Raw genomic sequence first — 57,671 nt, 5'->3', positions numbered from 1 at the left:
TCCTGGCTGTCGCGCTACATCGACCGGCAACTGGTCGCGCACTTCCTGCGGCTGGAGTTGCTCGTCGGTGTCGTCGGCGGGCTGATGCCCGCGGCGCTGTTCACCGCGCACAGCCTGCTGCCCCCCTCCCAGGTCGGCGCCTTCCGCATCCTGCTCTACGGGCTGGTACTGCTGGTGGGCACGCTGGTCGGGCTCGAGATCCCGCTGGTGATGCGCATCCTCAAGCGCCACTTCAAGCAGCGCTACGCGCTCAAGGAACTGGTCTCGCAGGTGCTGACCTTCGACTACCTGGGCGCGCTGCTGGTCGCCGTCGCCTTCCCGCTGCTGCTGGTACCCAACCTCGGTCTGGTGCGCACGGGCCTGTTCTTCGGCCTGCTGAACGTCGCGGTCGCGGTGTGGGCGCTGTGGCTGTTCCGGCCGGAGCTGCGCGCCTGGCGCTCGCACGCGCTGGCCTGCGCGGGCAGCGTGCTCGTGCTGGTGGTGGCCATGGCCGGCGCGGACCGCCTCAGCACCTGGGCCGAGGACCGCTTCTACGGCGAGCACATCGTGTTCAAGGAAAGCAGCGACTACCAGCGCATCGTCGTCACGCAAGGCGCGGCCGGCACGCGGCTCTTCCTGAACGGCAACCTGCAGTTCCACTCGCGCGACGAGTACCGCTATCACGAGGCCCTGGTCCATCCCGCGATGGCCGCGCAAGGCGCGCCGCGCAACGTGCTGGTGCTGGGCGGCGGCGACGGCATGGCCGTGCGCGAGATCCTGCGCTATCCCTCGGTCGAGCATGTCACGCTGGTCGAGCTCGATCCGCACATGACGCGGCTGTTCGGGACCATGCCGCTGCTGCGCCAGCTGAACCAGGATGCGCTGCTCAGCCCCAAGCTCAAGATCGTCAACACCGACGCCTTCGGCTGGCTGGAGACCACGGACCAGACCTTCGACGTCATCGTCATCGACTTCCCCGATCCCAGCAATTTCGCGCTGGGCAAGCTCTACACGGCCAGCTTCTACAAGCTGATGGACCAGCACCTGGCCGCGTCCGGCTACGCGGTGATCCAGGCGACCTCGCCGCTGGTGGCGCCGCGCGCCTACTGGACCGTGGTGAACACGGTGGAATCGGTCGGTCTGATCGCCACGCCGTACCACGCCCATGTGCCGAGCTTCGGCGAATGGGGCTATGTGCTGGCCAGCCGCCGGCCCTGGTCGATGCCCCGTCAGCTGCCGCCCGGCCTGCGTTTCCTGACGATCGCCGGCATCCCGTCGCTGATGAACTTCCCGCCGGACATGGCGCGGCCCGAGGGGCTGGAAGTGAATCGGCTGTCCAACCAGGTGCTGGTGCACGAGTTCGAGCGCGAATGGGGCAAGCTGCATTGAAGCGCCGCGACCTGCTGGCGTTGTCGCTGCTGCCGCTGCTCTCGGCCTGCGGCCGCGATGCGCGCCCGGTCGCCGATCGCCTCGCCGCCCGCGTGGCCGAGCTGCCCGGCGGCTGGACCGGCGCGGCCTGGGAACGCGGCCATCGCCTGCGCGGCGCCCTGCCCGTCTGGGCCGCGGCGAAGGACACGCCCAAGCGGGCGCAGGTGCTGGTGCTGGGCGCCGGCATCGCGGGCCTGGCCTGCGCGCGCCGCTTGCGCCTGAGCGGCGTGGACGTCGCCCTGCTGGACCTGGAGGACCGGCCCGGCGGCAACAGCCGCGGGCATCGCATCGGCGCGGGCCCCGAGCTCGGCGAGGGCCTGCGTTGCCCGCTCGGCGCGCACTACCTGCCCACGCCCAATCCCGAGGCCGTCGAGGTGCAGGCGCTGCTCGAGGACCTCGGGCTCGCGCGCCACGAGGCGGGCCGCTGGGTCTACGAGGAACGCTGGCTCTGTCACAGCCCGCAGGAGCGGCTCTGGTGGCACGACCAGTGGGTCGACGGCCTGCTGCCGCCCGCGGAGTCACCCGAGGTGCTCGCCCAGTACCGCCGCTTCGGCGAGCGGGTCGAGCAGGCGCGCCACGAGGTCGGGTTCTCGATGCCGACGCCGCGTCATGCCTGGACGCCCGCGCATCAGGCGCTGGACGCGCGGACCTTCGCCTCCTGGCTGGACGAGCACGGCCTGGACGCGGCCCCCTTGCGCTGGTACCTGGACTACTGCTGCCGCGACGACTATGGCGCGGACGCGTCGCAGGTCTCGGCCTGGGCCGGGCTGCACTACTTCGGCAGCCGCCACGGCTTCATGAGCGGCGAGGAGCGCGAGGCCGTGCTCACCTGGCCGCAAGGCAATGGCTGGCTGTCCGAGCGCCTGGCCGCGCCGCTGGCCGAGGCCTTCCATGGCGGTCACACGGCGCTGCGCGTGCGCGAGGAACGGCACGGCGTGTCGGTGCTGGTCTGGAACGACCGCGAGCAGATCGCCGAGCGCTGGGAGGCGGACCAGGTGGTGCTCGCGATGCCGCTGTTCATCGCGTCGCGCCTGGTGGAGCAGCCGCCCGCGGCGCTCATCGACGCCGCGTCGGGCATGCGCTACGCCCCGTGGCTGGTCGCGAACCTGCTGCTGGACACGGATCCGCTGGAGCGGCTGGGAGCGCCGCTGTCCTGGGACAACGTGGTCTACGGGGGCGAGTCGCTGGGCTACGTCAACGCGAACCAGCAATCGCTCGACCCGAGCCGCGGTCCGATGGTGCTGACCGCCTACCGCGCGCTGCGCGAGTCGCAACGCAAGGACCTGCTCCAGGACGACTGGCGCGCCTGGGCCGCGCGCGTGCTGGCCGACATGGCGCCCCTGCACCCGGACCTCCCGGAGCGGCTGCAGCGCGTCGAGCTGATGCGCTACGGCCACGCGATGAGCATCCCGCATCCGGGCCTGCGCGGCTCGCCGGCGCTGACGGCGCTGCGCGAGCAGGCGCAAGGTCGACTGCATGTCGCGCATGCGGACCTGGCGGGCTACTCGGTCTTCGAGGAGGCGTTCACGCAGGGCGAGATGGTGGCGGCGCGGCTGCTCAAGGCGGCACGCTCGTCGGCGGGTCCGCGCACGCGCTGAGCCCGACGCGCGGGACCCCATCGCTGTCCACGCGTGCGTCTAGAGACGAGTCTCCAGTCCATCGGTCCTCGACGTGACAGCGCCGGGCGTCGGCCTTGCCCAGAATCGGCGGATCTTCATTCGCCATGAGCCGCCCATGCCTCACGACCTCGATCAGGCCATCCTGCTGGCGCCCGCCGGTGGCCACCGCTTCGCCGGCGCGACGACGCCGGCCTACGCCAACATGGTCGGCCCCTTCGGCGGCACGACCAGCGCGGCGATGCTCAACGCGGTGCTGCTGCATCCGGAGCGCATCGGCGAGCCGATCGCGCTGACCGTCAACTTCGCGAGCGCCCTCGCCGACGGCGCCTTCGAGATCGACGCCCGCCCCGCTCGCACGAACCGTTCGACCCAGCACTGGGTGCTGGCGCTGACGCAGAACGGCGAGGTGGCCGCCACCGGCAGCGCCGTCTTCGCGCAGCGCCGCGACACCTGGTCGGCGCAGGAGGCCGCACTGCCGCCGGACGTGCCACCGGCTTCCGAGCTCAGGCGTCTGCCCACGGCGGGCTCGCCGGCCTGGGTGTCGCGCTACGACATGCGCTTCCTGCCGGGCTACGCGCCGGGCCCGTTCAACGGTGAGGAGCAGTCGCACTCGACGAGCCGCTTCTGGGTCCGCGACGAGCCGCCTCGGCCGATGGACTTCCCCTCCCTCGCGGCGATCTGCGATTGCTTCTTCCCGCGGATCTTCATCCGCCGCCGCCGTCCCGCGCCAATCGGCACGGTGACGCTGTCGACCTACTTCCACGCCGACACGGCCATGCTCGCGCAACAGGGCGACCGCCACGTGCTCGCGACGGCCAAGGCGCTCAACTTCCGCAACGGCTACTTCGACCAGACGGCCGAGGTCTGGAGCGACGAGGGCCAGATGCTGGCCTCGACGCATCAGATGGTCTATTTCAAGGAGTGAGCGGCACGGGCTGATAGACACGAATCCTCGACTCCAGCAGCGGCCTGAGTTCACGCGTCGCGACGCGGATGTCGTACTCCGCCTGGAGGTTGAGCCAGAACCTCGGGTCCATGCCGAAGAACAATCCGAGGCGCATGGCCGTATCCACGGTCACGGGACGCTGGCCGTTCACCAGATCGCTCACCCGGCTCGGCGGCACATCGATATCGGCCGCCAACTGCCTCGCAGTCAGCTTCATGGGCTTCATGAACTCCTCGAGGAGGATCTCCCCGGGGTGAATCTCGTCGAGCAACGTCGCCATAAGAGTCCTAGTGATAGTCGACGATCTCGACGTCATGCGGACCATCGGGCCGCCAGGCGAAGCAGATGCGCCACTGATCATTGATCCGGATGCTGTGCTGTCCCTTCCTGTCTCCGAGCAGGGCCTCGAGGCGGTTGCCGGGCGGAACCTTCAGCGCCCCCAGCACCGTCGCCGCGCTGAGCATCAGCAGCTTTCGTCTCGCTACTCGCTCAATGCGCATGAAGCGAGGCACCGCTCGGCTGAGGAACAGTGCCTCGGTGTCGGCACAGGCGAATGAGCAGATCATGCCACAGCATGTTCCGCGCGACGGAATCCGCCAATCAGAACATCTTGCACGACCTGGACTCATGACCGACACGGATGGCGGTTCGACTCACTGGAATCCGCGGGGCTTGTTCGACGGGGAGCCCGTCAGCCACGACGAGCGCCCGCTTTCGCGAGGGCCTCGTCGATCGGGCAAGACCTGGCACGCCATCGCGTGCCAGCCATCAGCGGCAGGTCACCCGCCCGTCACCGGCGGAAAGAACGCCACTTCCGATCCGTCCTTGACCGGCGTGTCCTCCGGCTGGATCTGCTGATCCACCGCGCAGCGGATGGCGCGGCCCCGGGCGAGCGCCTCGGCGTGCGCCGCGTCCTTCGCGATCAGGGCATCGCGGATCGACCCCAGCGTCGCGCCCGCGTGATGCTCGATGCGCTCGTCGGTTCCGAGGGCCTCGCGCAGCGAGGCGAAATAGCGGACGGTGATCGTCATGTCGGTACAGCTCTTCAGTCGTCAGAACAGGTCGTTGAAGGGAAGGAAGCGCAGCAGCTGACCCGGCTCCACCGTCGCGCCGGGCGCCAGGTCGATCAGGCCGTCGGCCCAGGCGGCCGAGCTCATCACGCCCGAGCTCTGGTTGCCGAACAGCGCCAGCCCCCCCGTCTCCGTCACCCGCGCACGCAGGAACTCGCGGCGCTTGTCGGCCTTGGTCCAGGTGAACTCCGCCGGCAGTTGATAGCCGCGCGTCGAGAGCTGCGTCGCGCCCTGCATCCGCAGCAGCACCGGCCGCACGAACAGCAGGAAGGTCACGAAGCTGGACACCGGATTGCCGGGCAGGCCCATGTACCAGGTGCGGCCACCGACGCTGGTGACTTCGCCGAAGGCCAGCGGCTTGCCCGGCTTGATCGCGATCTGCCACAGGTCCAGGCGGCCTTCGCGCTCCAGCGCGGGCTTGAGGTGGTCCTCCTCGCCGACGGACACGCCGCCCGAGCTCAGGATCAGGTCCGCGTCCTTGGCCGCCTCGCGCAGCGCGGCGCGGGTCGCTTCGAGCGAGTCCGGGACGATGCCCAGGTCCCGCACCTCGCAGCCCATGGCCAGCAGCAACGCATGCAGCGTCGTGCGGTTGGAGTTGTAGATCTGCCCCGGGCCCAGGGGTTGGCCCGGCAGCACCAGCTCGTCGCCGGTGGAGAACAGCGCCACGCGCGGCCGCGCCGCGACCTCCAGCGTCGCCGCGCCGGCCGTCGCGGCCAGGCCCAGCGAGGCGGCGTTCAGGCGCGCGCCGGCGGGGATCACGACCTGGCCGACGCGCAGGTCCTCGCCCCGGCGGCGGATGTGCAGGCCCTCGACCAGCGGCCCGAGGATGCGGACCTGCCCCAGCCCGCCCGCGGCGTCGGGGACGGCCTCGCACATCTCCTGCATCAGCACCGAGTCGGCGCCCTCCGGCACCGTCGCGCCGGTGAAGATGCGCGCCGCCGTGCCGGGCTGCAGCGGCGTCGGCACGGTGCCGGCCGGGATGCGCTGGGACAGCGGCAGCACCGCGCCCTCGCCCCCCGCGGCAGCGACATCGGCCGCGCGCATCGCATAGCCGTCCATCGCGCTGTTGTCGTAGGGCGGCACGTCCAGCGGCGACATCAGGTCGCGCGCCAGCACACGACCGCGCGCCAGCGCCGTCGTCACCGACTCCGTGCGACCCAGCGACACCACCTGCGACAGCAGCCGCTCGACCGCCTCGTCCATCGGCAGCATGGGCGCGCGCACCGGCGCGGCGGGCTTCTTCTCGTCAGACATGGTCGACCAGGAATTGCTTCACCAGATCCACCGACACCGGCAGCACGGTCACGCGCTTGGGTCGGTCCTCGAGGTCGGCCAGCGCCGCCGGACGCGGCGGGACGATGCCCAGCGCCTCCTCGATGGTGGCGGCGAACTTGGCCGGCAGCGCCGTCTCCAGCACCAGCATGGGCACGCCCTCGCGGCGCGTCTCCAGCGCCACCTTCAGGCCGTCGGCCGTGTGCGTGTCGATGACCACGCCATAGCGCTGGTGGCAGAGCTGAATGGTCTTCACCCGGTCCTCGTGCGTGCTGCGGCCCGAGACGAAGCCGTAACGCTCGGACATGCGGGCGCGCTCCTCGGGTGTGATCTCGAAGAAGCCCTTGGAGGCCAGCTCCTCGCCGAACAGGCGCTTCACGCGGGCCGCGTCGCGATCCAGCAGGTCGAACACGAAGCGCTCGAAGTTGCTGGCCTTGGAGATGTCCATCGAGGGGCTGGAGGTCTCCAGCGTGCGCTCGGCGCCGCGCGGACGGTAGACGCCGGTGCGGAAGAACTCGTCCAGCACGTCGTTCTCGTTGGTCGCGACGACCAGTTGCTCGATGGGCAGGCCCATCTGGCGCGCCACGTGGCCCGCGCAGACGTTGCCGAAGTTGCCCGAGGGCACGGTGAAGCTGACACGCGCCGTGTCGCTCGTCGTCGCCTGGAAGTAGGCGGCGAAGTAGTAGACGACCTGCGCCAGCAGCCGCGCCCAGTTGATCGAGTTGACCGTGCCGATGCGGTACTTGCGCTTGAACTCGAGGTCGTTGGAGACGGCCTTGACGATGTCCTGGCAGTCGTCGAACACGCCCTGCAGCGCCAGGTTGTGGATGTTGGGCTCCTGCAGGCTGAACATCTGCGCCTGCTGGAAGGGGCTCATGCGGCCGTGCGGGCTGAGCATGAAGACCTGGATGCCGGCCTTGCCGCGCATCGCGTACTCGGCGGCGCTGCCGGTATCGCCGGAGGTCGCGCCGAGGATGTTGAGCGTCTCGCCGCGGCGCTTCAACTCGTACTCGAACAGCTGGCCCAGCAGCTGCATCGCCATGTCCTTGAAGGCCAGCGTCGGGCCGTTGGACAGGGCCACCAGCGCGAGGTTCGGCGCCAGCGGCTTGAGCGGCGTGATCTGCGGCGTGCCGAAGACGGCCTCGGTGTAGGTGCGGCCGACCAGCGCGCGCAGGTCCGCGGCGGGCACGTCGTCGATGTAGAGCGACAGGATCTCGATCGCCAGATCCGCGTAGGACAGGCCGCGCCAGCGCGCGAGGGTCGCGGCGTCGACCTGCGGATACGAGATCGGCAGGTACAGGCCGCCGTCCGGGGCCAGCCCCTCGAGGAGGATGTCGCTGAAGTGGCGTTCGGCCTTGTCGCCGCGGGTGCTGAGGTATTTCACGATGGGTCGGTCTCGAAAGCGGGGATGCAGGATTCGGGTGGCCACTCAGGCCTGCGTCGGACTCCGGAGTTCCTGGAGTATCGACGCGTACAGGGAAGTCTTGGCGTCCTCGGGGAATCGTTCCACGAGTCGCGCGTAGAGATCGAGGGCCTCGGCGCGCCATCGCTGCTGGCGCGCCGGGTCGGCGGACATGCGGTTGACGAGCAGCTCGCCCAGGGTCTCCAGCGCCGCGCGGGTCGGCCCGTCCGCGCCGAGCTGATCGCGGGCGATGGCGATGCCCTCCTCCCAGGCCTGCTCGGCGAGATCGGACTGGCCCGCGGCGCCGGCCGCGATCGCCAGGGACTCCAGGCCCAGCACCAGCGCATGGGTGGCCTCGGCATCCTCACCGCCATCGGCCAGGACGCGCCGCATCTCGACGCTGAGCGCGTGCTCCGCCACGGCCAGGTCCGGCTCGCCGCGCTGCAGACGCAGGTCGCCGAGCTGCTGCCGGGCATCGGCCAGACGACGGGTCGCCTGGGGATCGTCGATCCCCAGGGCGGCCTCGACCTCGGTGGCGGCCTGACGCAGGTCCACGGCCTCGGTCAGCGTGCGCGAGGCGCGCGACAAATTGCCGTGGCGCCGGTACAGACGCGCCGCGGATTCGAGCCCCCTGGCCAGTTCTCGCATCAGGGCGGGCTCGTCGCCGGCGGCCGCCAGCACCCGGCGGCGCAGCGACACGGCCTCCTCGGCCAGGGCGATGCCGGCCTCCAGATCGCCGAGCCGCTCGGTGAGCTGGGCCTGATCGTCCAGCACGCGCGCCAGCAGGAGCTGATCGTCGGCATCGTCCGGCGCGGTGTTCAGCGAGGCGCGGCAGACGGCCGCCGCCTCGCGGTAGAGCGTCGCCGCCTCGTCGAGCGCGCCATCGGACCAGCGCACATAGCCCTCGACCTGGAGCGCGCGGACCAGGTCCCGCGCGGCGAACACACCGAAGACGCCGGCCTGGGCCTGCACGCGCGCACGCGCCAGCGACACGAGCCGGCCGGCGAGTCGCTTCGCCGAAGGGAGGCGGTCATCCCGCACCGCGCGGCGCACCGTCGCGACCGCGTCCGGGATCCAGAAATCGCGCAGCGCACCGGACTTCAGGTCCTCGACCGTCGCCAGCCGGGGACCGAGCTCGGCGTCCCAGCGCGCGAGTTCCTCGTCCACGTCGCGCGGGAGCTCCTCGACCTCGTCGACCTGCGAGAGCCAGGACGCCTCGGCGCCGCTGCCCTCGAGGCCTTTCGCGGCCTCGGGTCCACCACGTCCGTCCGGCGCCGCGGCGGCTTCAGGCGCGGTGTCCGCGCCAAGCTCCAGGCTGAGGTAGCGGGCATGCCAGAGGTCCTGCGCCAGCGAGATCGTCTCGCGCATGAAATCGGCGGGCACCAGCAGCAGCATCGGACCGACCTCGGCCTCGAGGCGGCCGCGCTGTTCGTTCAGGCGATTCAGGAGACGGGCGCGTTCCTCGTCCCACAGGGGGTCGCCCTCCTCGCGCTGCGCCTCGACCCACAGCATCGGCCGCGCGCCCGGTGTCAGCGACGCGTACAGCTGCGTGAGCATGCGCGCCGCAAAGCCTTCACGATCGCGCTCGGCCAGGCTCACCAGCGGACGATGCCGCGCGGCGGCCCAGTCCTCGACCGCCCGGCGCAGCGCCGGCACGCGTCGCGTGTCCCGCACGAACACCACGAGAAGCCCGAATCCGTCCAACTGCGACAGGCGCCGCTCGATGGGGCGCCAAGCGGGATCCAGCCCGGACTCAGCCACCGGCCGGCACCTCGCCGGCACCCGTCGCGGCGGGTTCCCAGTGGTCGATCAGGTCCCAGAGCAGCGGGTTCAGGTCCAGCCATTCCTCGCCGTTGCGGTAGTTCAGCACCACGCGAAGATTGAAGAAATGCGCCGCGACCGGCAGGTCCTCGCGGCGATTCAGCTTGAGGTCGTTGGAGTCGGCGATGCCCTTGAGCAGCGGGTACTCGTCGCCCACGACCATGTTGGCCAGCTCCTTGCCGTGACGGCGCAGCACCACGTCCAGGATGGGATCGTCGGCGCGCAGCGGCAGGCGGTCCTGCTGGAAGTAGGCCTCGTCGAGGACGTCCAGCAGCAGGCGGCGCAGCAGCTGCCGCAGGTCGCCGCCGGAGGCCAGGATGAGCCGGTCCATCGCCGGCTCGGTGATCAGCTCGCGCCAGCGGGCGCAGCGCCGCTGCACCACCTCGCGCATCGCGTGGATGCCGGCCTCGCGGGGCTGCCGGCGGCCGTCGCGGGGCGTGCGGCAGACCCGCACCGAGGCGAGCATGAACAGCCGCACCAGCACCTTGACGTTGGTCAGGTACGGGAGATACGGGGGGACGGCGTAGACCATGTGGACACCGGGAATCCGGAGCTGGCCGATGCCGCCGTCGAAGACGCGCACGACGCGATCGAACATCTCCGAGGCCTCGCCGCCGATGCCGCGCAGGCGCTCCAGCGAGTCGATGGCCAGCATCACCTTGCGGCATCCCCACTTGGCCCGCACCGCGTCGGCCATCTCGCCGATGTAGCGGCGGCAGTCGGCCATGACCCGCTCCTGGCGGTTCATGTCGAAATCGCGCAGGCGCTGCACGATGCTCTGCTGCTGGTTGCGGAACTCCGCCTTCACCGCGCCGACGGACACGCCGGAGATCTCGACCTCGGTGTCCAGCCATCGCACGAAGCGCGCGAGCAACCCTTCCTCGCGCCCGGGCGCGTCACCGCCCAGCCCGTCCGCCGCCGCCAGCCGATCGGCGAAGGCGACCGCGGTGATCAGCAACAGCGTCAGCGTGTCCAGCGGATGGGTGTCGCTGATGTATTCCAGCGCGTCGACGATGTAGGCCCGGACCTCGGCGTGTCCATTGAGCATCGAGGCCAGGCGCTTGAGCTCGGTGCTCTTGCCGGTGCCCCGCTGCCCGCTGAAGTAATGCAGGTGCCCCTCGTCGGACGAGCGCAGGATCTCCCGCTGCAGCAGCGCGATGACGTCCTCCGCGGCCACGCCGTGGAGGTTGGGCACGTACAGCCCGCTGTCGACGTCGAGCGCGCCCGGGTCGTTGGCCAGCACCCGGGCGAAGTCGTCCAGCAGCAGGGCGAGCGGGGAGGCGCTCATCGGTCTCGCGCGCGGGGCCGGCCCGTCAGGCCAACTCTTCCTTGCGCAGCTTCACGATCGGCGCCAGCACCGTCTCCAGCGCCTGCATCTGCGCCAGCGCCTTGGCCATGCGGCCTTCCTGCGTGTCGTGCGTCAGGATGATCAGGTCGGTCTGGCTCTCGCCCTCGGCCGACTCGCGCTGAAGCACGGCATCGATGCTGATCTGGTGCTCGGCCAGGATGGTCGTGATGCGCGACAGCACGCCCGCCTGGTCCGCCACGCGCAGGCGCAGGTAGAACGCGGTCTGCACGTCGTCCATCGGCAGGATGGGCGTGTCGTTCATGCGATCCGGCTGGAAGGCCAGGTGCGGGACGCGGTGGTCCGGGTCGGCGGTCGCCAGGCGGGTGATGTCGACCAGGTCGGCGATCACCGCCGAGGCCGTCGGCTCCGCGCCCGCGCCCTTGCCGTAATACAGCGTCGTGCCGACCGCGTCGGCCTGCACCAGCACCGCGTTCATCGCGCCCTCGACGTTGGCGATCAGGCGGCCCGACGGGATCAGGGTCGGATGCACGCGCAACTCGATGCCGTTCTCGCGACGGCGCGCGATGCCCAGCAGCTTGATGCGGTAGCCCAGTTGCTCGGCGTACTTGATGTCGGCGGCCTGCAGCTGGGTGATGCCCTCGACATGGGCGCGCTCGAACTGGACCGGGATGCCGAACGCGATGGCACTCATGATCGTGGCCTTGTGCGCCGCGTCCACGCCTTCGATGTCGAAGGTCGGATCCGCCTCGGCATAGCCGAGCCGCTGGGCTTCCTTCAGCACGGTGCCGAAGTCCAGGCCCTTGGAGCGCATCTCCGACAGGATGAAGTTGGTGGTGCCGTTGATGATGCCGGCGATCCACTCGATGCGGTTGGCGGTCAGGCCCTCGCGCAGCGCCTTGATGATGGGGATGCCGCCGGCCACCGCGGCCTCGAACGCCACCATCACGCCCTGCTCGCGGGCGGCGGCGAAGATCTCGCTGCCATGCACCGCCAGCAGCGCCTTGTTGGCCGTGACCACGTGCTTGCCGGCCTTGATCGCGTCCAGCACCAGGGTGCGCGCGACGCCGTAGCCACCGATCAGCTCGACGACGATGTCGATCTCAGGATTGGCGATGATCTCGCGCGCGTCGCCCACCACCGTGCAGGCATCGCCGACGATGCTGCGGGCGCGCTCGACGTCCAGGTCGGCCACCATGGTGATCTCGATGCCGCGGCCCGCGCGACCGCGGATCTCCTCCTGGTTGCGGCGCAGCACTTGAAAAGTACCGGAGCCGACGGTGCCGATGCCCAGCAGGCCAACTTTGATCGGTTTCATCGCTATCTCTTTCAGAAGGTCGGGAGGTCAGCGCGCGTGGCGCTTGCGGTAGGTCGCCAGGAAGCGTTCGATGCGGCCCACGGCCTCACGGAGATCGTCCGTGTTCGGCAGGAACACCAGTCGGAAGTGATCGGGAGACTTCCAGTTGAAGCCCGTCCCCTGGACGATCAGCACCTTCTCTTCGGCCAGCAGCTCATAGGCGAACTGCTGGTCGTCCTCGATCGGATAGATCTTGGGGTCGAGGCGGGGGAACATGTACAGCGCGGCGCGCGGCTTGACCACGCTCACGCCGGGAATCTGGCTCAGCAGCTCGTACGCGAGGTCGCGCTGACGCGCCAGCCGGCCGCCCGGGGCCACCAGGTCCTTGATCGACTGGTAGCCGCCCAGGGCGGTCTGGATCGCGAGCTGGCCGGGCGTGTTCGCGCACAGCCGCATCGAGGCCAGCATGTTCAGGCCCGTGATGTAGTCGGTCGCGTGGCGCTTGTCGCCGGAGACCACCATCCAGCCGGCGCGGTAGCCGCAGCTGCGGTAGTTCTTGGACAGGCCGTTGAAGGTCAGCGTCAGCACGTCCTCGGCCAGCGAGGCGATGCTGGTGTGCACGTTGCCGTCGAACAGCGTCTTGTCGTAGATCTCGTCGGCCAGGATGATCAGTTGGTGCTGGCGGGCGATCTCGACGATCTCGCGCAGCAGCGGCTCGGGGTACAGCGCGCCGGTCGGGTTGTTGGGGTTGATGACGACGATCGCCTTGGTGCGCGGCGTGATCTTGGCCTTGATGTCGGCGATGTCGGGGAACCAGTCGCTGGACTCGTCGCAGATGTAGTGCACGGGCGTGCCGCCCGACAGCGCGACCGCGGCCGTGTACAGCGGGTAGTCCGGGGCGGGGAGCAGCACCTCGTCGCCGTTGTCCAGCATCGCGTTGAGCGACATCACGATCAGCTCGGACGCGCCGTTGCCCAGGTAGACGTCGTCGACGCCCACGCCGGTGATGCCCTTCTCCTGGCAGTAATGCACCACCGCCTTGCGCGGGGCGAAGAGGCCCTTCGAGTCCGTGTAACCCGCGGCATCGGGCAGGTTGCGGATCATGTCCTGGACGATCTCGTCCGGCGGCATCAGGCCGAAGGCGGCGATGTTGCCGATGTTCAGCTTGATGATCTTCTGGCCCTCTTCCTCCATCTGCCGGGCCTTGTCCAGCACGGGTCCACGGATGTCGTAGCAGACATTGGCCAATTTGCTGGACTTGGTGACGGTTCTCAAGATGACTCCGGCGGTGAGTTTCAGAGGGGAAAATGCGAACCGTCGATTTAAACACAGGGGCATCCCGGGTAATCCCGCCCATGCGCGGGCCCACCCTGCGTCGCTGCCAAAATCAGCCTCAATGAAATTTCAACTCGACCAGCCGCAGGGCGGCAACAACATCTCCAAGCACGACTTGCATCACGTGTGGGTCAACGGCGTGGAGCACCGCCAGAGCCTGCTGGTGCCGTGGCAAGACAAGCCCGAGCTGTGGGAAGTCACCCGCTTCGAGGACCTCACCGAGGCCCATTTCGAGCGCATCCTGGCGCTCAAGCCGGAACTGGTGATCTTCGGCAGCGGGCCCAAGCTGCGCTTCGCCAAGCCCAACCTGTACCGACCGCTGATCCAGGCCCGCATCGGCATGGAGACCATGGACATCGGCGCGGCCTGCCGCACCTACAACGTCCTGGCCAGCGAAGGGCGCGCCGTGCTGGCGGCGCTGCTGATCGAAGCGTAGGCGGCCCGCCGCGGGTCGCGGCATCGGCCACCCGCGTCCATCGCCGACTTGGCGTGGAGATAGGACGCACCTATCCCTCTCTCTGGGGAGCGAGGCACAGGTACAGGCCACCTGGGGCGAGGAACGACCCATTCAACGTATAATCGCTGGCTATGCCCGCCCGGGCACATCTCTCTGAAGAACTCCACATGACGCCAGCGCTCAACAAACCTCTCCCGGACATTGAAGCTCTTGCCACGGGAGGCGTGAAGTTCACCCCGCAAGCCTTTTTGGGCAAGGTCGTGGTGCTGTACTTCTACCCCAAGGACAACACCCCGGGCTGCACCACCGAGGCGATGCAGTTCCGTGACCACCACAAGGAATTCGTCAAGGCCGGCGCGGTGGTGCTCGGTGTGTCCCGCGACAACATGGCCTCGCACGACAAGTTCAAGCAGAACCTGGAACTGCCCTTCGACCTGATCGCCGACACCGAAGAGAAGCTCTGCCACATGTTCGGCGTGGTGAAGAACAAGATCATGTACGGCAAGAAGGTCAAGGGCATCGAGCGCTCGACCTTCCTGATCGACGCCCAGGGCATCCTGCGCGAAGAATGGCGCGGCATCAAGGTCGCCGGCCACGTCGACGAGGTCCTCAAGGCCGTCAAGGCCCTGAAGAAGGAAGCCGCCTGATCCGCTGATCACGCCTGATCACCCCGGTCTCGGGGCGATCCGCCCACCCGCCGATGCGGTCTCGCCCGAGGCCGCGTCCGCGGGTTTTTCATTGCCCGGACCGGGGCGACGCGGGTCGGCGGGCACGCAATTTGTCCGTCATTTGGACAGGCGGCGACTTGTGCATAATCGGCCGCATGCCCCTGCCCCTGAACGCAGCGAATCAATCCCCTCGGACGAGCCGCACCGCCCCCGGTGCGGCTTTTTGTCTTCTGGGCAGCGCTGACGGCTTCGAGGCCCCCGGTGCCGCCGACACCTCCGGCACCGCCACCGCCCGTCAGGGTCGGGGCATGACCCCTGGTCCGCGTGGACCCAGGCTCCCCAAGCAAGAACGACATTCCCGCTCATGCCACTGCCCAAGCCTCCGACCAAGCGCGCCAGTCGCCTAGACCCCGAAGCTTTCGCGACCGATCTGTCGCCCAGCAAACGTCCTCCCGCGCTCGAGGCCCCCACGACCGTCACCGCCGCCGTCAACACCGCCCACGCGGAGTTGCCGTCGGCCGCCGCGCCGCAGCCCAGGGCCGCGGCAGGCCGGTCGCGCGCCGAGCCCGTGGAAGCCCGCGGCGGCACTTCGCCGTCGCTGGCGCTGGTCGCCCCGTCGACCCCGAAAGCCCCCGCCAAGAAAGCCGCCCCGAGTCGCGCCAAGACGCGCAAGACGGTCGGTGACCCCAAGCTGTTCGTGCTCGACACCAACGTGCTGATGCACGACCCGATGTCGCTGTTCCGCTTCGAGGAACACGACATCTACCTCCCCATGATCACGCTCGAGGAGCTGGACGGCCACAAGAAGGGCATGACGGAAGTCGCCCGCAACGTGCGCCAGGTCAGCCGTGATCTGGACGCGCTGGCCGCGTCGCTCAAGTCCAGCTCCATCGAGGAGATGTCCAAGGGCCTGCCGCTGGACCAGACCGGCCACCGCGAGGCCGGCGGCAAGCTGTTCTTCCAGACGACGCTGTTCGAGACCCCGCTGCCTCAGGGACTGCCCCAAGGCAAGGCCGACAACCAGATCCTGGGCGTGGTCCAGGCCCTGAAGGCGCAACAGCCGGGCCGCGAGGTGGTGCTGGTGTCCAAGGACATCAACATGCGCATCAAGGCCCGGGCGCTGGGCCTGCCGGCCGAGGACTACCGCAACGACAAGACACTGGAGGACTCGGACCTGCTGTACACCGGCGTCCAGGCCCTGCCGGCGGACTTCTGGGAGCGCCACGGCAAGACCATGGAGAGCTGGCAGCAAGGCGGCACCACCTTCTACCGGATCAGCGGTCCGCTGGTGCCGACGCTGCTGGTCAACCAACTGGTCTACCTGGAAGCGCCCGGCGCCGCGCCGCTGTACGCCAAGGTCCAGGAGATCACCGGCAAGACCGCGGTGCTGCGCACGCTGAAGGACTTCGGCCACCAGAAGCACTCGGTGTGGGGCGTGACCGCACGCAACCGCGAGCAGAACTTCGCCCTGAACCTGCTGATGGATCCCGACTGCGACTTCGTCACGCTGACCGGCTCGGCCGGTACCGGCAAGACGCTGATGACGCTGGCGGCGGGACTGTCGCAGGTGCTGGACGAGCGCCGCTACAGCGAGATCATCGTCACCCGCGTGACCGTCCCGGTGGGCGAGGACATCGGCTTCCTGCCCGGCACGGAAGAGGAAAAGATGAGCCCGTGGATGGGCGCGCTGGACGACAACCTGGAAGTGCTGGCGCGCGGCGACAGCACCGCCGGCGAGTGGGGCCGCGCGGCCACCAACGACCTGGTGCGCAGCAAGATCAAGATCAAGAGCTTGAACTTCATGCGTGGCCGCACCTTCCTGAACAAGTACGTGATCATCGACGAGGCGCAGAACCTGACGCCCAAGCAGATGAAGACGCTGATCACGCGCGCGGGTCCGGGCACGAAGATCGTCTGCCTGGGCAACCTGGCGCAGATCGACACGCCCTACCTGACGGAAGGCAGCTCGGGTCTGACCTTCGCGGTCGACAAGTTCAAGGGCTGGGCCCACAGCGGCCACGTCACCCTGGCGCGCGGCGAGCGCTCGCGCCTGGCGGACTTCGCCTCCGAGGTCCTCTGATCGACGCCGCGGGCGCCCTGCCCCGGCACGGGCTCCGCAACGACAAAGCCACCCCTCGGGGTGGCTTTTTTCATGGGCGCGAGAGAACCCGGGGACGCAGGCGGCGGTCAGGCGCCGCGACGCGATGTCGCGGCCGCGCTCACTCCCCGGCCAGCTTCGAGTCCGCGCTTTCCTCGGCCGTTCCCTCATCCCGGCGCAGCTGGTAGAAGATGAACGCGGCCATCGCCGCCATGGCGCCCAGCGCCAGGTAGGTCATGTGGAAGGCGGGCACCAGCGCCGTGCCCTCGCTGCGCGGCAACCCGTGCGAGAACAGCAGCAGGAAGGCGCTGGACGTCGCCACGCCCAGGCTCATCGACAGCTGCATCACCACCGCCAGCAGGCTGTTGCCGCCACTGGCGGTGCGCTCGTCCAGGTCGCCCAGCGTCAGTGTGTTCATCGCGGTGAACTGCATGCTGTTGACCATGCCGAAGACGCCCAGGTGGATGGCCAGCCAGACGTGGCCGACATCGTGCGGAATCAGCGCGAAGCTCGCGATCAACCCGCCCAGCAGCAGCGTGTTGACGATCAGCACCTGGCGGTATCCGGCGCGGCGGATCAGCCGGGTCGCCAAGGTCTTGGTGAACATCGCCCCCAGCACGGACGGGATCATGGACAGCCCCGCCTCGCTGGGCGTGAAGCCCAGGCCCAGTTGCAGGAACAGCGGTGTCAGGAAGGGCGTGGCGCCGCTCCCCAGCCGGGCGAAGACATTGCCCAGCAGCCCGATGCGGAAGGTCGGCACCTTGAACAGCGCGGGCGAGAACAGCGGCTCCTCGGTACGGGTCGCATGCAGCCAGTAGGCCATCATGCAGGCCACGCCGGCCACCAGCATCACGACGCAGACGGCGATGCTCACCACGTGCTCGCCGAAGCCCTGCAGCGCCAGCGACATCAGCATCAGCCCGACCCCGAACAGCAGATACCCGCCCCAATCGAAGCGCCGGCCCACCGGCCCGAGGATCTGCGGCATGTAGCGGCGGCAGGCCCAGGCGCCGGCCAATCCCACCGGCAGGTTGATCAGGAAGATCCAGTGCCAGCTCACGAACTGGGTCAGCACGCCACCCAGCGTCGGCCCCAGCAACGGCCCGACCAGGCCCGGCAGGCTGATGAAGGTCATCACCGAGAGGAACTCGGACTTCGGGAAGGCGCGCAGCACCGCCAGCCGGCCGACCGGCACCAGCAGCGCGCCACCCACGCCCTGGACGATGCGGGCGACGACCAGCACATGCAGGCTGGGCGACACCGCGCAGGCCAGCGAGCCCAGGCTGAACAGCCCGATCGCCCACATGAACACCGTGCGGGTGCCGAAGCGGTCGGCCAGCCAGCCCGAGGCCGGGATCAGCAGCGCCACCGTCAGCAGGTAGGCGACCACGGCCGACTGCATGCGCAGCGGATCCTCGCCCAGGCTGCGGGCCATGCCCGGCAGCGCCGTGTTGAGGATGGTCGTGTCCAGCGTCTGCATGAAGAAGGCCAGCGCCACCACCCACGGCAACCAGCGCCGGGTCGGCTCGTCCAGCGGTGGACGGCCCGCGGCCGCGGCGGCCAGGGCCGCGCTGGGAGGCGCGGCGGCGCCCGAGGAGGCGCCGGGCGCGGCCGGGTGATCGACGCGAATGGGCTGAGCGGGGGGAGCGGCGGCGGGATCGGTCGCGGAGGAACCGTCCTGTGGCAGGCGAGCGTCGGCGGACATGGCCCGAGTATCGGCCGCCACACCCGGCGTACGATGTCCACCCTTCCCGCGGCGTACGAATGCCGCTCAGCGCCCCACCGCCGCCGAACACCCTCGCCGGCCCTCACCCGCCGCTCCCGCTCCTCGCCCACCGGTCCCCGCCTGCCATGCGCTTCTACGTTTCCGATCTCGACGGCACCCTGCTCGACCCGCAGGCGCAGCTCTCGAGCGTCACCCGCGCCCACCTCACCGAGCTGCTGGCCGAAGGCCTGGCCTTCACCGTCGCCAGCGCGCGGCACGTCGTCTCGATCGCCCGCATCCTGGACGGGCTGCCGATCAGCCTGCCGGTGGTGTCGTCGAACGGCGCCTACATCAGCGACCTGCGCACCGGCCGGCACGAGCTGGTCAATGCGATGGAGCCGTCGCTGGGCCAGGCGATCTTCGCCCTGGTGCGGCGCCACGGCCTGATGCCCTTCGTCGCCACCCATGGGGCGAAGGGCGACCAGCTCTTCTGGCAGGAGGTCCAGAACGAAGGCCAGCAACGCTTCGTCACCGAGCGCCAGCGCAACGCCGACCCGCGGCTGCGCCACGCGGCGCGGATCCAGGACGAGCTGGACGATCCGCTGGTGACGATGCTGGTGGTGGCGCGGATGGAGCCGCTCGCCGCGCTGCAGGCGGAGATCCATGCGCTGTGCGGCGACCGGGTGACGACGCACCTGGCCGAGGACCTGTACATGCCCGGCTGGCCCTGGCTGAACATCCATGACCGGCGCGCCAGCAAGGACCAGGCGATCAAGACGCTGGCCGAGCGCTATGCCCTGCACGAGCGGGAGCTGGTCGTCTTCGGCGATCAGGTGAACGACCTGTCGATGCTGAAGGCGGCGCACCATGCGGTGGCCGTCTCCAACGCCAGCGACGACGTGAAGCTGGCCGCGCACCGCGTGATCGGTCCTCATCACGAGGACGCCGTGGTGCACTTCATCCGCGAGGACTGGGCGACCCGCATCAAGCCCTGATCCGGGTTCAGCCCAGGCCCAGGCCCGGGTCCTGGTCCAGGCTCGGATTCAGATCCGGGATCGCCCCCGCCGATCAGCGCCGGGACACCGGAGGCCGGCCCGTCGCTCCGGGCAGGTCCGCAGGTTCACTGCGCCTTCAGATAGTCGAAGAAGGCCTTCGAGTTGGAGTCCCGGCCCAGGAAGTTGTGGACCAGCTCCGGCGCGGGGAGCTCGCCGCCGCGCTGGAGGATCTTCTCGCGATAGCGCTTGCCGACCTCGGGGCTGAGCTTGTCCGGCGCGAAGGCGGTGCGCAGGTCCATCGCCACCACCAGGCTCCACAGGTAGCCGTAGTAGCCGGCGCCGTAGCCGCCCGCGATGTGCGCGAAGCCGGCCGGGAACATCGTGCCCTTCACATAGCCCAGCGGCGTGGCGCCCTCCATGGCGGCCCACAGCGCCATCGGGTCCTGCGTGTCCTTGCCATGCAGGGCCAGGTCGTAGCTCGCGTACAGATGCTGGCGGGCGAACTTGGAGCCCTTGCCGTAATCACGGGCCGCGCGGGCCTTGGCGATCAGCTCGTCGGGCACGGGCTTGCACGTCGGGCAGACGTCGGCCATCAGCTTGAGCACCTTCGGGTCGTAGACCCAGTCCTCCAGCATCTGCGACGGCGCCTCCACGAAGTCGTGCATCACCGCCGTGCCGCCCTGCAGCGCGTACCGCGTGTGGGACAGGTTGTTGTGGACCGCATGGCCCAGCTCGTGCAGCAGCGTCTCCAGCTCGTCCAGCGTGAGGCCCTTGCGGTCGAAGTTGACGACCAGGGCCGAGGCCGGGTTGCGGCCCAGCGCCGTGCTGCTGGCGCGCAGCGGCCAGACGGCGGCGTGGTTGTACTTGCCCTCGCGCGGGTAGAGGTCGACGTAGAGCGTCGCCATCGGCTGGCCGCTGGCGGCGTCGCTGACGACGAAGGTCTTCACCTCGGGCTGCCAGACCGAGGGATTGGCCACCTCGGTGTGCTTCACGCCCATCATCTTGTCGATCACGTGCTGGGCGAAGGCCAGGCTCTCCGCCGGCGGGAAGTACTCGCGGAAGGCTTCCTGGTCCACCGTGTAGCGGGCCTTGCGGATGCGCTCGGCATAGAAGGTGGCGTCCCAGCGCTCGACGGTGGTCGCGTCGAGCGGCGTGCCCAGGTGCTCGGCCTTGGCCTTGCGCAGCTCGACCAGGTCGGCGCGCTCGCCGTCGGCCACCACGCCCTTGACGTCGTCCAGGAAGTGCCAGGCCGTCGCCGCGTCCTTGGCCATCTGGCGGCGCAGGTTGAAGTCGACGAAGTTGGAGTAGCCGAACAGCCCCGCGTACTCCTTGCGCAGCTTGGCGATCTCGGCCAGACGGTCCAGGTTGGCCTGACCGCCCTCCGTGAACTTGGCGCGGAACATGCGCTCCCGGGCCACGGCCGACTCGGCCTGCTGCATCACCGGCACGAAGCTCGGGTAGTCCACGCCCAGCACGACGCGACCTTCGGCGTCGCGCGGCTTGCTCTTCCAGACGCTCTCGGGCACGCCCTTGAGCTCGGCCTCGGTGAAGACCACCTTCACGCCGGCGTCGCGGATGGCCTTGTTGAACTGCTGATCGAGCTCGTTGAGCTTGTCCAGGATCTGCTTGGCGCGCAGGCGCTTGGCCTTGGGCAGGGCGACGCCGCTGTCCTCGAAGGCCCCGGCGGCCAGGCGGACCAGTTCGCGATCGATCGCATCGGCGGCCGGCGCCTTGCGCAGCGCGCGATAGAGGGTCTCGTTCTGGGCCTGGCCGTTGGCGAAGTCCGCCCACCGCAGCGAGCAGGCCTGCGCCGCGTCGCGCACCGCCTTGTCCGGATGCACGTTCAGCACGAAGTCGGTCGGGCTGTGGGCGTCTTCCTGGCGCGCCATCATCGCGTCGTAGGCGCCCAGCCAGCCGGCGTCCACCTTGCGGCGCTCGAGCTTGCGCAGATCGGCGCGAGCGGCCTTCAGGCCGGTGTCGCAGAAGCTGTCGACCGCCTTGGCGTCGGCGAAGGTCGGGAATGCGGGCGTGGGCAGGGTCGCGGCGAGGGCACCGGCCGGCGCCAGCGCGGCGGCCAGCAGCGCACCGGCGCTCAGGATGAGGGCGTTCTTCTTGGACATGGGATCTCCTGGTCGGATGGCGCCGGCGCGACCGGGTGGGCGGCGACGGCGGGGCGGATTCTCCGCTCCGCCCGACCCGGTCCCGAAAGTCCTGACGTCTCCGGACATCGGCTGTCGCCGGAAGCCGTCATTCGAGGGTTGATCCGGCTAGCCCGAAGACCCTCACCCCCACCCTCTCCCGCAAGCGGGCGAGGGAGCTGCCCCGATGTCAGCCCTGCTCGCCGACCAGGTCCTTGATCTGCTGGAGCGCGGACGGATCGTCGAGCGTCATGAGGTCCCCCGGGTCGCGCTGCTCGCAAACGGCCTGGATGGCGCGCCGAAGGAGCTTCCCGGAGCGGGTCTTGGGCAGCAGCCCCACGAACCGCACGCGCGCCGGCCGCGCGACCGCCCCGAGCGTCCGGTCCACGCGCTTCATGATCTCCGCCTCCAGCCCGCGGGCGCCCTCCCCGGTCGACGCCAGCCCCGGATCCTTGAGCACCGCGAAGGCCATCGCGACCTGACCCTTGAGCGTGTCCGCCACCCCGACCACCGCGACCTCGGCCACCGCCGGGTGGCCGGCGATGCATTCCTCGATCTCCCGGGTCCCGAGCCGGTGTCCGGCCACGTTGATCACGTCGTCGCTGCGGCCGAGGATGAAGAAGTAGCCGTCCTCGTCCCGCAGCGCCCAGTCGAAGGTCGAGTAGACCTGCCGCCCCGGCACCCCGCTCCAGTAGGTGCGGACGAAGCGATCGTCGTCGCGCCAGACCGTCTGCATGCAGCCCGGCGGCAGCGGGAAGCCGATCGCGAGCAGCCCCTTGCGGCCGGGCTCGGTGAGCTCCTCTCCCGTCTGCTCGTCCAGCAACTGCACGCGATACCCGTACATCGGCACCCCGGGCGAGCCGAACTTCGCCTGCGCCGGCGCGACGCCCCGCGCCAAGGTCAGGATGGGCCAGCCGGTCTCCGTCTGCCAGTAGTTGTCGATGACCGGCTTGCCGATGGCGTCGGCGATCCAGCGCGCCGTGGGCTCGTCCAGCGGCTCGCCCGCGAGGAACAGCGTCCGCAGCGAGCTCAGGTCATGCCGCGTCAGGCAGGCCGGATCCTGCTTCTTGAGCACCCGCACCGCCGTCGGCGCGCTGAACATCACCGTCACCTTGAAGCGCTCCACCAGCCGCCACCAGACGGCCGCGTCCGGCGCGACGGGCGTGCCCTCGTACATCAGCGTCGCCATGCCGGCGATCAGCGGCCCGTAGACGATGTAGCTGTGCCCCACGACCCAGCCGATGTCGCTGGTCGAGAAGAAGGTCTCCCCCGGCCGGCCGTCGTAGATGTGCTTCATGCTCGCCGCCAGCGCGACCGCGTAGCCGCCCACGTCGCGCTGCACGCCCTTGGGCTTGCCGGTCGTCCCGCTCGTGTAGAGCGTGTAGCTGACCGCATCCGCGTCCAGCCATTCGCACGCGACACGCGCCCCCAGCAGCCGCGCCCGCTGCTCGGCGTAGTCCAGATCACGCCCCTCGACGCGCTCGAAGGCCGCCAGGCCGCGGTCCACCATCAGGACCTTGGCCGGCGGATGCGCGGCCAGCCGGATCCCTTCATCCAGCAGCGGCTTGTAGGGGACGATCCGCCCCGCGCGACTCCCCGCGTCCGCGCTGACGATGAGCACCGGTTCCGCATCATCGATGCGATTGGCCAGCGCATGGCTGGCGAAGCCGCCGAACACCACCGAATGCACCGCCCCGATCCGCGCGCAGGCCAGCATCGCGAAGGCCGCCTCGGGAATCATGGGCATGTAGATCAGCACGCGGTCGCCGACACCCACGCCCTGTTCGCGCAGCATCGCGGCCATGGCCTCCACCTCGTCCTTGAGGGCGGCGAAGCTGTAGACCCGCTCCTGGCCGAGCTCGCTCGAGACCCACACCAGCGCCGCGTCGTCGGGCCGCCGGGCCGCATGGCGATCCACCGCGTTGTGGCAGAGGTTGGTCCGGCCACCCACGAACCAGCGCGCGAACGGCGGCCGGCGGTCGTCGCAGACCTGGTCGAAGGGTCGCTGCCAGTCGATCAGGGCCGCCTGCTCAGTCCAGAAACCCTCGGGATCGTCGATCGAGCGCCGGTAGAACGCCTCGTAGGGGGTCATCGCTGTCTCCTTGTCGTGCTGGCCGTCCGCGATCCGGGCGCGGAGTTCGCGATCGGATCGGGCGGGCTCTGGCGGGCGATTTCAAGCAGACGGTCTGACGTCACGCTGACCCGCGCGAAGTACGCACGGAATGCGGCTTTCCGAAACGAAGCTTCACAGCGTTTCGTCACAGGGCTGTGGTCCAATCCGGGTTTCTCCTGGGGAAGGTCACGGCCATGCCCGGATTTTCCCTAGCCAAGCGCGTTCCCGAGGGCATACGCGCTTGACCGGCGCGGAGAGGGTTTTTAACCTCCGCGCCCAACAACGATGAGAACCGTTCGCTCCTTCCCCCTCTCCCCCCGTCGACGTCCGCTCCAGCGCGCCATGGCCGCACTGGGGCTGATTTGCGTCTTCGCGAGCGGAAGTTGCTGGGCGCAACAGTCGACATCGTCAACGAACACCCCGCAGAAGACCCACGCCAAGGCCGCCGCGAAGCCGGCCGCCAAGGTCAAGTCCTCGCAGCAGGCGCAGAAGTCCCCCTCCAAGGCGGACAAGTCGGCCAAGGGCGGCAAGCAGGTCGCGACCAAGGACACCAAGTCCCACGCCGCGGACAAGCCGACCGACACCCCGTCGACCGCCAACGCAAAGCCTGACACCAAGGTCGCCGACCAGAAGTCGGACGCCAAGACCGATCCCAAGGTAGACGCCAAGCCCGACGTCCGCGCGGAGGCCTCGCCCCCGCCCGGCACGATGATGGGCGCCTACGGCCAGAGCCTCATGCGCTCGCCCGGCGCCGCGACGGCGACGGCCGCGACCGTGGTCGCCGCGGGCACCGCCGCCACGCTGGCCGCGGCGCAGCCGGCGCCGGCCGCCCAGACCGGCACACAGAACGCTTCCCTGCCCGCCACCGCGATGATGGGCGCCGCCGCCGGCAACGCCGGCGATTCGGTCGCCCGCTTCCTGCAGTCGCGCGGCATCGTCGCCCAGGCCCAGGCCGCCACCACGCAGACGCCGCAGGCCGATGCGCCGGTCAATGCCTCGACCAATCCCGGCCTGCTGAACCAGGTCCGCGACAAGGCTTCCGACCTGGTCCTGTCGGCGATGAACTTCCTCGGCGTCCCGTACAAGCGGGGCGGCAACTCGGTCTCCAACGGCTTCGACTGCAGCGGCTTCACCCGTCACATCTTCGAGATGTCGGTCGGCCTGGTCCTGCCGCGCCGCGCCGACGAGCAGGCCAAGATGTCCAGCCTGGTCCCCATCCGCAAGGAAGACCTGAAGCCGGGCGACCTGGTGTTCTTCAACACCATGCGCCAGACCTTCTCCCACGTGGGCATCTACGTCGGCGAAGGCAAGTTCATCCACTCGCCCCGCGTGGGTGGCGCCGTCCGCGTCGAGGACATGCGCGAGGCCTACTGGGCCAAGCGCTTCACCGGCGCGCGTCGCGCCGACCTGAACCAGGCCAATCCGGGCTGATCTCCCGCTCCGGGGACTACTCCCCATCCTGCGAGCGACCGTTGAGCGACCGGGCGGTCGGAGACAAGCCCTGACACTGGCGGCCATCGAAGGCGGCTATGCTGCGCCCCAGCGCCGACCGCCGCGATCACCCCCTTGTCCGCCGTCCTCGACCCCGTCCAGGCTTCCCCGCACCGCATTCCCGACCAGATGGGCCAGGCCCTGCTGCTGGCGGTGCTGCTGCATGTGCTGCTGATCCTGATCGTCGGGACCGCGCCGGGCGGCAGCGCCAAGCCCGGCGAAGGCGCCTGGGGCCCGATCAACATCCGACTGCAGGGTGACCGCTACGAACCCGGCTCGGGCGAACCGGCGATCGTCATCCCGGATCGCGGCCCGATCGGCGACGCGAAGCAGGCCCGCTCCGGCGGCGCCGTACGCGAAAAGCCCCTCACGCCCGAGGAGCACAAGACCCCCGGTGCCGCCCGCCAAGGGCAGTGGCGCCAACAGCCCGGCGACGAACTGACGGGCGACGCGCCCAGCGACCGCAAGGCCCCTCCCGCGGCCACGGCCCCGGCACCCGCGCCTGCTCCCGCACCGCCGATTCCCGCGGCGAAGACCTCGCCCGCACCGGCCGCGGAGCCGACCCCGACGCCGCCCGTGGACCTGCCGCCTCCGGTGCCGACTCCGACACCCCTCACGATGCCGAGCGACTCCGCCATCGCCACGCCGACGCGCATCGCGCCGGCTCGTGAGGTCCAACCGACGCGAGCGACGGCCCCGACGCCGGAGGCGCTGCAAGCGCCCGCGCCGGTCCAGTTGCCCGAGCGTCCCGCCCCCATGCTCAGCGAGACACCGACCACCTTGCGTCGCCTGGATCGCGCCCCGGTCGAGCGCTCGACGCCCCAGCCCGTGCCATCGGAGCTGAAGGCGCCCTCGGAGTTGCCGCCGCTGGCGCCCGCTCCGACGCCAACACCCGCGCCCGCACCGACGCCCCCTGCGCCCACGCAGACCCAGACGCCCACCACCGCGCCACCCGCCGCGACCACGCCTGCCGCGACGCCCTCGACCACCACCCCGCAGCCCCGCAGCGCGCCGACCCCGACGCCCACGCAGGCCCCGGCGAATCGCGTGTCGCTCGACGGCTCCACGTCACAGAGCTCGACCCAGCCAAGCGTCGGCGCGCCGGACGCGGGCGCGCGTGTCGGTCACGACGTCGCGACGCCCGCCTCGGCGCCCCCCAACGCCCCCAAGCTCAATCTGGATCTGAACCCGGCCCGCGGCCCGATGGCGCAGCGCGGCAACGGCTCCGGCGTGATCCAGGCGCTCCCCAAGCCGCCGATCGACAAGGACGCCCTGGCCGAGGAGATGAGGAAGGCAGGCCAGCAGGATTGCCGCAAGGCCTATGCCGACAAGGGCCTGCTGGCGGTCGTTCCGCTGGCGCGCGACGCGATGCGCGACAAGGGTTGCCGGTGGTGACCGCGACGCCGGATTCCCGGGTCTTCGGCGAATCGTGCGATTCGCGTGCGCGCCTCGACGGAATGATGAGTCGCCAAGGAATCTCTGCTATAGTCTGAGTCTTCGTTGGGGGGGTAGCTCAGCTGGGAGAGCGTCGCGTTCGCAATGCGAAGGTCGGGAGTTCGATCCTCCTCCTCTCCACCAACACATCATTCCAGACGGTCCCAAGCCGTCTCTGGAAACCAAAGAAGCTCTAGAGAATCACCGCTCTAGAGCTTTTTTCTTGCCCGTAGCGCCCAGCCGGGTCAATCCTGCCTGTCCGCTCTCGCTGCGATACCGACCTCTTCCCCGTCGATCGAATGCAGCGAACGATGCGGGTTCACGCCTGCCGCGCCAGGCCGAGGCTTGGACGGCTCGTGGATCGCACCTGCAGCAGAGCGAATCCCAGCACCCCCGCCAGCGCGTAGCTGGCCACGCTGCCGAAGGTCGCCACACCAGAAAGGCCGAGCATGTCCAACACCGCCAGGCCGGTCTTCTGCAGACTGAGATAGAGCCCGAACAGAAACAGCGCCAGAAAGGTCCGCGAGCCCTGGGTCAGCTGGCCCAACAAGGTGGCGGCCGAACTGAGAAAGAGCAGCCCCGCCAAGCAGGCCAACGCTGACAGCGGCGCCGATGCCGACCAACGAAGAAGCGCCGGCGTGGCAAGCAGCAAGCCCAAACCGAAGGCGACGAGCGCCTGACGCCAACCTCGCTCACGCGCGCCACCCGGGGCGGCGCTCACCAAGGCCAGGGTGCCGTATTGCCGATCACGCGAACTGACATCCGCCACGGCTATCCCCCAGGCCGCCAGCAGGCCCGCCAGCACGGCCGGCAGTTGCTGTGCCGGAACCAGCACCGTGGCGACGCTGCAGCTCAGCATCGCCAAGGTCAGCAGCGGTTGGCTCAGCAGCATCAGGCTCAGGTCCGCCAGCCAGCGGCCGGGCAAGCCGGGCAGCCCGGCGCTGACGCGCATCAGCAGGCGCAGGGCCAGCATCAGGGGGCGCATCAACGGCTGCAACGACCAGTGCAAGGCCTGCACGATGCGCGAATGCCCGCTCGCATGGCGCGGCTTCACATGATCCGGCGCGTAGCGGTGAAACAGCAGCACCGCCGGGAACAGCGGCAGCAAGGCCAGCATCATGGCCCCCACGCGCAGGGCCACCAGCTCCGCGCTCCAAAGACCGGCAGGCATGCGCAGCACCGGCAAGGTCGCGTCGAAAGGGGCGCCGCCTACGCTGATGCGGCTGACATCAAGCAGGCGGCTGACGCCGACGAGCAGGGGCGACATGCCGTTGATGTCGAACACCTGCCAGGCACTCATCTCGATGACCTTCTGCCCGAGCACGGCCGGCACAAAGGCGAACTGCGCGATCCAGAAAATCCAGTAGAGCGCATCGCCCCGCTTGCCCATCAACGGTGCCCAAGCATCGGCCAGCACCGCCAGGCTGGCGCAGAGCATCAGCCCAGGTGCCAGACCGAGAACGAGCATCTGCAGATAAGGCAGCGGCTGAAGCGGCCCCTCGCCGTGCACAAGTTGCAGCACCCAGATGGTCAGCATCACCACCGTCCCCAAGGACAGCAGGAAGCCGAAGGCGCCCAGCCATCGCGCGCCCAGCAGCTGGGCATTGCCCACCGGCGTGGCGGCCAGCGCGGCGGCCGTCCCGCAGCGCATGTCCTCTTGGCTGCGGCCACGCGCAAGGTAGAAGCCCATCAGGCCAAACAACAGCGAGGCGATCAGCGTGGTGGCAAACGCCAGCGCCTGGCTGTCATAGGCGTAGCGCTGGCGGTGGCTGACCATCATGGCCGCACCGCTTTTCGGATCCAGCACCATCAGCCAGCTCAAGGCCACCACGGCGAGCAGGATGACGAGGCTGCTGAGACGCCGGCTGCGCAGCCGCCACTCGTTGAGTACCAGGGCCCCGAAGAGAGCGCCGTTCATGCCGCCAACCGCGCATCGGCATAGCGTTGCGCCATCAGGGCTTCCTCCAGGCTTGCCTGCGCCGGCTCGGCCTCGGCGCAGGGTCGGGAGGCATGAGCCATGCGCACCTGCACCTGCGCACCCAGCGGCTGCGCCTGCAGCACATGCACCGCGGCCTGTTCGCGCAGGGCCTCGTAGGCGGAGGGCGAAAGCAGCGCCGTCCAGACGGTGCCTTCAGCACGCCTCAACACGGCGTCGGGTGATTCGAAGGCCACCAGTCGACCCTGACGCAGGACGGCCAGGTAAGACGCCATGTTCTCGACGTCCGACACGATGTGCGTGGACACGATGACCAGGCGCTTGCGGCCCAGATCGCCGAGCAGGCGGCGAAAGCGCAGACGTTCTTCCGGGTCCAGCCCCGCGGTGGGTTCGTCGACGATCAGCACATCGGGATCGTTCAGCAGCGCCTGCGCAATGCCCAGGCGCTGTCTCATGCCGCCCGAGAAGCCGGCGGCCGGACGGTGAGCCTGCTCATGCAGGTTCACCAGTTCGAGCAGGTGCTGCAGGCGCTTGGCGTCTCGCACGCCCTTGAGTGCAGCGAAGTACTGCAGAAACTCGAGGGCCGTGAGGTGCGGATAGACGCCAAAGTCCTGCGGCAAGTAGCCCAGCCGGTGGCGCATCAGTTCGGGCTTGGCGACGATGTCCTGGCCATCCAGCAAGATGCGTCCACGAGTCGGCGGTGTCAGCGTGGCCAGCATCTGCATCAGCGTGCTCTTGCCCGCGCCGTTGTGGCCGATCAACCCCACCACGCCTGGCGAGAGGTCCAGCGATACGCTGTCCACCGCATTGACCTTGCCAAAGGTCTTGGTGACATCTTGAATTCGCAGCACGGCAGCTCCCTGTCTTTGAATGGCGTGCAGCGTAGGCAAGCCGACAGCGATGCTCAGCGCATTTGCGACAGACGGTCGATCCTGCGGTTCAGGGTGAAAGATGGGCTGACGCCCTAGGGCATCCACCAGCGACAACGATATCCAACAAGCGCTGACAAATAGGTAGACGCAAGGTTCAGGGAAGGCGAGTGCCCCCTTGACCTTCCCACGGGGGCAAGCTCCAGACTGCGGCGTCGACTTCCCGACGATCGAGACCTCGCCATGAACGCACGCCCTCTCCTGACCTTCCCGCTCACCCCCTTCGCCGCGATCGGCATCGCCGCCTGGGTCATCGCGACCGGCGCCCAAGCCCACGGTGACGAGCACGCCGCTCCGCGCGTCTATGACGCGAAGCAGGTCGAACCGACCGAGTTCGGCCAGGAAGGCAACCCCGCGAAGGTCACCCGGACCATCCCGGTCGACATGACCGACACGATGCGCTTCACGCCGGGAGACCTCCAGATCAAGCGCGGCGAGACGATTCGCTTCGTCGTCCGCAACTCGGGTCAGGTCTTGCACGAGATGGTGCTGGGCACGCATCAGGCGCTGAAGCAACACGCCGCGCTCATGCAGCGCTTCCCCGGCATGGAGCACGCCGACGCCAACATGGCCCATGTGAAGCCCGGCCAGACCGGTGACATCGTCTGGCAGTTCACCCAGGCCGGCGAGTTCCAGTTCGCCTGCCTCCAGCCCGGTCACTTCGAGGCCGGGATGGTGGGGAAGCTGGTCGTCCGTTGACGCTCCCTCTCCACCCACCCCTCGGGGGGTGTACCCGCGCAGCACTCACCTTGCTATAAGCGCGGCTGCGCGGCCGGATCACCCCGATGTCCGTGACACCGACACCCCACCGAGGACGCCATGGACGACCGCAACACCCCCTCGAACGGCAAGAACATCTGCCTGTTCATCGACGGCACCTGGAACGAGAAGGAAGCCGAGTCCCCCACCAACGTCGCCCGGCTGTTCGACGCCGTAGACGACGTCGACCGCGAGGGCAAGCCGCAGATCAAGCTGTATGTCCAGGGCGTCGGCACCGCGCCGCTCGTGGACGCCGGAAACCTGTCCGAAGCCGACTATGCGGTGCTGCTCTCGCGCCACCTGGGCGAGGACCTGCCCATCGACGACAACGACTTTCTCCAGGGCCTGATGGGAGGCGCCTTCGGCCGGGGCACCGAGGCCCGGATCAAGGCGCTCTACGCGTTCCTCTGCCAGCACTACGAGACCGGCGATCAGGTCTTCCTGTTCGGCTTCAGCCGAGGCGCCTTCGCCGTGCGCTCGCTGGCGGGCTTCGTCGACAAGGTCGGGATGCTGCTGTCGAATCACCTGGACAAGGTCGACGAGGCCTACGCGCTGTACGAGCGCGGCACCGATCCCGCCCAATCGGCCCTGGAGGACTTCCTGCGGCCGCTCCGAGGGATCCAGGGGTACGACGACCGGCCGCTGCCGCTGCATTTCCTGGGGGTCTGGGACACGGTGGGCTCGCTGGGACTGCCCTCCCGCGTCACCCGCTTGACCGCGAACTTCACGGAGTTCCACCATCACGACCTGCCCCCGCAGGTCATGCACGCGCGCCACGCGCTCGCCTTGCATGAGATCCGGCCGGACTTCGAGGTCGTGCCCTGGCACCCCGATCCGCGCCTGAAGCAGGTCTGGTTCCCCGGCGCGCATTCCGACGTGGGCGGAGGCTATGCGGAAGGCGAGGACGGCCTCTCCGTCGTCGCGCTCCGGTGGATGGCGCAGGAAGCGTACGACCTGGGGCTGCGCCTGTCGTCGAAGGTGGCCTGGTGGGCCGACCGGCCGCGCGGCGAGGTCGTCCACAGCGCGATGACCGGCCTGTACCTGCTCACCTCCTGGCCGAAGCCGCGCGACATGCTGCTCCATTACGAGCGGGATCTCTGGCGGACCCACGTGTTCCACGACACGACGAAGACCTATCTGCTCCAGGCCGACAAGGCGGACTATGCGTTCACCTTCCCCCATGTGAACGAGGCGCTTCGCCTGGTGGACCGGCTCGCGCTCGGGGCCTGCGCCTGCCTGATGCTCTCGCCGTCCAACGACTGGCTGGGCTTCCAGTTCGAGCGCCCGACCCACCGGTGGTGGCGCTCCGTGACCCTCGCCGAGCTTGACGCGTCGCAGGCGCGCATCGAGACCTTCATCCACTCGACCGGGCCCGCGGATGCCTTGGAGGTCGAGGCATTCGCCCGGGCGCTGTGCATCGGGGAACTACTGGACCGGGAGGGCACGATCATGTCCGCCGCGCAGCAGCTCTCGCGTCGGGTCGTCGGGTTCGGCACCCTCGCGGCGCCCAGCCCCGCCCACGCCGCCAATGAGAATGCCCGATTCGACGCCTGTGCGGACGGCCTCCTCCGCGCCCTTCGTCTGATGGGCTTCGTGGGCGAGGCGTCGGCTCACCCGGCACTCGATCTCGTGCGCTTCCACCGGGACCTGCTCCCCTCGGGCGCAGCCAGGACCTCGACAACAGCCCCCCCGCCGCAGAGCACCATCGGCAAGATCTGACGCCGAAGGGGTGGCGTGGGCGCTCGACCTCAAGCGGTCGTGGCAGGCGTCCCGAGCGCCACCCCCGGTGTCAGCAGCCGCTCCATCAGCTGCCGCACCGACGCGATCCCCGCGCCGAAAGGCAGCATCCCCTTCCCGCGGAAGAACAGTCCCTTCTCGACGTCACCGCGCAGCCCGGCCGCGAGCCGCTGGTCGATGCAGAACTGACCCCAGCCCTTCAACCCGTCGCGCAGCCCGCACTGCGCCAGGCAGTCGAAGGCCATCGTGCAGTGCTTCTTGACCTGCGCGCTCGCCTGCAGGCGGATCTCCGCGCCCAGGTACTTGCGCAGCCACGGGGTCATCACCGCGCGCGCGGGCAGGCCCGCCACGCTGGTGAACTCGACCAGGTCCTCGTCGCCCGCTTCCGCGAGCACGCGCTTGAACTCGGGATGCGCGTCGCATTCGTGCGTGGCCACGAAGGGCGTGCCGAGCTGCACCGCGTCCGCGCCCAACGATTGCAGGCGCTGGATGTCCTCGCAGCGGCGCACGCCGCCCGCGGCGATCAACGGCACGCGGCCTTCCATGCCGGCCTCGCGGATCCATTGCCTCACCGCCGGCAGCACGCGCTCGAAGTCGAAGCGCGCCTCCCCGAGGTCCTCCACCCGCGCCGCGCCCAGGTGCCCGCCCGCATGCGCCGGATGCTCGATGACGATCGCGTCGGGCACGCGCTGCCGGCGCTCCCACTTGCGCCACAGCAGCGACACGCCGCGCGCGTCCGACAGGATGGGGATCAACGCGGTCCCGGGGTGCTCGCGGGCCAGGTCCGGCAGCTCCAGCGGCAGGCCCGCGCCGACGACCAGCGCGTCCACGCCCTGCTCCAGGGCCGTCCGGACCGAGGCCGCGTAATCGCTCACGGCCCGCATGATGTTCACGGCCAGCAGGCCGCTGCCGCGGCAGAGCTCGCGCGCCTTGCCGATCTCGCGCGCCAGCGCGGTCTGGTTGGCCTCGACGATCAAGGCCTTGCGGCGTTCGAGATCCCGCTCACCGCTGCTGCGGGCCATCAGGTCCGGGTGATGCCGGCGCAGGTCGATGGAGGACAGCGTCCCCACCGCCTCCAGCGCGGCCACGCTGCCCGCCAGCCGGTGCGCCGACACCCCCACCCCCATGCCGCCTTGCACGATGGGCAGCAGCCGCCGGCCGGCCAGCATCAGCGGTTGCAGGCGCGCGGCGCCCAGGCGATCGAACAGGGAAGCGGAACTGGACATGGCGGTGCGGGGAGGAAGTCGGACGCGCGAATGTGCCCGCTCCCACCCCCGCCGTCCTTGAACGAAATCAAGTCCGGCGTCGGAAGTCGGGACCCGCGGGCGTCAGGATTGACCGCGTCGCGATCTCATCGCGCCACCGGCGGCGGCGTCTCCACGCGTCGATGCGGCAGCACCACGTCCACGCGCAGCCCATGCCCGCCCGGCCCCTGCGCCATCGTGAGGGTCGCCCCCAGCAGCTCCGCATAGCGCCGCACGATGGCCAGGCCCAGGCCCGTGCCCTGTCCGGTCTCGCGCGCCAGACGGCCGCGGGTCCAGCGCCGCGCGGTGCGTTCGAGCTCCTCCGGCGGCAGGCCGGGCCCCTGGTCCCAGATGCTGAGGACCGCCGCGTCCGGTCCGTCGCGCAGCGCGACGAACAGCAGGTGCGCGCCCTCCTCCGGACGGCCGTAGCGCACCGCGTTGTCCAGCAGGTTGGTCAGGATGCCCTCGATCAGCGCGCGATCCGACAGCAGCAGGACGCGCTCGTCCAGCCCCTGCGCGTCCAGGTGGACTTCCGCCTGGTCCAGCCGCGGCAGCCAGTCGATCAGCAGTTGCCGGACGCAGGCGTCCAGCGCCATCGGCTGCAGGTTCAGTCCCGCCTCGCTCTCCTCGGCCAGGGCCAGCGCCAGCAGCTGGTCGATCATGTGGGAGGCCCGCGCCTCGCTGGCCAGCACGGCCTCCAGCTGGGCCCGCCAGCGCTGCGGGTCGCGCTGCGCCAGACCGTAGGAGGCCGCGGCGCGCACGCCGGCCAGCGGTGTGCGCAGCTCATGCGCCACCGTGCCGGCGAACTCGCGCTGCGCCGCCGCGCCCGCCTCGATGCGCGCCAGCAGGCGGTCGATGGCCGAGCTCAGCTGCGCGACCTCGCGCGTCTGGGCGGGCGAGCGCAGCGCCTCCGGCAAGGGGTCGTGGCGACCCGGCCCCCGACGCTCCAGCCAGTCGCGCAGCCGCGTGACCGGCGCGAGGTCCGCGGCGATGGTCCGGCGCATCCACCACAGCATCAGCGCCACCAGCAGCGCCTGAGGCAGGAGCGAGGCCCACAGCAGCCGATGCAGCAGCGCGGTGCGGCTGCGCGTGGTCTGGCCGACCACGATCAACGCGTCGTCCAGCGCATCCCGGCGCAGCGTGACCAGCCGCAGTTCGCGACCACGATAGACCGCGTCGCTGAAGGCGATGGCGGCCTCGGGCGGGCGGACCGGCTTCAGGTCGGCCTCGCCGGCGATCAGGCGGCCGTCCGCCGCATGGATCGCGAAGAACATCTGCTCGCTCTGGTCGTACAGGATGGTCCCCAGGTCGCCATGGCTCATCACCAGCGCGAGCTTCTCGTCCTGCCGGATCACATGGGCGCTGAGCACCAGCGCGTCGTCCAGCATCGAGCGGTCATAGGCACGCTGGGTCGCCTGGTGCGCCGCCACCAGCGTGATCGCGCCGCCCAGCGCCCAGATCGCCAGCAGCGGCGGGATCAGGTGCAGCGACAGCCGCCGCGCCAGCGACACGCCCCGGTCGCTCATGCGGCCTCCTCCTCGATCAGGTAGCCCAGCCCGCGCAGCGTCCGGATGCCGGCGCCGCTGCCCGCCAACTTGCGTCGCAGCCGCGAGATGAAGGCCTCCAGCGCGTTCATGCCCAGCGCGTCGTCCAGTCCGGACAGCTTGTCCGACAGCTGCTGCTTGCTGACCACCCGTCCCGGCGGCGTGAGCAGCTCCCACAGCACGTCGAACTCCCGGGCCGGCAACTCCAGCGCCTGGTCGCCGATCGCGAGCCGGCGCGCCCGCCGGTCCAGGCGCAGGCGCCCCACGCGCACGTCGTCGCTGACGTCCATGCGGCGCCGGATCAGCGCCCGCAGCCGCGCCTCGACCTCGTTCAGGTCGAAGGGCTTGCCCAGGTAGTCGTCGGCGCCGGCGTCCAGGCCGGCGATGCGCTCGTCGGTCCGGTTGCGGGCCGTCAGCACCATCACCGGCGTGCGGTCGCCCCGGGCCCGCGCGTCGCGCAGCAGACGCAGGCCGTCGCCGTCGGGCAGCCCCAGGTCCAGCAGCACGGCGTCGAAGACCTGGATGCGCCACAGGTAGGCGGCCTGGGCCGCGGTGGCCGCCGCGTCGCAGTGGTGACCGGATTCGTTCAGGCTGCGCTGCACGATGGTCCGCAGCGTGGCGTCGTCCTCGACGGCAAGAATTCGCATGGGCGCGACGGTAACCCAGGCTCGATGACAGACGAACCAAGACCCGGCCCCGCCCTCCGGCACCGCGCCAAGGTCAGGATCCGGTCAGGCTTGGTTTGCGATAACGCCGGCCATGCCGAGGAAAGCCCCGCCCTCCCCACCCGCCGCGCATCGACCGCCGGCGGTCGTCGCCCTGCTCGCCGCGCTGGTCGCCATGACCGTCTCGAGCGCGCGGGCCGCCGCCGAGCCCCCCCTCCCAGCGAGCCCCCCCGCCACCTCAGCCGGCGCAGGCGTCGCCACCGGCGTGGCCGTCACCCTGCGCGACGTGCTCGATGGCGCGGCCACCAACGCGGACGCCCGCATCGCCCGGCTGGGCGTCGACGCGGCCGAGGCCGACATCGCCACGGCCGATCACGCCCCGCTGCCCGTGCTGACCGCCAAGGCCAGCCAGATGGACCTGCAGCACGGTGTCGGCCCGGGCAGCTGGCTGAACGACAAGCGCGTCGACAAGTCCCTGGGCGTGGACTGGACCTGGGAGCGTGGCGGCAAGCGCGAGCTCCGCACCGCCGCGGCCCAGGCCGCGGCCGGCGCCGCGCGCGAGGACTGGCGCACCGTGCGACGCGACCAGCGCCTGCAGGCCGCCGCGGCCTTCCACGACCTGCTGCTGGCCCAGTCGCGGGTCGAGGATCTGACCGAACTGGCCGCGAGCGCCGAATCGCTCGCCGGCCTGATGCGCCAGCGCGTGCACGCCGGCGACGCGGCGCCACAGGACCTGTCCCGGACCGAGATCGAGGCCCGCAAGGCCGGCAACGACGTCGTCACCGCCCAGGCCGATCGCGACGGCGCCAGCCTGGCGCTGGCGCGCCTGCTGGGCCGACCGGGCGTGCGCTTCATCGCCCAGGCGACGGATGCCGACACCTTCCCCGACGCCTTCCCCGATGCCGCCGGTCTGAACGCCGCGATCGACGCCAGCCCCACAGTCGCCGCCGCGCAGGCCCGCGAGACGGCGGCGCTCTCCGCCTACGACCTGGCCCGCGCGAGCCGCAAGTCGGACGTGACGGTGGGCATGTCGCTGGACCACTACCCCGGCACCTCGACCCGGCTGCTGGAGCTGCGCCTGCAGATGCCGCTGCAGATCGGCTACGCGCAACAGGGCGAGATCGGCCGTGCCCGCGCCCAGCTGGACCAGGCCCGCGAGCAAGCCCTGCAGGCGCGCGCCGAGTCCGAGGCCGACCTGCGCCAACGCTGGACCGCGCTGAGCGCCAGCCGGACCCTGCTGGACGCGCACGAGCAGGACCTGCTGCCGCGAGCCCGCGCGCTGCTGGCCCAGGCCGAGCTCGCCTACCGCAAGGGCGCCAGCACCTTGACCGACCTGATCGAGGCCCGCCGCACGCTGCGCGGCGCGCTGATGGAGGCGCTCGCCGCGCGCCATGACCACGATGTCGCCCTCGCGCAGTGGCGGCTGCTCACCGGACCGTGACCATGACCCCTCGCCTCACCCCCCATCCGCACACCCTGCGCTGCCTGCTCGTCAGCCTGCCCCGCAGCGCCCTGCGGCGCGCGCTCAAGCGGACCTTCCCGGAGGGGCTCCCCGAGCTCGTTCCCGGGATGAGCGCGCCGCTGGTGCTCGCGCTGGCCGCCGCGCTGGTGCTGTCGCTGGGCCTGTCCGGCTGCGATCGCAACGAGGCCGCGCCCGCCGCCGAGGCACCGCCCGTCGCCGAGGGCCAGGTCTTGCGCTATCCCGCCGGCCATTCGCAGCTGCGGCTGCTGCGCGTCGCGCCCGCTCGCTCCGAGACGGACGCCGAGCTCCAGCTCCCCGCCCACGTGGTCTGGGACGAGTCCCGCACCCAGCGCCTGTATGCGCCGCTGGCCGGCCGGGTCGAGCAGCTGAGCGCCGACGTCGGCCAGACCGTGCAGCGCGGCGCGCTGCTGGCGCGACTGTCCTCGGCCGATCTCGGCCAGGTGCAGGCCGACGCGGCCCGCGCGCTCGCCGACCAGCGCCTGGCCGCGCAGCAGCTGACGCGCCAGCGCGAGCTCAGCGAGGCCGGCATCGTCGCCCGCCGCGACCTGGAGCAGGCCGAGGCCGACAGCGCCCGGGCCAATGCCGAGGCCGCCCGCGCCCGCAGCCGCCTGAGCCTGTACGGCGCGGCCGGCGGCGTCGACCAGCAACTGGGCTTGCGGGCGGGCATCGCCGGCGTGATCGTCGAGCGCAACCTGAACCCCGGCGCCGAGATCCGGCCCGACCAATCCGGCCCGGGCGTGCCGGCACTGTTCGTCATCAGCGACCCGTCGCGCCTGTGGGTGGTCGTGGACGCGCGCGAAAACGACCTCGCCGCGCTGCGGCCCGGCACGCGCTTCACGCTGGAGGTGCCCGCCTGGCCGGGTCGCGCCTTCGACGCCGTGGTCACCGCGACCGCCGACGCCATCGATCCCGCGACCCGCAGCATCAAGGTCCGGGCCGAGGTCGACAACCGCGAGCGCCTGCTCAAGGCCGAGATGCTGGGCAGCGCCCGCGTGCGCCGCCCTCGGGCCGATGACGTCACCGTGCCCGCCGCCGCCGTGCTGCTGGACGGCGATCGCCACCTCGTCTTCGTGCAGACCGGTCCCGGTGTCTTCGAGGCCCGCCCCGTGAAGGTGGCCCGCCTGGGCGCGCGCGAGGCCGCGCTGGCCGGCGGCGTCCGCCCCGGCGAGCCCATCGTGATCGACAACGCCCTGCTGCTGGCCCGCCAGCTGCGCCTCGCGGACGACGCGACGCCCGCGGCGGCCGCCGGCAGCGCGCCCGCCGGTGCCGACACCCGCGCCGACGTCTCGGCTCAACGGAAGCCGCGCGGATGAAACGCTTCATCACCTTCGCGCTGAGCCAGCCCGTGCTGGTGCTGATGGCGGTGCTGCTGTTCGCCGGCGCCGGCCTGATCGCCTTCCAGAACCTGCCGGTCGAGGCCTTTCCCGACGTCACCGACACGCAGGTCACCGTCATCGCCCTGCACCCCGGCCACGCGGCCGAGGAAGTCGAGAAACAGGTCACCCTGCCCGTCGAGGTCGCGCTGTCGGGCCTGCCGCATGCGGTGCGGGTGTTCTCGCACACGCAGTTCGGGCTCTCCTACACCGTCGTCACCTACGACGACGCGGCCACGGTCGCGCAGGTCCGGCAGGAGGTGGTCGAGCGGCTGCGCGGCGTGGACCTGCCGCCCGGCGTCACCGCCGACATCGCCCCCAACGCCACGCCGGTCGGCGAGATCCTGCGCTACCGCCTGCGCGGCGACGGCAAGACCAGCACCGAGCTGCGATCGATCGAGGACTGGACCGTCGAGCGCGCGCTGCGCCAGGTCGGCGGCGTGGCCGACGTGGTCGGCATGGGCGGCTTCATCAAGCAGTACGAGGTCCAGCCCGACCTGGACAAGCTGCGCGCCATGGGCCTGAGCTTCCAGAACCTGCTGGACGCCCTGGGCCGCGGCAACGCCAACGCGGGCGGCTCCTATGTCGCGCAAGGCGCGCAGCAGTACGCCATCCGCGGCCTGGGCCTGCTGCGCTCGGCCGACGACATCGGCCACATCGTGGTCGGCGCGCGCAACGGCACGCCCATCCTGATCCGCGACGTGGCCCAGGTCGTCGTCGGCGCGGTGCCACGGCTGGGCGTGGTCGGCCAGGACGAGGACGACGACGCGGTCACCGGCATCGTCGTGATGCGCAAGGGCGAGAACGCCGCCGAGGTGCTGCGCGGCGTCAAGGCGCGCATCGCCGAGCTCAACGCCCGCGGCCTGCCGCGCGGCGTGCGCATCGAGCCCTTCTACGACCGCACCTGGCTGATGGACAAGACCCTGTCCACCGTGTTCCGCAACCTCGTCGAGGGCGCGCTGCTCGTGGCCCTGGTGCTCTACCTGTTCCTGAGCAACCTGCGCGCCAGCCTGGCCGTGGTGGCGGTGATCCCGCTGGCGCTGCTGGCCACCTTCCTCGGATTGAAGGTCATGGGCGTGCCGGCCAACCTGCTGTCGCTGGGCGCGATGGACTTCGGCATCGTCGTGGACGGCGCGGTCATCGTGGTCGAGAACATCATGCATCGCCTGGCCGGCCAGGGGGAGAACCTGGACGCGCGCACGCGGCTGCGCCTGGTCGCCGACGCCGCCGACGAGGTCGGCCGGCCCACGCTGTTCTCGATGCTGATCATCATCGCGGCGCACGTGCCCATCTTCGCGCTGCAGCGCCACGAGGGCCGCATCTTCCAGCCCATGGCGCTGTCGGTGAGCATGGCGCTGGTGGGCGCGCTGATCTGCTCGCTGACGGTGGTGCCGCTGCTGGCGCACCGGCTGCTGCGCCGGCGCCTGCCGCATGGCGACAACCGCGTCGTCGCCACCGCCAAGCGCCTGTACCGGCCCGCGCTGGACTGGGCCATCCGACGCCGCGGCGTGCTGTTCACGGTCGCCGCGCTGGCCTTCGCCGGCGCCGCCGTGCTGGCGACGCGGCTGGGCTCGGAGTTCCTGCCCGAGCTCGACGAGGGCACCTACTGGGTCAACTGGAACATGCCCTCCAGCCTCTCGCAGGCCGAGGCCATCCGCGTGCTGCGCCTGGCGCGCGAGCGGCTGCGCCAGGTGCCGGAGGTCCGCACCGTGGTCTCCAAGGCGGGACAGCCCGAGGACGGCACCGATCCGAAGACGCTCAGCATGGCCGAGGTCTTCGTCGACGTGAAGCCGCAGGAGCAGTGGCGCCCCGGCCTGACGCGCGAGCGCCTGATCGCCGAGATGAGCGCCGCGCTGTCCGACCTGCCCGGCATCGAGCCCGAGTTCTCGCAGCCCATCCGCGACAACGTGCTGGAATCGATCTCGCAGATCAAGGGCCAGATCGTGGTGAAGGTCTCGGGCGAGGACCTGGGCGAGCTGCGCCGCATCGTCACCGACATGCAGCGCGAGATCCGTCAGGTGCCGGGCGTGTCGCTGGCCGAGATCGACCGCATCGGCGAGCTCCCGCAGGTGGCCATCGACATCGACCGCGACCGCGCCGCGCGCCTGGGACTCAACGTCGCCGACGTGCAGGACGTGATCGAGGCGGCGCTGGCCGGCCGCGCCGCGACCTACCTGTGGGAGGGCGAGCGCAAGTTCGCCGTCACCGTGCGCCTGCCCGAGGCGCATCGCGCGCTGGGCGAGCTGGCCCGCACGCCGATCTCGGCCCCCGGCGGGACGGTGCCGCTGGACGCGGTCGCGACCATCCGCGAGACCACCGGCGTCATGAACATCGCGCGCGAGAACGGCCGCCGCACCATGGCCATCGGCGTGTTCATCAAGGACCGCGACATGGGGTCGGTGGTCGCGGACATGAAAGCGCGGCTGGACGCCCACGTGAAGGTCGGCGAAGGCTACGAGGTGGCGTGGTCCGGCGAGTTCGAGAACCAGGAACGCGCGATGCGCCGGCTGGCCATCGTGGTGCCGATCTCGCTGCTGCTCATCTTCGTGCTGCTGTTCAACGCGTTCAACTCGTTCCGGCTGGCCGCGCTGATCCTGCTGAACGTGCCGCTGGCGCTGATCGGGGGCATCGTGGCGCTGGCCCTGTGCGGGATCCCGTTGTCGGTGTCGGCGGCCATCGGCTTCATCGCGCTGTCCGGGCAGGCGGTGCTCAACGGCGTGGTGATGCTGACGGTCTTCGAGCAGCTGCGCCAGCGCGGCATGGATGCGCTGACGGCGGTCCGCGAGGGCGCGCTGCAGCGCCTGCGCACGGTGCTGATGACGGCGCTGCTGGCGGCGCTGGGCTTGCTGCCGATGGCCTTGTCGCACGAGATCGGCGCCGAGACGCAGCGGCCGCTGGCCATCGTCGTCATCGGCGGCCTGGTCAGCGCCACGCTCCTGACCCTGCTCGTCCTGCCGGCGCTCTACCTCGCCTGGTTCGCGCCGGCGGACGCGAGCGTCGCCGGCGGCCGCTCCCGTGGCGCCGGGCCGGGCGCCGCCGACGATCGCGAGCCGGGCTCGATCTCGCCGTCCGCCACTCCCCCCACGTCCTCGCCGCCACGTCCCGACCGCGGCGGTCCCCTGCTGCCGGAGCCCGGTGATGACTAACGACCACCTGCGCGTCACGCGCCTGGCGCGCTCCTGCGCGCTGCTCTCCCTGGGTCTCGCGGCGGTGTCCGCCGCGGCCTTGCTGCACGGCTGCGCCGCGGTGCAGCGCGACGACGCCGACCATCCGCAAGCCGCCGGCTGGCGCGCCGGCTGGGTCATGGCCCTCAAGCATGCCGACGATCCCGTCGAGACCGCGACGCTCGATTGCCGGGATCACGGCGCCGCCTCGCGCGGCGACTACGCGTTGGTGCGCTACAGCCGCTCGCGCCACTGGAAGCACGCGCTGATCGCCGTCGACGCGGGTGCGCCGGTCGCGGTTGGCGATCGGGTCTGGTTCCAGCCGGCGACCTGCGCGGCCTCCACGGTCGCGGCCAGCGGCGGCTGAGCCGCCCCGGTTCATCGATGCGTGCCTGCGGGTGCCTCGGGGCGCCGCGAACGGCGCGTTCGACGGCGCGTTCGACGGCGCATTCGGCGGCGCATTCGGCGGCGCGGTCGGCGGGCACGCGCTCAGCGCACAACGCGTCGCGCCGCCTTTGACGGATTCGGACCGAGGTCCGTGAAAGCCCGCTGGGGCGCTCGGAGAATGCCTGGCAGCAGTCTCCGCCCTCCGTCTCCATGGTCTCCGCACCCACCCTCGCCGAACCTCCCCCGGTCCTCCACGGCCGTCCCCGGGTCGACGGCCAGGGCCAGCCGCCCGCACCGGATCGACGCGCTCGCTCCCCGGCGGGAGCGTCCCTGGAACACGACGCGCGGATACACCTTTCCGCCCGCGTTTCACCCACAATCGGCGCCAGCCGTGCCGTGCCGGGTCTTGCCTCCCCAGGACTCCGCGCGATGCGAGCCAGCGGTCGGCCCGTCCCACCGACCGCGCCCCGGCAGTACGCAGTCCCCGGTCCTCATGTCCCCGTCAGCGGAGAGACAGACCCGTGAAGGCCAGCTCCGACTCCAGCCCCGGTGCCCGTCACCGGCCTTGCCCGCCCGCAGGCGCGGCGCCGTCCGATCCGCTCGGCGAGCCGCCACGCGCAGGCGCGGGCGCCTTCGCCCAGGGCGCCGCGGCCTTGCTGTGGATTCCCCAGGCCGGCCTGCTGGCCGGGGCCGTGCAAGACCTGGCCGAGGGCTCGGGCGCGCGCGCGGTGCTGATGCCGGCGGCGCTGATCGCGCTGCTGGGCGTGATGCGGGCGCTGATCGAGGGCTGGGGCGCGCGCCGCGTCTTCGACCAGTCACGCGATTTCCTGACCCGCCTGCGCCGCGCCACGGTGGAGGCCCTCGCCCGTCGCTCCCCGCTGGACCGCGACCGGCCCGCCTCGGGTCTGGCCGCGAGCGCCCTGGCCGAGCAGGCGGAGGCCGTGGTGCCCTGGCTCTCGCGCTACCGCGGCGCGCGCTGGCGCGTGATGCTGGTGCCCCCGCTGATCGCGTTGGCGGTGCTGAGCCAATCCTGGGTGGCCGCGCTGATCCTGATCGTGGCCATGCCGCTGATCCCGCTGTTCATGGCGCTGATCGGCTGGCGCGCCAAGGCCGCGAGCGAGGCGCAGATGGTCGAGCTCGGCCAGATGAACGCCTTCCTGCTGGACCGGCTGCGCGGCCTGTCGACCATCCGGTCGCTGGACGCGGTCGACGCGACCGCGCGGCGCCTGCGGACCTCGGCCGAATCGCTGCGCGAGCGCAGCATGCGCGTGCTGCGCATCGCCTTCCTGTCGTCGGCGGCGCTGGAGCTGTTCTCCGCGCTGGCCGTCGCCTTCGTCGCCGTGTATGTCGGCTTCCACCTGCTCGGCACCTTCCACGTCGGCACCTGGTCCGGTCGCTTGAGCCTGGGTGAAGGCCTGTTCATCCTGATGCTCGCGCCGGCGTTCTTCGAGCCCCTGAGGGATCTCGCCGCCGTCTGGCACGACCAGGCCGCCGGCCAGGCGGCGCTCGCATTGCTCGAGCGGCATCGAGAGGCGGGGTCGCCGCTGCCCGGCGCACTGGACGATGGCGTCGACGAAGCGCGTGAGCCCGCAGCCCCGGGTCGCTTCGATGAGACCGACATCCCGGTCGCTCCCCGCGCTGACGCCCGCATCGGGTCCATCGGACTCGTCGGCCCCATCGCGGTCTCCCTCCGCGGTCTGCGCTTCGCTCACGCCGGGGAGTCACCCCTGTTCGGCGATCACGGGGTGGACCTCGACGTTCATGTGGGCGAGCGCGTCGCCCTCACCGGCGCCAGTGGCGCGGGCAAGAGCACGCTGCTGGCGCTGATCGCCGGACTCGCCACACCGACTTCCGGCACGGTGCGTTTCGGTGGCCCCACCCGCATCGATACCGACGGCGAAGCCGGTGGTCTCTCCGTGCCTACCGCGCGCGGTCGCATCGCCTGGATCGGTCAGCATCCGCATGTGTTCGCGGGCTCGGTGCTGCGCAACGTGACGCTGGATCGCCCCGGGGCGACACGCGCCGATGCCGGCGACGCCATCGCCTTCGCGGGGCTGGACGACGTCCTGAACGCTTCGCTCGACAGCCCGCTCGGCGAGCGCGGTGCCGGCCTGTCCGGCGGCGAGCAGGTCCGGCTGGCGCTGGCGCGCGCCGCGATCGCGCACGACGCCGGACTCGTGCTGGCGGACGAGCCGACGGCCCACCTCGACCCCGACACCGCCGAGCGCGTCACCGACGCGCTGCTGCGACTGGCGCGCGGCCGGACGCTGATCGTGGCGACGCATGACACGGCGCTGATCGAGCGCCTCGATCGGGTCATCACGCTGGCGGCCGACGTCGACGCCGACGCCGACGTCCTCCTCAGCCCCCTCGATGCCAGCGTCAGGAGCGCCGCATGAACCGCGCCAAGCCGGCTCACCGCGCCGACCTCCGCCTCGTGCTGCGCGCGTTCCGACGCGCCGCGGGGACGCGGCTCGCGCTCGGCGTGATCCTCGCGGGGTTGTCCGCGCTGGCGGGCATTGCCCTGCTCGGCTTGTCGGGCTGGTTCATCACCGCTGCCGGCCTGGCGGGCGCGACCGCCGGCGCCGTCGCCTTCAATGTCTTCCTGCCGAGCGCCGGTGTGCGCCTCCTCGCCCTGGGTCGCACCGCCTCCCGCTACGGCGAGCGCGTCGTCACCCACGACGCGACGCTGGCCGTGCTCGCCGCGCTGCGCGAACGCCTCTTCCGCGGCTGGGCGAGACCCGGCGCCGCGCGGCAGCTGCTGCGTCGCCCGGGCCGGCTGCTGTTCCGCCTCACGGCCGACATCGACGCGCTGGAGTCGCTCTACCTGCGCGTCGGCGTGCCGGTCCTGGTCGCCGTGGGCGCGGCCCTGCTGGCCGGCGCCCTCCTCGGCACGCTGGACCCGCGACTGGGCCTCGCGATCGCGGTCTGGCTGACGATCGTCGGGGGCGTCGTGACCGGGATGACCGCGCGCCGCGCCCGCCCCCTGGCCCTGCGCCGCGCCGTCGCGCTGGAGCGTCTGCGCGAGCGCGCCATCGATCTCGTCGCCGGTCAGACCGACCTCGTCATGGCGGGCCGGCTGCGCGCCCAGCGCGATGCGGTGATGGCCGCCGACGCGCGGCTCGCGCGGGCCGATCGCGCGCTGCATCGGCTGGAAACCCGCGCGGGCGGCGCGTTCACCATCGCCGGCAGCCTCACCCTGGCCGCGACCTTGATCGCCGTCGCCGCGCTGATGGAACAGCGCCTCATCGGCGCCCCGGCGGCGGCGTTGGGCCTGCTGGTCGCGCTCGCCGCGATGGAGCCCTTCGCCGCCTTGCGGCGCGGCGCGATCGACGCCGGCCGCGCCGCGCTGGCCGCTCGGCGTCTGGCGCCTCGCCTGGGCGCCACTCCCGCCTCGTTCCGGCCGGCCTCTCTGAGCTCGTCCAGCTCCCCCGCCATCGCCGGCGCGGAAGGCGGGCACCGGCGCGGCGACCAGCGCGAGAAACACGACAAGCGCGACGAGCTCGATGACCACGAGGCCCCGCGCCTTCGCCCCCTGCCCGGTCTCGCGGTCTCGCTGAGCGCGGTCGGCGTCGTTCACGACGGCGCCGATCACCCCGCGCTGCACGCGCTGGACCTGCGCATCGCGGAAGGCGAGCGCGTCGCCCTGATCGGCGCGAGCGGCGCCGGCAAGTCGACGCTGATGGCGCTGATCGCCGGGGAGCTCCCGGCCTCGACGGGCCTGGTGCGCGCGCTGCCCGCCACCTGGATGACGCAGCGCGTGGAGCTCTTCCAGGACTCGTTGGCCGACAACCTGCGCCTCGCCGCCCCACGGGCCGACGATCAGCGACTCTGGCACGCCCTGGGCGATGCCGGCCTCGCCGACGAGGTTCGGCGATTCGCGCGCCAGCTCGACACGCCGCTGGGCGAAGGCGGCCTGGGCCTGTCCGGCGGCCAGGCGCGACGCCTGTCGCTGGCTCGCCTGCTGCTGCGTCCCTCGCCGCTGTGGCTGCTCGACGAGCCCACCGAGGCCCTGGACGCCGACACCGCCGCCGACGTGCTGCGGCGCCTGCGCGCGCCAGCGACGGGCCGCACGCTGCTGATCGCCACCCACCTGCGGCGCGAGGCCGAGTTGGCCGACCGCCTGCTGGTGCTCGACGCGGGCCGGCTCGTCGCCGACCTGGTCCGTGGAACGCCGGCCTTCGACCGCGCGCTGCGCTCGCTGCGGACCGACCGCTCGCCTCCAGGACCGCGGCCCGCGGCGACGCCCGCGCCCTCGCCCGCAATGCGCGCGGCGCCACCTCCTTCACCGTCCCCGTCCCCCCGCCCCGCGCCGCAGACCGCGCCCGGCATCACCTGACCCTCACCGATCCGCCAGGAGGAACCCCCGCCATGGACCTCGACATCGTCGGCCTGTCGCGACTTCAGTTCGCGATGACAGCGCTGTACCACTTCCTGTTCGTGCCGCTCACGCTCGGACTCTCGATCCTGCTCGCCATCATGGAGACGGTCTACGTCATGACCGGCCGTCCCATCTGGAAGCAGATGACCAAGTTCTGGGGCGTGCTGTTCGGCATCAACTTCGCCATCGGTGTCTCCACCGGCCTGGTGATGGAGTTCCAGTTCGGCATGAACTGGAGCTACTACAGCCACTACGTCGGCGACATCTTCGGCGCGCCCCTCGCGATCGAAGGGCTGATGGCCTTCTTCCTGGAGGCGACCTTCGTCGGCATGTTCTTCTTCGGCTGGGAACGCATGTCGCGCCGCGCGCACTGCATCGTGACCTGGCTCACCGCGCTGGGCACCAACTTCTCGGCGCTGTGGATCCTGATCGCCAACGGCTGGATGCAGAACCCCGTCGGCGCCAAGCTCAATCCGCAGACCATGCGCATGGAGGTCAGCAACTTCGCCGAGGTCGTCTTCAACCCCGTCTCGCAGGCCAAGTTCGTGCACACCGTGTCGGCCGGCTACGTGGTGGCCTCGCTCTTCGTGCTGGGCGTGTCGGCCTGGTACCTGCTCAAGGGCCGGCACGTCGACCTGGCCAAGCGCTCGCTGACGGTTGCCGCGGCCTTCGGGCTGGCGTCCTCGCTGTCGGTCGTGGTGCTGGGCGACGAGAGCGGCTACCTGTCCTCCGAGCATCAGAAGATGAAGCTCGCCGCCATCGAGGCCATGTGGCACACCGAGCCGGCGCCCGCCTCCTTCACCGCCTTCGGCTTCCCCGACCAGGAAGCGCGCGAGACCCACTACGCCGTGCACATCCCCTGGGTCATGGGCCTGATCGGCACGCGCTCGCTGACCGAGCAGATCCCCGGCATCCTGGATCTGGTCAAGCTCGCCGAGCAGCGCATCCGCGAGGGCCAGCAGGCCTACGACCTGCTCGAGAAGATCCGCGGGCTGCCGCCCGGCACCGCGGTGCCGGCCGAGATGTGCAAGGCCTTCGACGCGCAGAGTCCGACGCTGGGCTACGCGCTGCTGCTCAAGCGCTACGTGGACGACCCGCGCCAGGCCACGGACGCGCAGATCCAGAAGGCCGCCTGGGACACGGTGCCGCAGGTCGCGCCGCTGTACTGGTCGTTCCGCATCATGGTCGGGCTGGGGATGTTCTTCATCCTGCTGACGGCGACCTTCTTCGTGCTGTCGGCGCGTCGCACGCTGGACCGGCACCGCTGGCTGCTGCGCGTGGCGGTGTGGGCCATCCCGCTGCCCTGGATCGCCGCCGAGTGCGGCTGGATCGTGGCCGAGCTCGGCCGCCAGCCCTGGGCCGTGGAAGGCGTGCTGCCGACCGCCGTCGCCGTGTCCCACCTGGGCGCCGAGACGGTGCTGTTCACGCTGCTGGGCTTCGTCGCGGTCTACACGGTGCTGATCGTGGTCGAGATGAAGCTGATGCTGGGTGCGATCCGCAAGGGCCCGCAGCCCGACGCGCCGCGTCCCGCCAGCGCCGACGTGCCTCTGATCGGCAAGGTGCACACCGCATGAGCGCCGTCCACGCCCGCCGTTCGATCCCGTCCCTCATCCCTCCCGCCCTTTGAGGAGCGACACATGATTCTTCACACGCTCTTGGACTACGACGTCCTGCGCGTCATCTGGTGGCTGCTGCTCGGCGTGCTGCTGATCGGCTTCGCCGTCACCGACGGCTTCGACCTGGGCGTGGGCACGCTGCTGCCCTTCGTCGCCCGCGAGGACGTGGAGCGCCGCGTCGTCATCAACACCATCGGCCCGATCTGGGAAGGCAACCAGGTCTGGCTGGTGCTGGGCGGCGGCGCGATCTTCGCGGCCTGGCCCCACATCTACGCGATGTCCTTCTCCGGCTTCTATCTGGCGATGTTCGCCGCGCTGTTCGCGCTCATCCTGCGACCGGTGGGCTTCAAGTACCGCAGCAAGAAGGAAAGCCCCGCCTGGCGCGCGACCTGGGACTGGTGCCTCTTCATCGGGGGTTTCGTACCGTCGCTGATCTTCGGCGTCGCGATCGGCAACGTGCTGCAGGGCGTCCCGTTCCACTTCACGCCGGACATGCGGATGATCTACGAGGGCTCCTTCCTCGCGCTGCTCAATCCCTTCGCGCTGCTGTGCGGACTGGTCTCGGTGGCCATGCTGGTGATGCACGGCGGCGCCTGGCTGACGGTGCGCACCGAAGGCGCGGTGGCGGAGCGCTCGCGCGCCTTCGCCAGCCTCGCGGCGATCGTCACGGTCGTGCTCTACGCCCTCGCCGGTCTGCTGATCTGGAAGCTGGTGGGGGGCTATGCCTGGACCAGCCCGCTGCCCGAGAACGGCCCGTCGAATCCGCTGATGAAGACCGTGCAATCGGGCGTCGCCGCCGGCTGGCTGAACAACTACGCCGCGCACCCGTGGACCCTCGCCGCGCCGGTGCTGGGCTTCGCCGGAACGCTGCTGGCGCTGGTCGGCCTGCGCGCGCGCTGGCAGGGCCCGACGGTGATCTTCAGCGGGCTGGGCATCGCCGGGATCATCCTGAGCGTGGGCGCCTCGATGTTCCCCTTCATCGTGCCCTCGTCGACCCATCTGGCGTCGGCCCTGACGGTCTGGGACGCTTCTTCCAGCCACTTGACACTGTTCATCATGCTGGTGTGCGCGGTGATCTTCGTGCCGCTGATCCTGATCTACACAGCCTGGGTCTACAGCGTCATCTGGGGCAAGGTGCGACCGCAGGACATCACCCACGGCGACCACGCGTACTGACGCGATCGCTCCACCAACCTCGACGTGGAGCGGGAATCCCGTTCCGCGTCAACGACTTGAAAGGAAGAGCTCATGTGGTACTTCGCCTGGTTGCTGGGCCTGCCGCTGGCGGCGGGATTCGCGGTGCTGAACGCGATGTGGTTCGAGCTGATGGATGACGAGGCGCAGAAGAAGCGCGTGCGTCAGGGCGGCCGCGATTGAGCATCCGTGCGGCATCGCACGCCGGTGCCCGCTGAATCCCCTGAATCGGCGGTGGGACACCGCTGCCCGCGATTGCGGGCCGGGGAATGCGGGTCTAGCATGGGTCGCTCCATGGCCTCTCAGGAGCTTCCCATGCTTGAAGTGATTGGCGCGATTCTGGTGGGCGCCTTCGCCCTCACCTTCGGGGTCCTCTGCGTCGGACCCATGATGCTGACGCCCGAGGAATGAGGCGGTCGCTGACCGCCTGATCCTCCGGGTCGGCCCGGTCCGATCGGCGCCGCGGCGCATAGCGCGTGGCTATCGATCGGGGCGCGGGCACAGGGCTTGCCGCGACGGCAGGTCATGCAACTGACCGTCCTCACCGTCAACCTCCACAAGGGTTTCGGCTTCTTCAACCGGCGCTTCATCCTGCACGAGCTGCGCGAAGCCGTCCGGGCCGTGTCCGCCGACGTGGTCTTCCTGCAGGAAGTCCTCGGCGAGCATGAGCTGCACGCGGCCCGCATCCCCGCCTGGCCGCTGGCCCCCCACTACGAATTCCTCGCGGACAGCCTCTGGTCCGACTTCGCCTATGGGCGCAACGCGGTCTATCCGCAGGGTCATCACGGCAACGCGCTGCTGTCCAAGTTCGCGATCACCCATCACCGCAACCACGACGTCTCCATCGAGGGTCCCGAGCGACGCGGCCTGCTGCACAGCGTGCTGCGCCTGGCCGAGGGCCGCGAGCTGCACGCCATCTGCGTGCACCTGGGCCTGCGCGAGTCGCATCGCCAACGTCAGGTCGAGCGCCTGTGCCAGCTGATCGACAGCCTGCCCGCCGACGCGCCCGTGGTGGTCGCGGGCGATTTCAACGACTGGCGCCAGCGCGCGCACCGCCTGCTGAGCCGCTGCGCGGGTCTGGAGGAGGTCTTCGTCCACGCGCGCGGCGCGGCGGCGCGGACCTTCCCGGCGCGCTGGCCCTTGCTCGCGCTGGACCGCATCTACGTGCGCGGCGCCTCGGTGCGCCAGCCCATCGTGCTGCCGCGACGTCCGTGGTCGCACCTGTCCGACCATGCGCCGCTCGCCGCGGAGATCCGGCTGTGAAGCGCCCGCAATGGACCGCGGGCAACCGCATCGACCTGCTGGAGAACGGGGAGTCCTTCTTTCCCGCCCTCTTCTCCGCGATCGAGTCCGCGCGCCACGAGGTGCTGATCGAGACCTTCATCCTGTTCGAGGACAAGGTCGGGCTCGCCTTGCGCGAGGTGCTCGTCGACGCGGCCCGGCGGGGTGTGCGCGTGGACGTGACCGTCGACGGCTTCGGCTCGCCGGCGCTGTCGGAGACTTTCGTGCGCGGGCTCACCGAGGCCGGCGTCCGGCTCCACGTCTTCGATCCGCCGCCGCGCCTGTCGCGCCGGCTGCGGCCCTTCCGCCGCCTGCACCGAAAGATCGCGGTGATCGACGGCCGCATCGGCTTCATCGGCGGCATCAACTTCTCGGCCGACCACCTGATGGACTACGGTCCCGAATCGAAACAGGACTACGCGGTGCGCGTGCGCGGCCCCGTGGTCGCGCAGCTGCGGCACACGGCGAGGACTCTGCTCGAGCCGGGGGACGAGCCGCGCCGCTGGTGGCCGCCTCGCGGCGCCACGCCCACCGCGCCCGCCTCCCCGCCGCCCGCGGCGGGTCCGGCGAGGGCCGTGGTCGTCACCCGGGACAACCATCGGCACCGCGACGACATCGAGCGCATGTATCGTCTGGCGCTCCATGCCGCCCAGCGCGAGGTCATCATCGCCAACGCCTATTTCTTTCCCGGCTTCCTGCTGCTGCGCAGCCTGCAGCGCGCGGCGCGTCGCGGCGTCGCGGTGCACCTGGTGCTGCAAGGCCAGCCCGACATCCCCTGGGCGCGATGGGCGGCGCGCATGGTCTACGGCCAGCTGATGCGCGCGGGCGTGCACATCCACGAGTACTGCGAGCGTCCGATGCACGGCAAGGTCGCGCTGGTCGACGACGCGTGGGCGACGGTGGGCTCGAGCAACCTGGATCCGCTGAGCCTCTCGCTGAACCTGGAGGCCAACCTGATCATCGAGGACCGCGGCTTCAACCGGGCGCTGCGGGACAAGCTGCAGCCGCTGATGCGCGACAGCTGCCGGCGCCTGCGGGTCGAGGACACGGCGGTCAGGCGCTGGTGGTGGCGCTTCGGCGTCGGGGCGCTGGTCTTCCACGTGTTGCGACATTTCCCGCGCTGGCTGGCCCGTCTGCCGGTGCAGCCCCAGCGCGTGCAGCCGGCGGCCGAGACGCCCGTCGTGGTGCCCGCGCCGTCGACGGGACCGGCGCAGGCCTGGCAATGGCACGGCATGCGGCGGCTGGGCGAGGAAGCGCTCGAGTGAGGGCGGACGGTTCCGCGGCCGACCACCCGCGCCGCGACCCGCCGGCGCGTCGCCCGGGTCGATGGCTGGGCGCGATCTTCGGGATCGCGATCGTCGCGCTGCTGGCCTGGGCGGCGAGCCATGTCGCCTGGGACCAGGTGGGCGATGCGCTGCGCCAGCTCCCGGCCGGCGTCCTCGCCACCGCCGCGGCGCTCTGCGCGCTGAGCCATCTGGTCTACAGCGGCTACGACCTGATCGGCAAACACTGGACCCGGCATGCGGTGCCCGCGCGTCGGGTGATGCTGATCACCTTCATCAGCTACGCGTTCAACCTGAACCTCGGCTCGCTGGTGGGCGCGATCGCGATGCGGCTGCGGCTGTACGCGCGCGAAGGCCTGGCGCAGCCGATCCCCACGCAGGTGCTGGGCCTGAGCCTGGCGAGCAACTGGCTGGGCTATGGCGCGCTCGCCGGCGGCTTGCTGATGGCGGGGTGGCTCGCGCCGCCACCCACGTGGCCGGTGGGCACCGCGGCGCTGCGTGGGCTGGGTGCGCTGATGTGGCTGGTCGTGGTCGGCTACGTGGCCGTCTGCGCCTTCGCGCAGGGACGCGGATTCAGCGTCCGCGGCCATGACATCGTCGTGCCGGGGCCACGCATCGCGCTGATGCAGATCGCGATCTCGGCCGCCAACTGGATGGTGATGGGCGCGATCGTGTGGGTGCTGCTGCGCCAGGGCGTGCCCTACCCGCAAGTGCTGGCCGTGCTGCTGGCCGCGGCGGTGGCCGGCGCGGTCACCCATGTGCCGGCCGGGCTGGGCGTGCTGGAAGGCGTGTTCATCGCCTTGCTCGGACCGACGCTCGGCCATGGCCAGGTGCTGGCCGGCTTGATCGCATACCGGGCGCTGTACTACCTCGGACCGCTGCTCATCGCCGCGACGGCGTACTTCGTGCTGGAGGCGCGGGGGCGACGGTGAAGCGACGCCGCATGGGTATGGTCGGACACCACCGGGGCCCACCCGACAGTCCGCCGGCGGCCTCCGTCAGACCGCCCACCGCAGCCGCGGCGCCGGCACGGCGACCGGCAGCCGATCCCGCTCGAAGGGCGGCGCGCGCTCGTCGCGATCAGGCGTGCTCAGCACCCGATCGAGCAGGTGCTGCTCCAGCGCCGCGAACACCGCATCGCGGCGGCGTGGGCGCGGGAGGTCGATGCGCAGGTCCAGCGCAAGACCCCCCTCCTCGATCAACAGCACCCGGTCCGCCAGCGCCACCGCCTCGGCCACGTCGTGCGTGACCAGCAGCGCGGTGAAACCGTGGCGCGTCCAGACGCGCTCGATCAGACGCTGCATGTCGATGCGGGTGAGCGCGTCCAGCGCGCCCAGCGGCTCGTCGAGCAGCAGCAGCTTTGGCGCATGCACGAGCGCCCGCGCCAGGGCGACGCGTTGACGCTGGCCGCCGGACAGGCGGGCGGGCCACTCGTTCGCGCGATCGGCGAGGCCGACCTGCGCCAGCGCCTCCAGCGCCCGGTCCCGCGCGTCCTCGCCCGCCAGGCCGAGGGCGACGTTGTCGACCACCCGCGCCCAGGGCAGCAGGCGCGCGTCCTGGAACATGAAGCGCGTGTCCGACGTCTCGCCGGCCTCCAGCGTTCCGGCGCTCGGCGCGTCGAGTCCGGCCAGCAACCGCAACAAGGTGCTCTTGCCGCAGCCGCTGCGGCCGATCACCGCGACGAACTCGCCCGCACCGACCCGCAGGTCCAGGTCGCGCAAGACCTGGCGCTCGCCGAAGGACTTGCCCAGACCTTCGAGCGACACGCCTTGGCCGCCGCGTGGCGACAGGGAGGACCGCGCGGTGGTCACGGCAGGAGCGCCGGCGGGCGGCGCGTCGGCGGGCGATGCGTCGAGGGTCTCCGCGTCGGCCTCGCGATGGCTCCCTCGCCTCGCCGGCGCGACCGCCCGATCCGGCTCGGGCAGCGCCGCGGGTTGGGAATCCTGCCAGTCGTGCAGGACGTCGATCTCGGTCACGCTGATCATGATGAGTACCCCGGATGCCAGCGCAGCCAGGCGCGCTCCAGCGCCTGTGCCGCGACGTCGGCCAGCTTGCCCAGCAGCGCGTAGATCAGGATGCCCACCAGCACCACGTCCGTCTGCAGGAACTCGCGCGCGTTCATCGTCATGTAGCCGATGCCGCTCTGCGCCGAGATGGTCTCGGCCACGATCAGCAGCACCCACATCAGGCCCAGCGAGAAGCGCAGCCCCACCAGGATGGACGCCATCGCCCCCGGCAGGATCACCCGCCGGTACAACGCCCAGCCGCTCAGGCCATAGGAGCGCGCCATCTCGATCAGGTCGCGGTCCACGCCGCGGATGCCGTGGAAGGTGTTCAGGTAGACCGGGAAGAACACGCCCAGCGCGACCAGGAACAGCTTGGCTGTCTCGTCGATCCCGAACCACAGGATCACCAGCGGGATCAGCGCCAGCGGCGGGATGTTGCGCAGCATCTGCAGCGTCGTGTCCAGCGCCGTCTCGGCCCAGCGCTGCGAGCCGGTCAACAGGCCCAGCAGCAGCCCCGCGCCGCCACCGATCGCGAAGCCGATGAAGGCGCGGCCCGTGCTGACGACCATATGCCGCCAGAGCTCGCCCGAGACCGCCAGGTCCCAGGCCGCGCGCGCCACCGCCGAGGGCGCGGGCAGCACCCGCGTCGACAACCAGCCCGCCTGCGCGCTGAGCTGCCACAGCGCCAGCACCGCCAGCGGCACCAGCCAGGGCGCGAGCGGCGCCAGGGGCAAGCCCCGGCTTCGCCCCGCCGCACCAGCGGCGGAGGCGGTCGACGGTGACGCCGATGTCGATGTCGATGCCGCCGGTACCGATCGCGCGGACGCCGACGTCGAGGAAGGCCCGTTCATCTCAGCTCGCCGCGGCCAGCTTGGGCGCGCCGGGGACGTAGTTGTTGGCGACGATCTCGCCGAAGGGCCCCGTCAGCTTGGGCGCGGCCAGCTTCTCGCGCACGTCCAGGGGCAGCAGCGGGAACACCAGCTCGGCGAAGCGATAGGCCTCCTCCAGATGCGGATAGCCGCTCAGCACGAAGTAGTTCAAACCCAGCGCCGCGTACTCCTGGATGCGGTCGGCCACCTGCTGGGGATTGCCCACCAGCGCCGTGCCCGCGCCGCCGCGCACCAGGCCCACGCCGGCCCACAGGTTGGGCGCGATCTCGAGACCGGCGCGGATGTCGTCGCGGTCGAAGCACCCGCGGTGGAGCTCGGCCATGCGCCGCTGCCCGACCGAATCCATCGAGGCGAACTTGGCCTGCGCCGCGGCGATGACATCCTCGTCCAGGTGCTTGACCAGGTCGCCGGCGGCGGCCCAGGCCGCCTCCTCCGTCTCGCGGACGATGACGTGCAGACGGATGCCGTACTCGAGCGTGCGGCCCTTCTCCGCGGCGCGCTGCCGCACCTCGTCGAGCTTCTGGGCGACGGCCGCCGGCGGCTCGCCCCAGGTGAGGTAGGTGTCGACCTGCTCGGCCGCGAGGTCGATCGCGGGGCCCGACGAGCCGCCGAAGAACACCGGCGGATACGGGCGGTTGATCGGGGGATACAGCAGCTTGCCGCCCTTGACCCGCAGCTGCTCGCCGTCGAAGTCGACGGACTCGCCGTCATGGCTGGCGCGCAGCACGTCGCGCCACACGGTGAGGAACTCGGTGGACAGCGCGTAGCGCTCCTCGTGCGGCAGGAACAGGCCGTCCCCGGCCAGCTCCTCGGGGTCCCCGCCGGTGACCAGGTTCACCAGCAGCCGGCCGCCGGAGAGCCGGTCCAGCGTCGCCGCCATGCGGGCCGATTGCACCGGCTGCACCAGCCCCGGCCGCAGCGCGACCAGGAACTTCAGGCGACGCGTGGCCTCGATGAGGCTGGCCGCCACGATCCAGCTGTCCTCGCAGCTGCGGCCGGTGGGCAGCAGCACGCCCTCGTAGCCGAGGCTGTCGGCCGCGATCGCGACCTGCCGGTAGTAGTCGAAGTCGGCCACCCGCGCGCCCTTGGAGGTGCCGAGGTAGCGCGAGTCGCCGTGCGTGGGGATGAACCAGAGGATCTTCATGGCAGGACCTGGAGGGGGTGGTCGATGGAACGGACGTCGAAGGCGTGAACGCGGTGGATCACGCGATCACCGGGTCGCCGTGCGCAGCGAGGCGGGCAGCGCGTCGGCGATGCGGATGGGTTTGGGAATGAGCTTGAGCGCGTGGAAGGCGTCGGCGATCTTCTGCTGCTCGGCGGCGACGGCCGAGGTGATCGGCTGGATGCCGTAGGAGAAGCGGTTCGCGGCGAGTTCGGTCGTCGCGAGGTCCAGGCCGATCTGCGGCGCGAGCAGCTCCGCCACGGCGCGACCGTTCGACGCGGCCCAGCGGTCCAGCTTGCCCAGTTCCTCGATGACGGCCTGCACGACCTGCGGATGCTTGTCCGCGTAGCCGCGCGCGGCCAGATAGAACTGCAGGTTGGACACCACGCCGGTGCCATCGGCGATCACGCGCGCGCCGAGCTGACGTTCGGCCGCGGCGAGGAAGGGATCCCAGATCACCCAGGCATCGACCGCCTTGCGCTCGAAGGCCGCGCGCGCGTCGGCCGGCGGCAGGTAGACGACCTGGATGTCGGTGTACTTGAGGCCCTGCTTCTCCAGCAGCTTGACCAGCAGGTAATGGACGTTGGAGCCCTTGTTCAACGCGACCTTCCTGCCGCGCAGATCGGCCAGGCCGCGGATGGGCGAGTCCTTGGGGACGACCAGGGCCTCGGCCGTCGGCGCGGGCGGCTGGTTGGCCAGGTAGACGAGGTCCGCGCCGGCGGCCTGCGCGAAGATCGGCGGGGCCTCGCCGACGGTACCGAAGTCGATGGAGCCGACGTTCAGTCCCTCCAGCAATTGCGGGCCGGCGGGGAACTCGGTCCATTTCACCGTGACGCCCAGCGGGGCCAGGCGCTTCTCGAGATCACCCTTGGCCTTCAGCACGGTCAGCGTGCCGTACTTCTGGAAGCCGATGCGGAGCTCCGCGGGATTGGCCTGCGCGCGGGCGATCCCCGTCAGGCCGAGGGTCGAGGCAGCCGCGGCAAGGGCCAGGGCGTGACGGCGATGAAGATCGATGCTCATGGGCGGGTACTCGTGGAGGACGGTGGTCGATGAGGGCGTGGAGACCGCGGCGGTCAAGTGGCCTGGCGGTTCGAGGGTCTGGCGGCTCGCCCGCTTCTCGGTCTGCCGGTCTGCCGGTCTGGTGGCAACGATGGCGGCGGCACGCGGCCACGGCCGGGGGATTCAGAGGACGAGTGCGGGCGGTGTGACCGGCGCTGGGCGCGGCGTGCGGTCGAGGACTTGCGCGGCACCCACGGACAGGCGGCGCTGGATCTCGTCGGCGACCTGGTACTCCCCGGTCGGCTGCTTCACGATGTGGGCATCGGCGGCGTAGACCCCGTCGATGTGGGCGCGGGCCCCCAGCGCGGACAGGACCGGCAGCAGGCCGTAGTCGAGCGCGAGCAGATGGGCCAGGCTGCCACCGGTGGCGAGCGTCCAGACCGACTTGCCGGCCAGGCCGTCCTGCGGCAGCAGGTCCAGGAAGATCTTCAGCAGACCGCTGTAGGCCGCCTTGTAGATCGGCGTCGCGATGACGACGGTGCGGGCCTCGGCGACGGTGCGGAGCGCGTCGCGCAGGGTCGCATCCTCGAAATCCGCATGAAGCAGCGGCTGCGCGGGAAGATCGCGCAGCTTCAAGGTGCGGGTGGGAAGGCCGTGGTGGTGGAGACGTTCGGCCGCGGCGCCCAGCAGCGCGCCGGAGCGCGAGTGGAGACTGGGGCTGGCGGCGATGAGCAGGACGGACATGGCGGTCGGGGATGAGGAGTGACCGGGTCATTCTGCGAAGCGTCGGTCATTCACCGAACGAAGCAGAACGTCGATGGATAGGCGTAAATCGGCTATCACGCCTTCCCGGGAGAGGGGCGCGGGAGAGCCCGAAGACCCTCACCCCAACCCTCTCCCGCAAGCGGGCGAGGGAGCCGCCAGCGCTCAGACACCTTCGTTGAAGAGCTGGCGACCAGACGTTGCCATCGCCATCGCCATCGCCATCGCCGTTGCCGTTGCCGTTGCCGTTGCCGTTGCCGTTGCCGTTGCCGTTGCCGTTGCCGTTGCCGTTGCCGTTGCCG

At 70.8% G+C, this 57,671-nt stretch carries 46 protein-coding genes and 1 tRNA gene (1 of these 47 running past the window's edge); 24 read left to right on the top strand and 23 right to left on the bottom strand.

Annotation, left to right across the window (positions count from 1 at the left end):
- The 3 genes from MCHT01_RS07105 to MCHT01_RS07095 all read left to right on the top strand — a co-directional run.
- Positions 1–1,368, top strand: the 3' portion of a protein-coding gene (locus MCHT01_RS07105) for a polyamine aminopropyltransferase (RefSeq protein WP_084452102.1). It extends 228 nt beyond the left edge of the window; 1,368 of the gene's 1,596 nt are visible here — the last part of the coding sequence; its start codon lies beyond the left edge, outside the window; it ends in the stop codon at positions 1,366–1,368.
- The gene (locus MCHT01_RS07100) at positions 1,365–3,005 is read left to right on the top strand and encodes a flavin monoamine oxidase family protein (protein ID WP_245643187.1); all 1,641 of its coding nucleotides are present in this window, start codon (positions 1,365–1,367) and stop codon (positions 3,003–3,005) included. The genes MCHT01_RS07105 and MCHT01_RS07100 overlap by 4 nt, the downstream gene beginning before the upstream one ends.
- 136 nt (positions 3,006–3,141) lie before the next feature.
- Positions 3,142–3,951 carry an acyl-CoA thioesterase gene (locus MCHT01_RS07095; RefSeq protein ID WP_067064128.1) on the top strand — a complete coding sequence of 270 codons (810 nt, stop codon included), beginning with the start codon at positions 3,142–3,144 and terminating at the stop codon, positions 3,949–3,951.
- Here MCHT01_RS07095 and MCHT01_RS07090 read toward each other — a convergent pair.
- The 9 genes from MCHT01_RS07090 to MCHT01_RS07050 form a co-directional block, all read right to left on the bottom strand.
- Complete coding sequence (locus tag MCHT01_RS07090) at positions 3,941–4,252, bottom strand: HigA family addiction module antitoxin (protein ID WP_067064127.1); 312 nt, start codon at positions 4,250–4,252, stop codon at positions 3,941–3,943. The two genes, MCHT01_RS07095 and MCHT01_RS07090, sit on opposite strands and share 11 nt — an antisense overlap.
- Before the next feature lie 7 nt (positions 4,253–4,259).
- Positions 4,260–4,538: a type II toxin-antitoxin system RelE/ParE family toxin gene (locus MCHT01_RS07085; RefSeq protein ID WP_067064126.1), complete on the bottom strand. Its 279-nt coding sequence runs from the start codon at positions 4,536–4,538 to the stop codon at positions 4,260–4,262.
- A 213-nt stretch (positions 4,539–4,751) separates the two neighbouring features.
- On the bottom strand, positions 4,752–5,003 hold the full coding sequence (gene moaD, locus MCHT01_RS07080) for a molybdopterin converting factor subunit 1 (protein WP_067064124.1): 252 nt from the start codon (positions 5,001–5,003) through the stop codon (positions 4,752–4,754).
- A gap of 21 nt (positions 5,004–5,024) precedes the next feature.
- Positions 5,025–6,296, bottom strand: a complete 1,272-nt coding sequence (locus MCHT01_RS07075; protein WP_067064123.1) for a molybdopterin molybdotransferase MoeA — start codon at positions 6,294–6,296, stop codon at positions 5,025–5,027.
- Complete coding sequence (gene thrC / locus MCHT01_RS07070; RefSeq protein ID WP_067064120.1) at positions 6,289–7,698, bottom strand: threonine synthase; 1,410 nt, start codon at positions 7,696–7,698, stop codon at positions 6,289–6,291. Before thrC ends, MCHT01_RS07075 begins: the two co-directional genes overlap by 8 nt.
- Positions 7,699–7,743: 45 nt before the next feature.
- Positions 7,744–9,477, bottom strand: a complete 1,734-nt coding sequence (locus MCHT01_RS07065) for a hypothetical protein (RefSeq protein ID WP_148661431.1) — start codon at positions 9,475–9,477, stop codon at positions 7,744–7,746.
- Positions 9,470–10,825, bottom strand: coding sequence for a hypothetical protein (locus MCHT01_RS07060; protein ID WP_067064117.1), 1,356 nt, complete (start codon positions 10,823–10,825; stop codon positions 9,470–9,472). The genes MCHT01_RS07065 and MCHT01_RS07060 overlap by 8 nt, the downstream gene beginning before the upstream one ends.
- A gap of 25 nt (positions 10,826–10,850) precedes the next feature.
- Positions 10,851–12,161 (bottom strand): homoserine dehydrogenase, encoded by a 1,311-nt coding sequence (locus MCHT01_RS07055; protein ID WP_067064115.1) that lies wholly within the window; start codon positions 12,159–12,161, stop codon positions 10,851–10,853.
- Positions 12,162–12,188: 27 nt separating this feature from the next.
- Positions 12,189–13,415 carry a pyridoxal phosphate-dependent aminotransferase gene (locus MCHT01_RS07050; protein ID WP_067064113.1) on the bottom strand — a complete coding sequence of 409 codons (1,227 nt, stop codon included), beginning with the start codon at positions 13,413–13,415 and terminating at the stop codon, positions 12,189–12,191.
- Positions 13,416–13,536: 121 nt separating this feature from the next.
- Here MCHT01_RS07050 and MCHT01_RS07045 point away from each other — a divergent pair, with 121 nt between their 5' ends.
- The 3 genes from MCHT01_RS07045 to MCHT01_RS07035 all read left to right on the top strand — a co-directional run bounded on the left by MCHT01_RS07045 (position 13,537) and on the right by MCHT01_RS07035 (position 16,680).
- Entirely contained in the window at positions 13,537–13,911 is a 375-nt protein-coding gene (locus MCHT01_RS07045; protein WP_067064111.1) for an Mth938-like domain-containing protein, read from the top strand.
- Positions 13,912–14,099: 188 nt separating this feature from the next.
- A complete protein-coding gene (locus MCHT01_RS07040) occupies positions 14,100–14,579 on the top strand; it encodes a peroxiredoxin (protein WP_067064109.1) in 480 nt (159 codons plus the stop codon).
- A gap of 385 nt (positions 14,580–14,964) precedes the next feature.
- Positions 14,965–16,680 carry a PhoH family protein gene (locus MCHT01_RS07035; RefSeq protein ID WP_067064107.1) on the top strand — a complete coding sequence of 572 codons (1,716 nt, stop codon included), beginning with the start codon at positions 14,965–14,967 and terminating at the stop codon, positions 16,678–16,680.
- Between the two features lie 139 nt (positions 16,681–16,819).
- On the opposite strand, the gene mdtD is transcribed toward MCHT01_RS07035, so the two are convergent.
- Positions 16,820–18,403, bottom strand: a complete 1,584-nt coding sequence (gene mdtD, locus MCHT01_RS07030; RefSeq protein WP_084452098.1) for a multidrug transporter subunit MdtD — start codon at positions 18,401–18,403, stop codon at positions 16,820–16,822.
- A gap of 146 nt (positions 18,404–18,549) precedes the next feature.
- Here mdtD and MCHT01_RS07025 point away from each other — a divergent pair, with 146 nt between their 5' ends.
- Positions 18,550–19,398 carry an HAD family hydrolase gene (locus MCHT01_RS07025; RefSeq protein ID WP_067064105.1) on the top strand — a complete coding sequence of 283 codons (849 nt, stop codon included), beginning with the start codon at positions 18,550–18,552 and terminating at the stop codon, positions 19,396–19,398.
- 125 nt (positions 19,399–19,523) lie between these two features.
- Here MCHT01_RS07025 and MCHT01_RS07020 read toward each other — a convergent pair whose 3' ends face one another.
- Together MCHT01_RS07020 and MCHT01_RS07015 are read right to left on the bottom strand one after the other, a co-directional pair.
- The gene (locus MCHT01_RS07020) at positions 19,524–21,518 is read right to left on the bottom strand and encodes a M3 family metallopeptidase (protein WP_067064103.1); all 1,995 of its coding nucleotides are present in this window, start codon (positions 21,516–21,518) and stop codon (positions 19,524–19,526) included.
- A 208-nt stretch (positions 21,519–21,726) separates the two neighbouring features.
- On the bottom strand, positions 21,727–23,661 hold the full coding sequence (locus tag MCHT01_RS07015) for a propionate--CoA ligase (RefSeq protein ID WP_259375137.1): 1,935 nt from the start codon (positions 23,659–23,661) through the stop codon (positions 21,727–21,729).
- Between the two features lie 330 nt (positions 23,662–23,991).
- On the opposite strand from MCHT01_RS07015, the gene MCHT01_RS27970 reads away from it, so the two are divergent.
- From MCHT01_RS27970 to MCHT01_RS07000, 3 genes are all read left to right on the top strand, one after another.
- A complete protein-coding gene (locus tag MCHT01_RS27970) occupies positions 23,992–25,080 on the top strand; it encodes a C40 family peptidase (protein WP_439956154.1) in 1,089 nt (362 codons plus the stop codon).
- Between the two features lie 135 nt (positions 25,081–25,215).
- Positions 25,216–26,535 carry a hypothetical protein gene (locus MCHT01_RS26690; RefSeq protein WP_067064099.1) on the top strand — a complete coding sequence of 440 codons (1,320 nt, stop codon included), beginning with the start codon at positions 25,216–25,218 and terminating at the stop codon, positions 26,533–26,535.
- Positions 26,536–26,642: 107 nt separating this feature from the next.
- Positions 26,643–26,718 (top strand) — tRNA-Ala (locus MCHT01_RS07000).
- Between the two features lie 175 nt (positions 26,719–26,893).
- Here MCHT01_RS07000 and MCHT01_RS06995 read toward each other — a convergent pair.
- The gene (locus MCHT01_RS06995) at positions 26,894–28,492 is read right to left on the bottom strand and encodes a hypothetical protein (RefSeq protein ID WP_067064098.1); all 1,599 of its coding nucleotides are present in this window, start codon (positions 28,490–28,492) and stop codon (positions 26,894–26,896) included.
- On the bottom strand, positions 28,489–29,361 hold the full coding sequence (locus tag MCHT01_RS06990; RefSeq protein WP_067064096.1) for an ABC transporter ATP-binding protein: 873 nt from the start codon (positions 29,359–29,361) through the stop codon (positions 28,489–28,491). The genes MCHT01_RS06995 and MCHT01_RS06990 overlap by 4 nt, the downstream gene beginning before the upstream one ends.
- Positions 29,362–29,622: 261 nt before the next feature.
- On the opposite strand from MCHT01_RS06990, the gene MCHT01_RS06985 reads away from it, so the two are divergent.
- Positions 29,623–30,138, top strand: a complete 516-nt coding sequence (locus tag MCHT01_RS06985) for a cupredoxin domain-containing protein (protein ID WP_067064094.1) — start codon at positions 29,623–29,625, stop codon at positions 30,136–30,138.
- 120 nt (positions 30,139–30,258) lie between these two features.
- Positions 30,259–31,917: a T6SS phospholipase effector Tle1-like catalytic domain-containing protein gene (locus tag MCHT01_RS06980; protein WP_067064092.1), complete on the top strand. Its 1,659-nt coding sequence runs from the start codon at positions 30,259–30,261 to the stop codon at positions 31,915–31,917.
- 29 nt (positions 31,918–31,946) lie between these two features.
- Here MCHT01_RS06980 and MCHT01_RS06975 read toward each other — a convergent pair whose 3' ends face one another.
- The 3 genes from MCHT01_RS06975 to MCHT01_RS06965 all read right to left on the bottom strand — a co-directional run bounded on the left by MCHT01_RS06975 (position 31,947) and on the right by MCHT01_RS06965 (position 35,370).
- On the bottom strand, positions 31,947–33,161 hold the full coding sequence (locus MCHT01_RS06975; protein ID WP_067064091.1) for an NAD(P)H-dependent flavin oxidoreductase: 1,215 nt from the start codon (positions 33,159–33,161) through the stop codon (positions 31,947–31,949).
- Between the two features lie 125 nt (positions 33,162–33,286).
- A complete protein-coding gene (locus tag MCHT01_RS06970) occupies positions 33,287–34,705 on the bottom strand; it encodes a sensor histidine kinase (RefSeq protein ID WP_067064089.1) in 1,419 nt (472 codons plus the stop codon).
- Positions 34,702–35,370: a response regulator transcription factor gene (locus MCHT01_RS06965; RefSeq protein WP_067064087.1), complete on the bottom strand. Its 669-nt coding sequence runs from the start codon at positions 35,368–35,370 to the stop codon at positions 34,702–34,704. The genes MCHT01_RS06970 and MCHT01_RS06965 overlap by 4 nt, the downstream gene beginning before the upstream one ends.
- 112 nt (positions 35,371–35,482) lie before the next feature.
- On the opposite strand from MCHT01_RS06965, the gene MCHT01_RS06955 reads away from it, so the two are divergent.
- From MCHT01_RS06955 to MCHT01_RS06900, 12 genes are all read left to right on the top strand, one after another.
- Positions 35,483–36,829: a TolC family protein gene (locus tag MCHT01_RS06955; RefSeq protein WP_084452094.1), complete on the top strand. Its 1,347-nt coding sequence runs from the start codon at positions 35,483–35,485 to the stop codon at positions 36,827–36,829.
- A gap of 2 nt (positions 36,830–36,831) precedes the next feature.
- Positions 36,832–38,184: an efflux RND transporter periplasmic adaptor subunit gene (locus tag MCHT01_RS06950; RefSeq protein WP_084452092.1), complete on the top strand. Its 1,353-nt coding sequence runs from the start codon at positions 36,832–36,834 to the stop codon at positions 38,182–38,184.
- Positions 38,181–41,390 carry an efflux RND transporter permease subunit gene (locus tag MCHT01_RS06945; RefSeq protein ID WP_084452090.1) on the top strand — a complete coding sequence of 1,070 codons (3,210 nt, stop codon included), beginning with the start codon at positions 38,181–38,183 and terminating at the stop codon, positions 41,388–41,390. The genes MCHT01_RS06950 and MCHT01_RS06945 overlap by 4 nt, the downstream gene beginning before the upstream one ends.
- A complete protein-coding gene (locus MCHT01_RS06940) occupies positions 41,383–41,775 on the top strand; it encodes a hypothetical protein (protein ID WP_067064081.1) in 393 nt (130 codons plus the stop codon). The genes MCHT01_RS06945 and MCHT01_RS06940 overlap by 8 nt, the downstream gene beginning before the upstream one ends.
- Positions 41,776–42,316: 541 nt before the next feature.
- Entirely contained in the window at positions 42,317–44,194 is a 1,878-nt protein-coding gene (gene cydD, locus MCHT01_RS06935; protein ID WP_084452088.1) for a thiol reductant ABC exporter subunit CydD, read from the top strand.
- Positions 44,191–46,134, top strand: a complete 1,944-nt coding sequence (locus MCHT01_RS06930) for an amino acid ABC transporter ATP-binding/permease protein (RefSeq protein WP_084452086.1) — start codon at positions 44,191–44,193, stop codon at positions 46,132–46,134. Before cydD ends, MCHT01_RS06930 begins: the two co-directional genes overlap by 4 nt.
- Before the next feature lie 32 nt (positions 46,135–46,166).
- Entirely contained in the window at positions 46,167–47,750 is a 1,584-nt protein-coding gene (locus MCHT01_RS06925; RefSeq protein ID WP_067064080.1) for a cytochrome ubiquinol oxidase subunit I, read from the top strand.
- A gap of 63 nt (positions 47,751–47,813) precedes the next feature.
- Positions 47,814–48,968: a cytochrome d ubiquinol oxidase subunit II gene (gene cydB / locus MCHT01_RS06920; RefSeq protein ID WP_067064079.1), complete on the top strand. Its 1,155-nt coding sequence runs from the start codon at positions 47,814–47,816 to the stop codon at positions 48,966–48,968.
- A gap of 72 nt (positions 48,969–49,040) precedes the next feature.
- On the top strand, positions 49,041–49,169 hold the full coding sequence (gene cydX / locus MCHT01_RS06915; protein WP_067064077.1) for a cytochrome bd-I oxidase subunit CydX: 129 nt from the start codon (positions 49,041–49,043) through the stop codon (positions 49,167–49,169).
- A gap of 342 nt (positions 49,170–49,511) precedes the next feature.
- Complete coding sequence (locus tag MCHT01_RS06910) at positions 49,512–50,249, top strand: endonuclease/exonuclease/phosphatase family protein (RefSeq protein WP_067064340.1); 738 nt, start codon at positions 49,512–49,514, stop codon at positions 50,247–50,249.
- A complete protein-coding gene (clsB, locus tag MCHT01_RS06905; protein WP_067064076.1) occupies positions 50,246–51,532 on the top strand; it encodes a cardiolipin synthase ClsB in 1,287 nt (428 codons plus the stop codon). Before MCHT01_RS06910 ends, clsB begins: the two co-directional genes overlap by 4 nt.
- Positions 51,529–52,482, top strand: a complete 954-nt coding sequence (locus MCHT01_RS06900; RefSeq protein WP_067064074.1) for a lysylphosphatidylglycerol synthase domain-containing protein — start codon at positions 51,529–51,531, stop codon at positions 52,480–52,482. Before clsB ends, MCHT01_RS06900 begins: the two co-directional genes overlap by 4 nt.
- Positions 52,483–52,548: 66 nt before the next feature.
- Here the strand turns inward: MCHT01_RS06900 and MCHT01_RS06895 are convergent, their stop codons facing one another.
- From MCHT01_RS06895 to MCHT01_RS27115, 6 genes are all read right to left on the bottom strand, one after another.
- A complete protein-coding gene (locus MCHT01_RS06895; protein WP_084452082.1) occupies positions 52,549–53,535 on the bottom strand; it encodes an ATP-binding cassette domain-containing protein in 987 nt (328 codons plus the stop codon).
- Complete coding sequence (gene ssuC / locus MCHT01_RS06890) at positions 53,532–54,407, bottom strand: aliphatic sulfonate ABC transporter permease SsuC (RefSeq protein WP_084452080.1); 876 nt, start codon at positions 54,405–54,407, stop codon at positions 53,532–53,534. The genes MCHT01_RS06895 and ssuC overlap by 4 nt, the downstream gene beginning before the upstream one ends.
- 1 nt (position 54,408) lies before the next feature.
- Positions 54,409–55,590, bottom strand: a complete 1,182-nt coding sequence (gene ssuD / locus MCHT01_RS06885) for an FMNH2-dependent alkanesulfonate monooxygenase (protein ID WP_067064071.1) — start codon at positions 55,588–55,590, stop codon at positions 54,409–54,411.
- Positions 55,591–55,656: 66 nt separating this feature from the next.
- The gene (locus MCHT01_RS06880) at positions 55,657–56,628 is read right to left on the bottom strand and encodes a sulfonate ABC transporter substrate-binding protein (RefSeq protein WP_067064069.1); all 972 of its coding nucleotides are present in this window, start codon (positions 56,626–56,628) and stop codon (positions 55,657–55,659) included.
- Positions 56,629–56,790: 162 nt separating this feature from the next.
- Complete coding sequence (gene ssuE, locus MCHT01_RS06875) at positions 56,791–57,351, bottom strand: NADPH-dependent FMN reductase (RefSeq protein WP_067064068.1); 561 nt, start codon at positions 57,349–57,351, stop codon at positions 56,791–56,793.
- A gap of 46 nt (positions 57,352–57,397) precedes the next feature.
- Positions 57,398–57,671, bottom strand: a 274-nt coding sequence (locus MCHT01_RS27115) for a hypothetical protein (RefSeq protein ID WP_218017877.1), incomplete at its 5' end; no start/stop codon positions are given.

This window comes from Mitsuaria chitosanitabida ATCC BAA-476 = NBRC 102408 (assembly GCF_001598255.1).
Lineage (GTDB): Bacteria > Pseudomonadota > Gammaproteobacteria > Burkholderiales > Burkholderiaceae_C > Roseateles > Roseateles chitosanitabidus.
This window is presented reverse-complemented; position numbering and strand designations above follow the sequence as displayed.

Bases quoted from the DNA above. Each gene is read 5' to 3' on its own strand.
- MCHT01_RS07035 (WP_067064107.1), top strand. From the start codon at position 14,965: ATGCCACTGCCCAAGCCTCCGACCAAGCGCGCCAGTCGCCTAGACCCC.
- MCHT01_RS06970 (WP_067064089.1), bottom strand. From the start codon at position 34,705: ATGAGCGACCGGGGCGTGTCGCTGGCGCGGCGGCTGTCGCTGCACCTG.
- MCHT01_RS07025 (WP_067064105.1), top strand. From the start codon at position 18,550: ATGCGCTTCTACGTTTCCGATCTCGACGGCACCCTGCTCGACCCGCAG.
- MCHT01_RS06940 (WP_067064081.1), top strand. From the start codon at position 41,383: ATGACTAACGACCACCTGCGCGTCACGCGCCTGGCGCGCTCCTGCGCG.
- MCHT01_RS06930 (WP_084452086.1), top strand. From the start codon at position 44,191: ATGAACCGCGCCAAGCCGGCTCACCGCGCCGACCTCCGCCTCGTGCTG.
- MCHT01_RS06880 (WP_067064069.1), bottom strand. From the start codon at position 56,628: ATGAGCATCGATCTTCATCGCCGTCACGCCCTGGCCCTTGCCGCGGCT.
- MCHT01_RS27970 (WP_439956154.1), top strand. From the start codon at position 23,992: ATGGCCGCACTGGGGCTGATTTGCGTCTTCGCGAGCGGAAGTTGCTGG.
- cydX (WP_067064077.1), top strand. From the start codon at position 49,041: ATGTGGTACTTCGCCTGGTTGCTGGGCCTGCCGCTGGCGGCGGGATTC.
- ssuD (WP_067064071.1), bottom strand. From the start codon at position 55,590: ATGAAGATCCTCTGGTTCATCCCCACGCACGGCGACTCGCGCTACCTC.
- MCHT01_RS07085 (WP_067064126.1), bottom strand. From the start codon at position 4,538: ATGATCTGCTCATTCGCCTGTGCCGACACCGAGGCACTGTTCCTCAGC.
- MCHT01_RS07075 (WP_067064123.1), bottom strand. From the start codon at position 6,296: ATGTCTGACGAGAAGAAGCCCGCCGCGCCGGTGCGCGCGCCCATGCTG.
- MCHT01_RS07090 (WP_067064127.1), bottom strand. From the start codon at position 4,252: ATGGCGACGTTGCTCGACGAGATTCACCCCGGGGAGATCCTCCTCGAG.
- MCHT01_RS06910 (WP_067064340.1), top strand. From the start codon at position 49,512: ATGCAACTGACCGTCCTCACCGTCAACCTCCACAAGGGTTTCGGCTTC.
- MCHT01_RS06975 (WP_067064091.1), bottom strand. From the start codon at position 33,161: ATGTCCAGTTCCGCTTCCCTGTTCGATCGCCTGGGCGCCGCGCGCCTG.
- MCHT01_RS06945 (WP_084452090.1), top strand. From the start codon at position 38,181: ATGAAACGCTTCATCACCTTCGCGCTGAGCCAGCCCGTGCTGGTGCTG.
- MCHT01_RS06895 (WP_084452082.1), bottom strand. From the start codon at position 53,535: ATGATCAGCGTGACCGAGATCGACGTCCTGCACGACTGGCAGGATTCC.
- cydB (WP_067064079.1), top strand. From the start codon at position 47,814: ATGATTCTTCACACGCTCTTGGACTACGACGTCCTGCGCGTCATCTGG.
- MCHT01_RS07055 (WP_067064115.1), bottom strand. From the start codon at position 12,161: ATGAAACCGATCAAAGTTGGCCTGCTGGGCATCGGCACCGTCGGCTCC.
- MCHT01_RS07060 (WP_067064117.1), bottom strand. From the start codon at position 10,825: ATGAGCGCCTCCCCGCTCGCCCTGCTGCTGGACGACTTCGCCCGGGTG.
- MCHT01_RS06980 (WP_067064092.1), top strand. From the start codon at position 30,259: ATGGACGACCGCAACACCCCCTCGAACGGCAAGAACATCTGCCTGTTC.
- MCHT01_RS06955 (WP_084452094.1), top strand. From the start codon at position 35,483: ATGCCGAGGAAAGCCCCGCCCTCCCCACCCGCCGCGCATCGACCGCCG.
- MCHT01_RS06965 (WP_067064087.1), bottom strand. From the start codon at position 35,370: ATGCGAATTCTTGCCGTCGAGGACGACGCCACGCTGCGGACCATCGTG.
- MCHT01_RS06985 (WP_067064094.1), top strand. From the start codon at position 29,623: ATGAACGCACGCCCTCTCCTGACCTTCCCGCTCACCCCCTTCGCCGCG.
- moaD (WP_067064124.1), bottom strand. From the start codon at position 5,003: ATGACGATCACCGTCCGCTATTTCGCCTCGCTGCGCGAGGCCCTCGGA.
- MCHT01_RS07020 (WP_067064103.1), bottom strand. From the start codon at position 21,518: ATGTCCAAGAAGAACGCCCTCATCCTGAGCGCCGGTGCGCTGCTGGCC.
- MCHT01_RS06925 (WP_067064080.1), top strand. From the start codon at position 46,167: ATGGACCTCGACATCGTCGGCCTGTCGCGACTTCAGTTCGCGATGACA.
- MCHT01_RS07095 (WP_067064128.1), top strand. From the start codon at position 3,142: ATGCCTCACGACCTCGATCAGGCCATCCTGCTGGCGCCCGCCGGTGGC.
- mdtD (WP_084452098.1), bottom strand. From the start codon at position 18,403: ATGTCCGCCGACGCTCGCCTGCCACAGGACGGTTCCTCCGCGACCGAT.
- MCHT01_RS07045 (WP_067064111.1), top strand. From the start codon at position 13,537: ATGAAATTTCAACTCGACCAGCCGCAGGGCGGCAACAACATCTCCAAG.
- MCHT01_RS06995 (WP_067064098.1), bottom strand. From the start codon at position 28,492: ATGAACGGCGCTCTCTTCGGGGCCCTGGTACTCAACGAGTGGCGGCTG.
- MCHT01_RS07040 (WP_067064109.1), top strand. From the start codon at position 14,100: ATGACGCCAGCGCTCAACAAACCTCTCCCGGACATTGAAGCTCTTGCC.
- MCHT01_RS06950 (WP_084452092.1), top strand. From the start codon at position 36,832: ATGACCCCTCGCCTCACCCCCCATCCGCACACCCTGCGCTGCCTGCTC.
- ssuC (WP_084452080.1), bottom strand. From the start codon at position 54,407: ATGAACGGGCCTTCCTCGACGTCGGCGTCCGCGCGATCGGTACCGGCG.
- ssuE (WP_067064068.1), bottom strand. From the start codon at position 57,351: ATGTCCGTCCTGCTCATCGCCGCCAGCCCCAGTCTCCACTCGCGCTCC.